Origin of the sequence: Bacillus sp. ISO11, assembly GCF_003458115.1 — a bacterium.
Taxonomy (GTDB): Bacteria; Bacillota; Bacilli; order Bacillales; family Bacillaceae_G; genus Bacillus_A; species Bacillus_A cereus.
In genome coordinates this window covers 1-48,599 of the sequence record NZ_QXCO01000036.1, presented here as the reverse complement: position 1 = coordinate 48,599, position 48,599 = coordinate 1, and the positions used below count along the sequence as shown (strand labels likewise).

The window sequence follows — 48,599 nt, the reverse complement described above, 5'->3', positions numbered from 1 at the left end:
TATCAAAAGCTAGTTAAAAAGCTAAACCTTGGACAATCCATGTCAAGAAGAGGAAACTGTTGGGATAACGCCCCACAAGAATCATTTTTTGGTCATCTGAAAGATGAAGCTCATATAAAACCTTGCGTGTCCTTTAATGAATTGAAACAAGAGATTAAGAAATATATGACGTATTATAATCATTATAGATATCAATGGAATTTAAAAAAGATGACTCCTGTTGGATACAGAAATCATCTTCTTGATGTTGCCTAACTTTTTTCAAAATGTCCTTTACAAAGGGTACAGATTATACATAGGCTATCTTTTTTATTTTATTTAATTACTGGCACCACTATATGCTACATGTCGTTTCTCAATTCTCTCTTCAATTTCTTTCATATTTTCTTTATTATTTAATAGTGATTGTTTATTTTCAATTAATAATTGTTTAAAAGATTTTCTCACTTTTTTTCTCATTTTCATTGTCCTCCTTGGGGGATGGTTTATATAAAAGATAAAGAATTATCTGTGTGTTCTTATAATAATTGATTGTTGTGAATTCTATTTGAACTTCATATGAAAATCTCGTTTATTTTCTGACAACTTTGTGAACACGAAAAAATGATTATCTAAAACTATGTTGAAATTAATTCACTTCATGATAAAAGTTATTATTTTCATCAACTTTTATCATTATATCTTGTCGAAATATTTATATATTTAAAATTGAGTTCGACATAATTTTATTTATTATAATACTGTTTACAAAAACAAAAAGAAGGTGTCACCAAGTCAAAGTTCGACTTATGCAACATCCCTCTTCCCAAACTATTTATAGCATATTTATTAATATTTCAGGTCTTCCCCAATTCATTTCTTCACAAACAAATCTAAGTTTTTCTTCATCCATTGTGTGTAATCCTTCTTCTAGTGAACATGAAATTGGAACTTCACAGTGAATTTGGGCTAATTGTAACGAAATATTTAAGTTCTCTAAATCACTTTCAATCTTCGTACGCTGCGCTTTTGTTAATGATTCTACATTTTCTAGTACAGCGGATACTGTTCCGTGCTCTTGAATAAGCTTATACGCTGTTTTTTCACCGATACCTTTTACCCCTGGATAATTATCACTTGTATCTCCCATGAAAGCTTTTGCATGGACGATTTGCCACGGCTCTACACCTTTTTCTTCCATGATTTTCTCCGGTGTGTAATATTCGTAATTTCCAATTCCTTTACGCAGAAGCATGACTGTAACGCTCTTATCAACAAGTTGAAGTAAATCCGTATCACCTGTTAAAATATAAACTTCAGCTTCATTGCAATATTGTTTTGCAAGCGTACCGATACAATCATCGGCTTCGTAGCCTTTCATACCGATAACTGGAATGGATAATTTTGCAGTCATTTCTTGCACTAAATCAAATTGAGGAATTAATTCTTCTGGTGGCGCTGCACGATTTGCTTTATAATTCGAGAACGATTCTGTTCTAAATGTCGTACTTCCCATATCCCAGCATGTAACGATATGTGTTGGTTCGATCGCTTGCGTAGCTGTTAATAAGTGTTTCATATAACCATGAATCCCGTTCGTAGGGGTTCCATCTTGTCGTTTCATAAATTGTCCGTAGACACTTGTTGCGTAAAAAGCACGAAATAATAGTGCCATACCATCAACTAATAATACTTTTTTCATAATTCCTCTCCTATTAAAAAAATAATAACCTTACGTTATCACGTAAGGTTATATAAATAGATTACCATTCTACGTTTTTGCTCAACTTTGTCTATTATACATTGTTTTTGTATATTTAGCATCATTAACACATTAAGACGTTCTACTACAACAAGTATGCAAGATGCCTGAATACGTATTTTTTCCAGTAGAAACAACGATAGCTTTTGCATTTCCACTAACAATATGCGAACCTTTAAAACATACATTTTCAAGCTCAAGTGGATTATAATCTTTCATCCGTTTTAATGGAATAAACCGTTTACGTTCAAGGTGATAGCAGCTCTCAAACTTCTCTATATTCGCTTCGTTTCCCGTTAACACAGACTCATTCACTAATAAATCATCTGCATAAATAATACGTACATCAGCTGGCACAGCATCTCCAGCCGAAAGAAAAATCATATCTCCAGGTACAAGTTCTTGCACAGGTATCTCCATCATTTTCAGTTCACTATTTAACCCTGTACTACTAGAACATTCTACTCTAGATACAGTAATCGTTTCACGTTGTAATTCATCACACACACGTTGTTTTGAAAAACCTGGAATCATGCCACCTAGCTTCATCATTACTTCTGCAAGAAGTGCTCTTTTTGAAGTTAGTTCATTTCGGCCATATACTTGAATACGTTTTTGTGCCTCTTTCATTGATAGTCCGTCTCTTGTTGTTTTAAAATATGCAAATACAGATTTTACATCTCTTGTTGCAATTTCAATTAATAAATCTTTATTTTTTTGGAGCATTGTTTGTTCTTTTATTGATTTTTTACTTAGTTTATATGACGTGTTACCCACAGTTTTGTTTGCATATAACATATTATCGTCTCCTCCTTTACAACATAGGAAGAAACGCTTTGTTTCTCAATTTATCCACTTTACTGTGAAAGTGTCTCGCGCTTTATAAACGCTATATTGTGATAAATATAGAGGGAGGAACAAATCGTTTCCTGCCTACATCATATATTTTTGATTTGAAGTATATGGGTAACGGAACCGAGTCAGAATTTGACATGCTCCTCACCTCCTCGTTTAATTTTATAGTTTATAATATGAAATTACTCATAGCTTGGTAACAAAAAAGACCCCTACCCTTAAGAGCGTAGCGGCCATTACATACACAAATAAACGATTTCTAATATAATTAGAAATCTACGGACCTCTCCCTCACCGAGTTTTAGCACTGTATAGCATAGGTACATTACCAGCTACATTAAGAAAAACCTTAATTCGATCATTCCTGTTGACCCATTGGCGTCTCTCGACATTTTTGGGCAGTAGCATTTCTCTATACAGGAGCCTCACCTAACAGAGACTTATTTTCATTACATTGAAAATGTTACTCTTATTTAAAATAGATGTCAACCGTAGCCTACAATTTTTTCAAATGGTATGGCAAACTAACGTATATAAAGTGAAACTTTAATCAGTGGGGGTTTTGTTCATCCGCCACTGATTATTAGCCCTCACCAATCGGGCTGCCCGGCAAATAGCGGGATAAAATAAAAAACTTTACGTTTAAACGTAAAGTTTTTAATAAGTTATACAACCAGCGATTACAATCCCAATTGAAAGCGATAAAAACATAAGAAAAAGACCGACTGCTTGATTATCTTCTTCGAGACTTTTGTTTATATTAAAGCGTGGTGTAAGCCACTCAGCTAAATAAAAGACGATAATTTGAGCCAAAATCCCAACTGCTCCCCACGAAATCATATCAAGAAGTGAAATTGAATTAGCTGCTGTCGAATATAAAACGATAGCTAACCCAAGTAATCGCCCTCCAAGCACATAGCTTACCGCCTTATTACCTTGAGCCATTAACTTAAATTCCTTAACTTTCGTTGTCACTTCCATCAAGAACAGACCAATACATAAAAGTCCAAGTGTTACTGCTAAATATAATAAAAAATTAATCATTTTTCCCCCTCCTTTTTATACCTACCGGTAAATAGTACGATTCATTTCCTGTAATCTTTTCTCCCGCGCGAATACCGATACTACCCGCTTTTCCAGCAATTAAAAAAGAACCAAACACATAGGACAGTTTCTCCATCCCTTTTTCTGTTTCCAAGGATACGACTGGCAGTTCTGTATACTTTTGAAATATCGGCAGTGCAGTTTTATACGTTTGATGTGCATTTTGAAGCATAATATTTTCATCCTTATCGCGAATCGTAATTGTATCTCCTTCTCTACCAAATGAAGGTTTTTGAACGAAAGAACCTTTTCCTAAAAATAAATCTGGTTCTAAATATGTAGGTAACATATATTCTTTAATCCACTGTTGTTCCTCGTTTGTATAAAAGACCTCTTCTTCTGCTAACCCCCAAATAAGACACTGAATTGATTTTGGCTGAAGTAAAAATGCTGACAAAGGATTTATTATAAAAAGCTTTCCGGCTTTTACAAGTTGCAGCAGTTCCACACCTACCAAATCTCCTGTTTCAGGATCTTGATCCTCAATTAAATCTTCTATCGGATATGTTTGGCGATATAAAACATCAATCTTCGCCCCATCTTTATCAACTAGAGCATCTTTTGTAATTCTAAGTTCTGACATTGGCACTACTTTATTTTCAACATGGCATAGCTGACTTAAATACATAGTGGTATTCCAATCCTCGATATGTTCATGATGTGCTGTAAAAACAACATTTGGATTATCTAATCCCTTTGTCGCTTCCATTACTGCTTTCGTTACACCAGAAGATAGCAATCGTTCTTGATCCGAGTTTGGATCATCATAGCCTAGATTTTCACATACTTTCCCATTCATTTGAAAACATTCCACAATAAAAGTGGGTGTATCACTATTAAACTCAAGCATTTTGATTTTGTTATCCTCTGTTACAGCAAAATCAAATCGCGAAATTACAGATTCAGGATAAAGCCCTTTCATTCTAATGAATGATAAACTCGCGGATGGAAAGCCAAGATCTAGAAGCTGTTCGTCACTTAGATTACGCAGCAGTCTAGCAGTCTTAAAAAATATTTTGCCCATTCGTTCAGTCGCTAAGTGTACTTGGTCCAAAGTCTGATTTGTTATAGAAAAAACATGAAACAAACTATACTCACATTCATATAAATCCGACCAAAAATTCGGATATTTTAAATAAAATTCTTTTCGATCCCTTATGTATTGCGACATATTTTAGCCCCCAAATCCTCCCTTTGAACCGCTTCCAATTCCACCTTTAAATTCAGCAGACGATTGATACGATTTAAACGCCGATGAATTTTTAAAAGTGGATTTATTTTGATAGTATCGCCCACCATAGAAATAATGCCCACGATAACCTGAACTACTATCATCACACTGCCATACCCCAAGTTCATCATCCCAATCCCAATCAGAACAACTATTATCATTCGGTTTTGGGGGAAGATCTTGTGCGCAACCAAATAAAGTGCCAGTCATTAAAGACGTTACGACACCACCTACTAGCCATTTCGTTTTTGTCACCTTCGCACTCCCCTTTTTAAATTCTATTCCTATTATATAGGATGGCATGATAAAGTAGAAGAAAAAGGAAGAAGAGGTATAAAATGCGCTTAGAATATCGACTTAATGATGAAACGAAAGGGTATCCTGCTTTATGGAACTACGCCAATATTTCTAATTCTGAAATTATCGCACGCATGACTTGTGAATATTTTATTAAAGAGAAAAATACTTATGTTGTTACTGCAACTTCGGTTGACCCAGACGGAACAGCAGTTATTTATATTCAAAAAGAAGTTTTCGCCAATGACCCTTCAGACCCTACATACTCCCACATCGGTTTTGAAATTAGAGAACTAAGTGAAACAAGTTCAAGCTTAGTAGATAGTCAAGATGTATGGAACTACGAAGAAATTTTACCATCTCTTCATTCAGATATTATATATATTCAGCGAGACGGCATTTCTATGGAATTCTCCTTGGATTCAAGAGAGATTGATGAAGACAGAAAGTGCTACATTTATTACGGAAACTTCACAGGTGAATCAAGATAATATTAATATATCTATGCAACAAAAAAACCTTACGTATAAAACGTAAGGTTTTTTATATAGCCCCACATATGCCGTTCTCTCTAGATGTCCATAAACCTGCTCTCACAGGTGGATGCCCTCACAAATGTTTGTAACTTCCTTCTTAAAAAGATGGCATGTTAGCTACATTTAAATATTGAACTTCCATATTAAACTTATTGGTTTAAGACATGCATAAGCTACGTACACCGTAGGAATTTTATATAAGGTTAGTTGAAATAAGACCCCCGCACGTGCCGCTCCTCGTAAATGTCCAAAAACCCGCTACTCGCAGGTGGATGCCCTCACAGTTACCGTACATCTTCCTCCACAAGGAAGGCTTGATGATGGTCGCTAAATATTGAGCTTCCGTATAACTAACATCGGTTTTAGACATAAATAAGTTACGCACACCGCAGGATGTATTATTTACTTGTCGTTATATTATCACATTGTTTCCAATGTGTAAAATACAAAGTTTTTCGAGCAATCTCTTGCTTGTGACCTTATTTTAATACAAATTATTTTTGCATGCAAGTGATTAATCTTCTTCTTTTGCAATTTGATTTTCTGGATAAGAGATCCAATCACTCCAGCTACCTGCATACAATTTAACATTTTGGAATCCAGCCAATTTTAATGCGACGATATTTGGACATGCCGTAACACCAGAACCACAATATACAATGGTTTCCTTATCTTTCGACAGATTTTGGAATCGTTCTTGTTGCCCAGCTTTATTCTTAAATTGTCCTGATTGCAACATTCCATCCTTCCAAAAATGGTTTACCGCTGTTGGAATATGTCCTGCTTTATGATCGACAAGTTCCTCTACACCAGCATAACGTTTGGGCTCTCTTGAATCAATTAATGTAACATCCGCACCTGCACGGATATTCTCTCTGACCGTTTCCATCGTTACAAGCATATGATCTTGTATATTAGCTTTGAATGTTTTTCGTATAGCAACAGGAATTTCCGCTGTTGTCGGTAGTCCATTCTCTTTCCAAGCCTGGAAACCACCATCTAATATATATACTTTCTCATGTCCTACATAGTTACATAACCACCATAAACGAGCAGCATTTGCACCGGCTTGACTGTCATACGCAATTACTGTCGTATGTTCATCAATACCAGCCTTCGAAAGCTTGTCTGCAAACTCCTCAATATTTGGTAAAGGATGGCGGCCACCATGTTCTGCTATAGGACTTGATAAATCTAAATTCAAATCAAAATATAACGCATGAGGAATATGTCCTTCTTCATACTTTTCTCTACCCCAATTAGGATTCGCTAAATCAAAACGACAATCGATTATACGGACATTCTCATCTTCTATATGCTCACGTAACCATTCGACTGTAACTATCATCTTTAACGACCTTCTTTCTCTTTCAAACGACTTACATACTCCATAACCATTTCTTCTGTAACATATTTACGCTGCAAGGTAACACCATTTTTTGCAAGATCATTAATCTGCTTCGTTACAACATTAATGACATCAACCGAAAATTCTTTCCCATTTGACGCAAGAGATACGGCAGCTTCAATAGCTGCTTCACGCTGTGCATCTAATTGTAAACATGCTTTTACACTTTCATTTTGTTTACGAGAATGTGCTGTAATTGCTTTATGTACTTCCATCTTCTCTTCCCCCTAAATAGTTATACGTTTTTATTCAATTCCATTGCAAGCCGGATCATATCACGACATACAATCCCATTTTCAATAATCTCTTCTTCATAATGCTTCGAAAAGTAATCAAAATCAATAGAAAAAATACGAAATCCACATTTTTGATATAAAGCAAGTTGTGAAACACTAGAATTGCCTGTACCAACTTCAAGTTTTGACATACCATATCCTTTAGCAGTTTCTACAGCATGCCTTAATAGCTTCTTCCCAATCCCTTTTCCTTGCAAATGCTCTGCAACCGCAATATTCATGATTTCCATCGTCTTTGGCCTTGTTTCCAAAAGAACATATACACCGATAACGCTCCCCCCCTGCTTAGCTACGTATGTTAATCCTCTTTGTACATACGTAGCTATTTGCCGTTCACTTGGATCCGCAAGTAACAATAAAGCCTTCGGTATAGCCTCTTTTGGAATACGTTCTATTACAACAGACATAAAAAATTCCCCCTTCTCTATTGTTCTAAACCCTCCTTGTCTACCATAAATAATAGAAAGGAGGGATTCACCATGGACAACAATGAGAAAAAATGCAACGTCATCTCTATTGATGGAAAGAAGAAGAAAAGCGACACGTATTCCTATCCAAAATTAGTAGTTGAAAACAAAACATATGAATTTTCTTCATTCGTCTTATGCGGTGAAACACCAGATGGCAGACGACTCGTTCTTACTCATATGATTTCTACCGATGAATTTGCTGGATTTGTAAAATCTTTAGATACTGTACTTCAAAAGAAAATTGAACGAATCTTTTTCTCATAACGACTATATAACATAAATTTCTTTTTCAATCTCTACTAACTGCTTTTGCAATTGTTCTTTACTTTGTTCATATAGAGATACATCGATCGTTTCAGCCAATGCAAACAATATACTTTCATAATAGTTCATCACATCTTGCTGCATCACTTTTTGGAATAAATTCCACTTCATATCCCACTCTTGCTTATAATGATGAACAAATAAATGTTTTTCATCAGCTACATAGTTTGATACGAGCGGTTCTAATACAGATTTAGCGTCTTCTTGCATAAAAGCCTTGTCATTCTTTTCAAAAAAGCTTTTCTCATTTTTAAAATGTGCCAGTGCTTTTTTGAAATCTTTTATTTCAACTGAAGGGAACGGTTCTTTATGTGTAATATCTTTGTATTCATACTCCACTGTTCCATTCATAGAAATTGATTCATTTTCTACTTTACAGTTCACTACAATTTCATCCTTTGCACGCTTCATCGCTTCGTCTATCCATTTTTCAAGGCGTAATGATGTCGCACGCATTTCTTGTAATAAATCATGCTGAATAAATGCTACTAATTCCATAACACACTGTTGCAATTGTGTTTTCACATTTCCATCCGTTCGAAGTGATGCCGGATTAATAAATTCAGTAAACACATCATTATAGCGGAGGAATAGACGCTGTTGCACGTAATAAAGCAACTCTTTCACTTCATTTTGCATCGCCTGTTCTTCAGCAAGTACACTATATGAAGAAATGATATGAAGTAGTTGATCACGCTCTGCTTCATATTTTTTCGTTTGCTTCTCTTTCTCTTCATTCCCCTGCTTTGCACCCTTTATCATGTTTACTAAAAGCTGATCTGCCCCTTGCAACGCACCATATAGAGCATGCACAGAAACAAGCATTAAATCTCTCATCATAAAGGACGTAAATGATTCCTCAAACTTAGTAATCCCAGAGTTTTGTAAAATACCATACTTCTCTTTTTCAACATTCTTTCCTTGTTTCTCTTCAAGCGCACATAAACTTGAAATTGCAAATAAACGCGGATTTCTAATACCGTATTGTAGTAGCTGATCTGCGATATAACCTTTTACCATTTCAAGTTCTTCTTCAGACTCTGCTAAATCCGCCGCATTAATTAAGAAGAACATTTTATCAAGGGCAAAAGTATCCTTTACACGACCAAGCTGAATTAAAAATTCACGGTCAGCACGAGAGAATACATGGTTATAATATGTTACAAATAAAATAGCATCTGCGTTTTTAATATACTGGAATGCAACATCCGTATGGCGAGCATTGATAGAATCCGCTCCAGGTGTGTCTACAAGCGCTACTCCCTGCCTTGTTAAAGCACAATCATAATAAAGTTCCATATACTCAACGAAGCATGATTTCTCTTCATTCGCTACATAATCAGAGAACTCTTCTAATGTAACTTGTACTTGTTCTCCTAAATAAGTAGAAACTGCATCATACCCTTTTTGTACCGCTCGTAAAAAGCTAAATGTTGTTTTTTGCTTCCCAGTTGGTGAAGGATATTTCATAACGTTATCAATTTGTGCTAACGCTTCATCTAACGTAGCAATCTCATAATGAAATAGCTTATAAACAGCTTTCATATCTTCTAATAACGCTTGCTTTGATTTAAACTGAACAATTACTGTTCCATGTGGTTTTTCCTCTGTAACCGGCAAAATTTGATTAATCGTTGCCGTCGTCGGGTTTGGTGATACAGGAAGTACTTTCTCACCGAGTAAGGCATTGGCAAATGATGATTTTCCAGCACTAAATGCCCCGAATAACGCTACTGTAAATTGTTTTGTTTCTACACGTCTTCTTTTCTCTATTACCTCTTGCTGTACATGTTTCAGCGCTGGCAATGGCTCTAATATCGTTTCAGCTTTTTTCACTTTCTCTAATATCCGCTGAATATTTAAAGCCGCCGTTCCTTTCAGCTCTTCTTCATGAATCGCTACGTTATCGTTTACGATTTCCTGCTCTTGTAGTGTAAATTTCTCACTAACAATTTGCTTTTCCCTTTGCAATATCTCATCTATTTGCAAACCTTCAGGCGTAGCAACATGATCGTGCCAAACATTTCGTAAATAGTCTTCATATGCCGCCAAATTGTTATTGTATTGTAATTGTGTTTCTTTCGCCGTTTGCAACATCGTATATGTTTCAATCTCTTCTTCAATACGAGCAACTGCTTCCCTCACCTTTTGCTTTAAAACGACCGCACTTTTATCAAAAATTTGCTGTGCTTTTATAAAATAACGCTTCTTTAGTTCATTCGCTACATCCGCTGTATAAAGAAGTAAGTAATCACCTGTGAAACCTGCGCCTTGTTTAATTACCTCAGCCAACATTTCTGGTCCGAAAGCAATTTCTAACCCATATATGTCTTTCCCAATTTCCTCCGTGAACAATCCTTCTTCTTTTAAGAAGGCTACAATAAATTCCTTCACATGAAAATCAAGCTGCGTTTCAACAGTCTTTTGAAGGGCAGAATAAAACGCCTCTACACGCCTTTGTTTTTCTTGCTCCGTCTTTCCTTTCGCAAATAGCAAACCGACTTTAAACTTTGTTAATTTCGTTTCTAAGTACGCATTTGCCAATTCTCTCATTTCAAATGGCATTAAATACGCGTTATCTAATATAGCTTGTAGGCCTTTTATAAATTCATTTCTCACATGAGACTCTTTACTAGCCTCGCGACGTTTCGTTTCCATTAGCTCCGCTTTCTTTTCAACTATCTCTGAAATAGAAAGCGGTGATGCTAACTCTTTCTCATATTTCAAAAGAGCTTTTTCATTTTCAGAAAGAATAAACGAGAAATGTTCCCCCATTAAATATTCTGTTTCTCTCTCCATTCCCTCTCTTACATACCGCTCTTTTTCTTTCATGATAGATGTAATTAACGTTTCTAAGCTTCCAATTTCATTATGTGGATGGTTCATCATTCGTAATGACGTATAATATACTCCATCTACTTCAATATCCCAGTTAGAGAACGATTGCTTTACACTATCTTTATAATTCTCAAACGACAATTCATTTTCTTTATGTTTATCTATTTGATTGACAACGAGATAAACCGTTTTATTACGTTGTTTCAATTCTTTAACAAATTGCAAATTCACTTCCGATTGGACGTGATTATAATCCATCATATAAAAAATTACGTCTGCTAGATGTAGCGTTGATTCTGTCGCTAATTGATGGGCATCATCTGTTGAGTCAATCCCTGGTGTATCTACTAACATAACACCTTCAGGAATTGGCGCATCATTCCGATAAATGTGAACACCAATTACCTCATCACCATCTTTACAAATTTGTTTTAATTCTTCAGCTGAATATGCACCGTCATACTCGTACTGTTCTCCAGATTTAACCGTTACAACAACACGATCCATTCCTTTTTCAATTTTGACAACGTTAGCGCTTGTCGGAATTGGACTTGTTGGTAACAGCTGCGCTTTATATAGATGATTCATCATCGTTGATTTCCCCGCAGAGAAGTGACCACAGAACGCTATCATAAGCTGTTCTTGTTTATATTTTTGAATCACCTCAAACAACTTTAAACTATTCTCTGCATCGCCGTGTTTTTGCCACTCTTCATAAAAACAAACAAGTTTTTTCATACCGTTTGTCTGTACTATGTTTGTCATCCCCTTGTTCCCCTTTATCCAAGATGTATATACTTTTTCCCGCTAATTGCGAGCTCATAACCAGTGAGAGTTACACCTACCCATTGATTACAGTTTCACTTTACTATCATACTAAATTTTCAGCATATTCTCATTAAAAATAAAAAATCCCTTTCATTCTTTTTACAAATGAAAGGGATTTTATGTCATATCACTCATTTTGCTGTTCCTACTCCATTTAAAACATACTTCGCAATAACTGCATATACAGCGACTGTACCTGCTACTAATGTATATACCATACTTACGCACCAACCTTTTTTGATAATGATTATCAATTTTAAATATATTTTATCATTAAAGAGAATCATTATCAACACTTTTCATAAAGAAAGCTCCTTATAAGAAGGAGCTTTACTGCCTGTTTTGAAAAAGGGTAAAACTTATTGTGCACTCTTATTATATCTTATCCTACATAACTTAACAGTTTAAAAAAATGGAAATATCGCCTATCCCCTCCATCTTACATTTTGTATAATAAAAGGGAATTACTTAACAAGGAGGAAAAAAATGACGCAAAATCTCACACATGGCGAGAGGATACACTCCATCGATATTATTAGAGGAATAGCTGTACTAGGTATTTTTCTTGTGAATTGGCCTGTTATCGCCGGAGTTGACTCACGTGATCTTTCAGGAATTTACGAAGGGATAGACAGCTATATTCGCCTATTTTACGATATGTTTATTCAAACGAAATTTTATACAATTTTTTCGTTTTTATTCGGATTAGGTTTTTATATTTTTATGAGTCGTGCTGAGGCGAAAACCGACCGCCCAAAAACTTTGTTTGTTCGCCGCTTACTTATTTTATTATTATTCGGTTTCTTACATTACGTTCTTTTATGGGACGGTGACATTTTACATACTTATGCGATTGCTGGATTTTTCTTATTTTTATTTTATAAGAGAGAACCTCGTACTATTTTAATATGGGCTATCGTTTTATTGAGTATTTTTCAATTCATTATGCTAATGGCTGGTATTACGGTTGCATTGGTACCAAAGGAAGAGCTAGGTTTTTCCTTACCTATCATGCCATTAGAAGACTGGCTGTCACAAATACAAAATCGTTTCCATGCATTTTACGCTGATGGAATTGGATTAAATTTACTTATGCTTCCAGAAACAGTTGGGCTATTTTTGCTTGGTTTATACGCCGGCAAAAAGGATATTTTCCGCCGCACGAAAGAGTTAGATCCAAAACTTAAAAAATGGCAAATTATTATGTTCCTTTTAACATTACCAATGTGGTTCTTCATGGTCCGTTACTTCTTATCAAAACCATTTTATGAACCAATTTATATGCAGGTCTTTACAATGTTTAGCGGAAAAACGTTATTCATATTCTACATTTTCACGCTAATGCGTTTATTACAAAAAGAAAAATGGCAAACGTTATTACGTCCATTCCAATACGTTGGACGAATGGCATTAACAAATTACATCTCGCATACAATTGTTACATTACTTGTATTTGGTCTATTCCTTAAAAATTATTATCCTGCTCCATTATGGGTTGGACCAATATTCTGCATTAGTTTCTACACGTTACAAATCTTTATTAGCCGCTGGTGGCTTTCACATTACCAATACGGGCCACTTGAGTACATTTGGCGTCTTGGTACGTACGGGAAAATAATGCCACTTAAAAAGAAAAGCAAGGTCTCATAACGAGACCTTGCTTTTTCACGCTTCTCTTACTGCACTTTGCATAGACACCGGCTCTTCTTTTATTTTCACTTTACGCTGCGGCACCATATTAAATACGATATTTAAAAGTACTGCTGACGCACTTCCAAGTACAATTCCGTTATCTGTTAAAATACGAATATTTTCAGGAAGTTGTGAGAATAAAGTAGGAACGACTGTAACTCCAAGTCCAATTCCGACAGAACATGCAACGATTAATAAGTTTTCTTGTTTACCAAAATCAACGCTACTTAACATTTTAATACCATATGCCATAACCATACCGAACATCGCTAACATCGCACCGCCCAGTACTGATTTTGGGATAATTGTGGTAATAGCTGCGATTTTAGGAATGAAACCAAGTACGATTAACATACCACCGCAAGTATAAATAATAACGCGATTTCTTACTCCAGTTAATTGAACAAGTCCTACGTTTTGAGAGTATGTTGTATATGGGAACGCGTTGAAAATGCCACCTAACACCATCGCTAATCCTTCTGCGCGATAGCCTTTTGTTAATTCTTTTTCACCGATTTTTTTATTGCAAATATCAGATAATGCAAAGTATACACCCGTTGCTTCTACAATCCCTACGCAAGCAACTAAAATCATCGTAATAATTGGTGTTAATTCAAATGTTGGTGTACCGAAGTAAAATGGTTGAATACCGTGGAACCAATCCGCCTCTCCAACCGCTTGCAAACTTACTTTCCCCATAAACGCTGCAACGATAGTACCGAACAATAAACCTAGCAAAATAGAGATTGAACGAATAAATCCGTCGAAGAAACGATACATAATGATGATAAATAGTAACACACCAAATGCTAATGCTAAATTTTCAAGACTACCGAAATCTTTACTTCCTACTCCTCCAGCCATATCATTAATTGCCGCTGGAACAAGTGTAACTCCAATTACTGTAACGACAGATCCTGTTACAACAGGTGGAAACAGTTTTACAAGTTTTCCAAATAATTTCGCAAAAATAACAACGAATAACCCAGCAGCAATAATTGCTCCATAAATTGAAGACACACCGTATTGTTTTCCAATCGCAATCATCGGTCCAACCGCTGTAAATGTACAACCAAGCACAACTGGAAGCCCAATACCGAAAAAGCGATTTGATAGTGCTTGTAAAATTGTCGCAACGCCGCACATTAATAAATCAATTGAGACTAAATATGTTAACTCTTTTTGATTTAAACCAAGTCCACCGCCCACAATAAGCGGAACGATAATTGCTCCAGCATACATTGCAAGCATATGCTGCATACCAAGCGATGCAATTTTAAATGGATGCTGCTTCATCGTTTATTTCACCTCCGCAGTTTCTTGCTGTACAAATGTAACTGTGCCGTTATCAAGTGATGCAATTTCTGCTAGTGATTCAACACGAACGCCTTGTTCACGAAGCTTCTTTCCTCCATCTTGAAATGCTTTTTCAATAACAATTCCAATTCCTGCAATACTCGCTCCGGCTTGCTCTACTAAACTCATTAAACCTAAAGCAGCCTGACCATTTGCTAAAAAGTCATCGATGATTAATACACGATCATTTTCATCGATATGATTTCGAGATAATGAAATTTCATTTGTTTCTTGTTTTGTAAATGAATATACGTTTGCAACGTACATATTATCTTGTAACGTTAACGATTTACGTTTTCGTGCAAAAATTACTTTTACACCAAGCTCTAATGCAGCCATAACCGATGGTGCAATGCCTGAAGATTCAATCGTCACGATTTTTGTAATGTTCTCTTCTTTAAAACGTTTAGCAAATTCTTTTCCGATTTCTTGCATAAGTACTGGATCAATTTGATGATTTAAAAAAGCATCTACCTTTAATACGTCACCAGATAAAACCTTTCCTTCGTTCAAAATCTTTTCTTGTAATACTTTCATGTTTGTTCCCCCTCTTATGCAATAAAAAAACTCCAAAAGCCGCCACCACTCGTTACAAGTGAGAGACGCGCTTTTGGAGTTTCGCAAAAAAAGAATGCTAAACAAGCAATTATATTCGTCCTCACTCATAGTCAAAGTATTTACGGTACTTCGGTAGAAACTTGCAGGCCATATCCCCGCGATTATATGAGTGTAGCTAACTATTTATTTTATAGAAGGATTATAACGTACTTTTTATGCTTTGAAAAGCATTTATCAAAAAAACACGTACAAATTTTTAAAAACCACTATTTTCGTTCGAGTTTTGCAAACTCTTTCATTCCCAATTACAACTTCGTTAAAATGATTGGCCCATCTTTTGTAATCGCAATTGTATGCTCATATTGAGCTGATAATTTCCCGTCCATCGTTCGTACAGTCCACCCATTTAAATCTACTTTAGAATATCGCATACCTATATTTACAATCGGTTCAATTGTAATTACCATTCCTTCTTGTAACTGAGGTCCTTGTCCTTGTTTCCCAAAATGAAAAATTGCTGGTTCTTCATGAATCTCTTTACCAATCCCATGTCCCGTAAAGTCTCTTGCGACAGAAAAACCTTCATTTGTTACATAACTTTCAATTGCATAGCCAATGTCTCCTACATGATTACCAATTACCGCCTGATCAATCCCTTTATACAAAGCATTCTCAGCTACTAACAACAACTTTTCTGCTTCATCAGAAACTTTTCCAACTCTATACGTCCAAGCAGAATCTGAAAGACCCCCATTTAAGTTTACTACCGTGTCAATTGTTACAATATTACCCTCAGTTAAAGGAACATCGGCCGGAAACGCATGACACATTTCATCGTTTACAGATGCACATATCGCATATGGATACCCGTTGTAACCTTTCTGTTCAGATGTGGCACCATGCTTTTTTAAATACATTTCAACAAACGTATCAATCTCTTGTGTCGTTATACCTGGCTTTATCATTTTCGCAATTTCTTTATGACATGAAGCAAGTAATTTTCCAGATTCATGCATCAAATCTATTTCATTTTTCGTTTTAATTGTAATCATACTACCTCTACCCTTCCTTGCTAAACCTACTATTTGCTACTAAACTTCTATCATACACACCCTCTACCAAAATTTCAAAACTCTCAATTACAACAAGTAAAAAATATGTATCATATATTTCTAAATCAAAATAAAAAAACAGAAGATCCCTCTGTTTTTTAATCACGTTTACATATATAGTTCATTTTCAAGAACTCAAAACAACCACCATTTGTTTTCTGTATAAACGTTCCAACCGCTTCAAATCCCGCCCTTTTATACACTTTTATCGCTCTCTCATTAAATGTCGCTACTGATAGTGTTATATATTTGCATCCGTATTTTTCTTTGCTAAAAGCTAGTCCAGCATTCACGAACTGTAAACCAAATCCATTGCCAGTTATATCAGGTCTCATTCCAAGTCCTATCTCAACCGTTCCATTATTTATTTTACAAACCGTAAAGAACCCAATGAGAGTACCATTTTCTTTCACAGAAAATACATGATTCCCTCTACTCTCACCCTCTAAAAACTCAGCTAAATCTTCTTCATCTGCCTCTATATCGTAAAAGGAATATTCCCCTTTATAATGCCAGTTATATGCAATCTCTTCCGCCTCTTCTTGCGTCATTACTGTATATGTATAAACCATCTTCTATCCCCCTATAAAAAAAAGCTGCAAGTAAGCAGCTCTTTTTTATAACTCATAAATTTCTTTATACTTCACTTCTAAATAATCTGCTAAGTAATTTGCATTTAACCCTTCGCCTGTTACATCTTCTAAAATTTCAAGTGGCTTTTTCGTTTTACCATATTGGTGAATATGTTCTGTTAACCATTCACGAATTGGTGTTACGTTTCCTTCTTCTAATAATGCATCAAAGTTCGGAATGTCTTTTAACATTCTTTGCTTAAATTGCGCTGCATACATGTAACCAAGCGCATAAGATGGGAAGTATCCAAATGAGCCACCAGCCCAGTGAACATCTTGCAATACACCTTGCGCATCATTTTCCGGACGAATTCCTAAATATGCTTGCATCTTATCATTCCAAGCTGCTGGTAAGTCCTTCACTTGTAATGTACCATCAAATAATTCTTTCTCTAATTCATAACGCACCATAACATGAAGCGGGTATGTAAGCTCATCTGCTTCTATACGAATGAATGACGGCTTCGATTCGTTAATTGCATCATAAAATTCATCGACTGACATATCATCAAATTGACCATTGCTATACTCTTTTAATAAATCATAATTTTTCTTCCAGAATGATTTATTACGGCCGATAAAGTTCTCAAAGAATAACGATTGTGACTCATGAATACCCATAGATGTTCCACTACATAACGGTGTACCTTCAAATTTCTCTGCAATATTTTGTTCATATACAGCATGACCACATTCATGAATTGTTCCAAACACAGCCATGCGGAAATCCTTTTCGTCATAGCGTGTCGTAATACGAACATCCCCTCTATTTAATGTAATCTCGAATGGATGTACTGTTTCATCAAGACGGCCTGCTTCAAAGTCATAATTCAATTGCTTTAATAGTTCTAATGTAAAGTTCTTTTGTTTTTCTTTTGAAAATTTTTCCGATAAAGCACTTGTTTTTAATCCTTTTTTAGACTCAGAGATTTCTTTTACAAGCGGCACGATGCGCTCACGAAGTTGACCAAATACGTGATCTAAAACTTCTACTGTAATACCTGGCTCATACATGTCTAATAATGTATTGTATTTATATGTTTCGTAACCCCAATATGTAATAAATTTCTTTTTAAATTCAACAATTTTTTCTAAGTACGGGCGGAACATTTCGAAATCAGATTTTTCGCGAGCTTCTTCCCACACACTCTCTGCTTTCGCTTCTAATTTCACATACGCTTCGTATTCCGCTTGTGGAATTTTCTTATTTCTATCATATTCTTTCCGACACTCTTCAACCATTTTCTTCGTCGTTTCAGAAAGTTTATCTTCACGTATTAAAGCTTCAAGCTCTGTTAAATAGTTCCCCATCTCATCTGAAGTCGACATGGCAAATACTTCTGATGAAAGCATGCCAATTACTTCTGAACGCTGGTCTACACCTTTTTTAGGCGCCCCTGTTCTCAAGTCCCAAAACATTAAGCTTAATGCTTCTCCGTAATTTTGTATCTTCTTCACGTATGTTAAAAATTGTTTTTCTACTTCATATGTAGCTACTGTCATTGTATAAAAACCTCCTTTTTCTACCTCAAACTTAATTCGACATGAAAATCTAATTTCCTTTTATAATAGAAAAAAAGCTTGGCAAGCGCCAAGCTTTCTCCTTATAATTCTTTACCTTCTACTGGTAGTACGTTTTTCACCGCTTCTATCACTTTCTCATCTTCTGTATCAGATAAGAAGATTGATATAGCACCTTTATCGTCGCTCGTACGAATTAAACGGCCAATCCCTTGACGAAGACGTAAAATCATATACGGTACATCTACATCCCAGAATGGATCATTTACATGTTTACGCTTCGCCTCAAACACAGGATCGTTTGGAGGGAATGGTAATGACCAAATGATAACATGTGATAATGATGAACCAGGAATATCTAAACCTTCCCATAAATGAACGGCACAAAGTACAGTCTCTTCTTCATTTTGGAAACGAGAAACGAGCTGACTAATTTCTTGATCCCCTTCATATAAGAACGGAACTGACATTTGTTCTTTACTTACATATTCTTTAAACGCTGCAAGTTCTTGCGTTGTACGGAATAATACAAGTGTACGTCCGTTTGTTTTCTGTATATTTTCAAGTGTATATTGACACTTTCTTTCCCACTCATTTTCTTTCGTATGCGATAGTAAGTTTACTGCCATTTGCTCTTCATAATCAAATGGTGAGGCAACTGAGAATGATAAGTAATCTTTTACCCCTAGGCTATTTGCTGTAAATGCGAATGAATCGTTATTAGATAATGTAGCAGATGAGAAGATATACGGGATTTTCTTCGAGAATACTTTCTCTTGTAATACTTCTTCAACTGCACGTGGCATAATTACTAACGTGAAGGCTCCATCACCTTCTTCACCCCATGTAATTACATTTTTCTCATGCATGAATAGACGAAGTGAATGTTCTAATACATCTAAATGTTCATCAACGATATTTAAATCATACGTATTTACTGTATGCATTTCACTTTCAAATACTAACGCATCACCGACTTCACCAATTTTCGCATAAAGTCGTTTTGCTTCAGCTGTTACTTTTTCTGTCACAGTAATTTCTAAACGATCAGAACCGGCAATTTCTTTTTTGTTTTCTTGTAACACATCAAAGAATCGCTCTGTTTGCCAAATTGTTTCTTCTACTAAATGTGCAAACTCTTCACGAATATCGTTTTGTAATAATCTCGTTAAAAGTTGCTCCATCATCGTTTGCTTTAAACGATATGTTAAAGCTTTTTGAGCTGCATATTCTACAAGATGTCCTTCATCGAATACAACACAACTACTTTCTGGTAATAATGGAATTTGTCCTTCACGCTTTCGAGCATCGTACGTCCAAATATGATCCATATAAAAATCTTGAGAACAAATAATTAAATCTGCTGCTTTACGATAATGTTCACGTGAAAGAGTTTGACCGCAACGATGACGAGAATCACAAGTGAAGCAATCTTGGAAGTAATCCCAATTTACTTTTGACCATTCTTCGTCATTTAATAGTGGAAATTCTTTTCGGTCACCATAGTGAGTAAAGTTTTGCATCGTACCATGATCAAATACGAATTGTGGTAATTCATAATATACGTCTTCAATTACTTCTGGAGCTCGTCCACTCATAACATCTTCAAGCTTACGTAAACATAAATAATTATCCATTGATTTCGCAAGTCTTACATCTACAGATAAGCCTAACGCTTCAGATAATTTCGCAATGTCTCCTTCTTCTTTCACAAGCTGCTCAATTAACGTTTCATCTGCACAAGCAATTATAGCTGGTTTTCCAGTATAACGCGCATAGCAAATTGCATATAGAAGATATACAATAGTTTTCCCTGTTCCTACACCCGCTTCTGCGAACATAACTTTCTTTTCTTGGAAAGCACGCTCTAATTGAAACGCCATAAAAATTTGTTCATCACGCTCTTCAAAACCTTTTTCCGGAAGGATGTCGTAAAACACATCTCCAATCCACTCATTCAACTTATCATAAAAATTGTCTTGTTTTCCTACTTCAAATGGTAATCTCTTCTCAGTAAACATCCTTAGCCTCCAACCAAAAAGTTTTTCTATAAAAAGATATAGTAACCGCTACTTATATGTGTGCAGCTACTTTCCCCTGTTGCCATACATATAAATACACGAAAAAAAATTTTCCTTTCGAAAAAGGAAAATTTTCTTCTATATTAATGACTTTAAATACCTTTTATCAATCGCTGTTTCATGTGAAAGAGCTGACAAATATTCTTCTTGTGCTTTTTGTATTTCATCTACAATCGCATCTTGACTATCCACTTCTTTTCCGAGCTCATCATACGTACGGTGAATAGCTTTTTGAATCATTGATAATTGGAAATTATCCATATCACTTCCTCCTTTACGCATTACATAATAGCCAGTATATGCGCGCTGGAGGAGTTTTATACTATGAATTACGCGGTGGACGTTTTCCGAAGTACTGATAGTAATCTGTACGGATAAATCCGTTAAACAGTTTACGTTTCTTCGACGCATCTTTTCCGTAACACTTCTCAAATGCTTCGTAGCTTGTTAATACATACGCTGACCATGTATCTAATGGGCGGAATACTTGTCCCATTTCTTTGTACAGTTGTTCAACGAGTGCTTTTTCACTTAAACGTTCTCCGTATGGAGGATTCGTTACAACGTAGCCATAATCCTCTTTTGTTGTGAAATCTTTTACTTGCATTTGTTTAAATGTAATTAAATCGCCCAAGCCTACTTCTTCTGCGTTATCTTGAGCAACTCGAATCATACGATGATCAATATCGGATCCAATGATTTGTAATTGTTGATCATAGTTCGCTAAATCTTCAGCTTCTTGACGAGCTTCACGCCAGTTTTGTTTACCTACCCAGCCCCACTCGTCAGATGCGAAACCACGGTTAAATCCTGGTGCAATGTTTTGTCCAATTAATGCTGCTTCAATCGGAATTGTACCTGATCCACAGAATGGATCAACAAATGGACGATCTGGCTTCCAGTTTGTTAATTTAATTAAAGACGCAGCTAATGTTTCTTTTAACGGAGCTTCCCCTTGATCCATACGGTATCCACGTTTATGAAGTCCAACACCGCTCGCATCAATTGTTAATGTTGCAATATCCTTTAGCATTGCAATCTCGATACGGAATAACGGACCATCTTCTTCAAACCAAGTTGTACGTTTATATGTTGTTTTTAATTTTTCAACGACAGCTTTTTTAACGATACGTTGGCAATCCGAAACACTGAATAATTCAGATTTTAAAGATTTTCCGATAACAGGGAATTCGCCATTCTCTGGAATATAATCTCCCCAGTTTAATGCTTTCGTTTTTTCAAATAGCTCATCAAATGTTGTTGCTTTAAATTCGCCAACTTTAATTTTTACACGGTCCGCAGTACGTAACCATAAATTCGTGCGACAAATCGCCTTTTCATCTGCTTCAAATGTTACTTTGCTGTTTTCTACTTGACATTCATAACCAAGATCACGAACTTCTCGGGCAACTAACGCTTCAATACCCATTGCCGCTGTTGCAATTAAAGTAACTTTTCCCATTTGCATTCACCTCTTATGTATATTCAAACAATAATTAATAGCAATTGGTCCTATTAATCATTACATTTTACGAAAAATTTTCTCATTAACCATTTTAACTCATACTTTATAACTTCATACAAATAAAAAGCCCTCCTCTAACAAAGGAGAGCTGAGTTATTTCATAGTTGGTTCATAACGTTCTGTAAGCCATGTTCTGTTCCTTTGTACTACAAACGGCCCACGCCTCGTACTCCGGTGGCAATCATCTATCTACAGGTTATAAAACCTGTCCTTTCCCGTCGTTCATTTCCTTGGAAAAGATTCCCCTACCATTATTTGGGTTTCTCGCTCGTGGGGTTTACCTCGTTCCACTCCTATCATTTCTTCAAGGACTTCGTCACTGTGGCACTTTAAAGGTAGTCAAACCATATCCGAAAGGACTTAGGTTTTTTCCCTGCCGTTAAACCAGCCTTACAGCCAGAATACCCTAGCTTATGAATTGGCTAGGCACGAACACTACAGCCATCTCAGGCCGTGCGAGCATGGACTTTCCTCTACAACGTTGGCGTTGCAGCGATTACCCAAACGTTATGACATCCATTAGTATAGTGGAAACAAAAAGATTTTGCAACGTTTTTTTCTATGTAAAATGCTTAAACCTTTTCCCACCTTACATCATTCGTATAACTTACTTCCAAATACAGCTTTTTCTAAGTTAGATAAGCGTTTTAAAATATCCGTATTCGTGTTGTTATAAACTGGTTGTGCAACTGGTGTTTGTACAGGTTGTTGTGGAACTTGCGTTACTGCTAGTTTTTGTTCCTCTAATTCACGCTTTAAACGAGCATTTTGTTGCTTTAATTGCTCAAACTCTTTGTGGAAAGCTTCATAGTCTTTAATGATCATATCAAGAAACTTGTCTACTTCTTCTTGCTGATAACCTCTCATACCTGTTTTAAATTCTTTTTCTAAAATATCTTTCGCTGTTAATTTAATTTTATCCGAAATCATTTTCTTCACCTCAAATTTTTACCAAAACTTTCATTAACTAAATTTTTTCAGAAACAATGCTTTTTGTCAATCATATATACGAGTACTATATTACATATTTACTCTGCATTATTCCACTGTTCCTCTTCTATTATATCTTGTAAATCAGAAAAAAGAATGAAATAACTGTGATAATTTTCTATTTCTCCTTTTTTCTTTGCTGCTTCTACAATATATTTGGGACTTCCTGGTTTTTCTTCATCGTATACCGCTAAAAGCGCATCACTTTTTTCAATAAAAAATTGATTTTTTAATTTAAATTGCTCTGGACTTTCATACTTCCGTTTCGTGATACTATCAACATGGTCTGCTTGAGAAAGGATAAATTCGTAATATTCACGATTATCTTCTTTCCAATTTTCTTCTTGTTCTAAAAACGGAGTGAATACCGCTAATTTTAAATCTGGATATTCTACTTGAATTTCAAAAACAACTTCAGCAGCCCATAATTCTACACCTAATTGGCCACTTATTATAACCCACTCTAAACCATCTTCTACAAAATTGGTTAATTTACGGTGTAACGCTTTCTTTATACACTCCACCCCTGGATGATCATTTTTAAATATTCCAAGTTCAAATGGCTTATATCCTGTTACTGCAATAACTTTCATATCAACACTCCAATTACAAAAAAAGAACTAGCATTTCGCTAGTTCTAACATATCATTTACTTTTTAAACATTCCACCAACGTTTGGTCCGATATTTGGACCGAATGGTGATACGTTTGGTCCAAACGGAGATACATTTGGTCCTGGACCAAATGGTGATACGTGATGTCCATGATGTCCATGACCACACGGTCCACATCCGCCACCGAATCCTGGGTCGATTGGGTCCACAACATTTACATTTGAATTTGTTTGTGGGAAGAAGTTTTGGTTTTTAATTTGTTGATGATGTACATGTGTTGTATGTGTTGGGAAAATGTGTGGCACCACCGTTGTTGAAAAAGAGTGTGTTACGCATTGTTTCGTCGGATGAATGACAGGAGCAGTCGTACAAATAGGTCCTGTAGGCTTATGCCCTCCAAAGCAAGGATGACAATGATGCATAGTTTTTTCTCTCCTCTCTCGTTAAAAAAATCTGATTACACTTTACAGTATGAGAAAAGAGAGAAAGCCGTTTGTTATATATACCCATTTATTACAAGGAAATTTGTCTAGTCCTTTATTTCATTTACATTGTTTTTATAGACAATCCTTCAACATCACTTACCAAAAAAGCCTCCAACTTGCTTTACAATACCTGTCACTTGATTCATCGCATTCATCATTTGTCCAGCTGTATTCATCATTTTATTTACATCATAGTTACCATCTGATGTTTTAAATTGAGAAACAAAACTAGAAAACTGGCTTGGCTGTTGTTGCTTTTGCTTACCCTGCGTCGGGTACGGTTGTTTTGGTGGATAAAACATCGCTTGTTGATTAGCATACGGCGATGGTGGTGGCATATAATATTGCGAATTCATATAAGGCTGCTGCTGTGGTTGATTCATGTATGGTTGCTGAGCTTGTGATTGTTGAGCTTGATTCACATAAGGTTGCTGCTGTTGTGGTTGTTGAGCTTGATTCATAAAGGACACTTCAAACGGTTGATAATAATTTTGATTTCCATAATAAGGCTCGAAAGGATACATATTATACCGTAAATATGTATCCGTATTATATTGGTACATATTTTGCTGTGCATATGGATTCGTTTGCTGATATACGTTAGGTTGTTGAAACATGCATTCTCTCCTCCTTCACATAAGTTTCTACATATATAATATGTACCTATAAAATAATATGTGTGATGGAATATATGTCTATTTTTGTCGGAAGTTTAAATTTTTAAAAAATTAAAAAAGAAAACCCTTCCATGCTATGATAATTAAGAAGAAGATTCTCATGGGGGAGGAATCAACATGGTATTAGGGGATTTAAAACAAGCGTTTTCTCAAAAAAAGGGGTATTGCACAGAGAATGCAAATGAATTATTAGACTTTGCGAGACATTGGTATCTCGAAGGAAAAATATGCATATCAGATTATCGAACATTAATAAAAGAATTAGAAATAAACGGCGCAACAAAACCTACAACAATGACAGAAGCATAAAAATAACAAGAGGGCTCTCCCTCTTGTTATTTACATTGCTCAACTATATTTTGCAAAGTATACGAAATGGCTTGGTGTGTTTCAAAGAATCGTTTACCTTTACCTTTATTTACAAAGCATTGCAACACATTCGTTTGTAAATTATCGTATACTTGATCAATTTGCTGTACATGTATATACTTTGGCTTTTCTTCTTTAATCCACGTATAAGCTAATTCTTTCCACTTCTTTAATTCCTCATCTACCATATCTACAAACGGTTTCATATCCTTATAAAAGTCGTATTCAGTTAGTTCTCTTTTTTTTACATTCGCTTCATTATTATACTGCATGAGTTTTTCTGAAGACTGTATTAATGCTTCATTCTTCATTTCTTTCCCACCTTATTATGCACTCACTACGACGTTTTGAAATGTCTTCACCCAATTCCCTTTTTCTTCGTGATGCACTAATTTATTTTCCATATGTTCAATATGCATTTCTGTTATTTCTATCTTATTACATATTTTTTCACTCGCATCCTTTAATGCATGATTCATTCTAATCCCTATATTCATTTCCAGCAAATCGAGAGAACTTAACATTTGATCCATTTTTTTCATTACATCTTCCTTCTGAACCATCGCCATATACAAAACGCCTCCTTCTTTGCTTTTCCTTTGTCATGTAATTTCGCCGGATGATTCACCACTCCTGCCCACATGACAAAACTAGTTGTTATTCGTCAAAGAAATCATTTCGTATGTCATTTATAGAAATGGTAACAATACAAAAAGGAGGTGTATTACAATGGCAAAGAACAAAAATGAAAAAAAGAAAAACCAAAACAAACAACAAAATAAACCCGAGACTGGCAATCCAAAGCTAGATGGTCCAAACTTCCCTGCTACATAAAGCGAGACTTTATTACGAACATTTAAATTTCAAATCATCCTTAATCTCCTACTAGCATTACGTTTTGAAATTAAAGTTGTAGCACGCATAGCAGAATTTTTTCAAATTAAGAAGTCCCGTCTTCAAAATGGAAGACGGGACTTCTTTTTTATTATATCATGAACTCATCGATCCTTTTAGCAAAACGGTTTACGATAGATAGCCTATAGATTTGTTCTCTCTTTCTTCTATACCATTCTGTTATATTAACTTCCCCTTTAGGTTCTTCAAGTACAAATAGCACATTCATTTTCATATTTGCACAAAACCAATCTCTCATTTTTATTTCTTCATGTAAAATAACAGGATAAATATCTCTAAGTGTTGGCGTATAAGACTTTCGAGTTTCCTTTGCGTAAACTTCATAATCTTCTCTAGACCCAGTATGTGTAGTTTGCAGTGCAAACTTATAAAACGAACCATTATAAATTGGATGAAACAATAACCATGCTAATTTTTTTCCTAGTTCTATACGCTGTTGTAACGTTTCAAATTGATAAACCGAAAACCCATACATTCTCCCTTCAATTGTTGGGAAGATAACTGCACTAATATGAAGTCTTTCTTGTACTTTAAAAAGTGCAGTATGGAATACATGTTTTTTAAAATATGTGTTCTCAATGACTGGTTTTTGAATTTTATTTTGTTCATTTATAATAAGCGCTGTCATAAGTCTATTCATATCTCTTCTTTCCCAGAAAAGTAACCATTCTTTTTCCATAAAAATTGATACGTTGAAGTATTGCAACAAATGAAAGAGAGGTGCATGTCTCTTCTTACTTTCCTCATACAATAATAGCTGAGGAAATGCATCTAAAAAAATAATCCAATTAGCCTGTTCGTACAGAAGAAATAAATGTTTTTTTACCGTTCTAGGTAAAACAGTAGCATAATATCTCCCTTCTAAATCAGTCATATTCCAGCCCGCATTTCTCGAAACCATACTCGCTAAAAAGGCCCACCTGACTTCACTATTTCTTAAATAATATTCTTGATAAGATTGTGTCCGAGAAATATTGTCCACATTAGCTATTTCTGTTTTCTTTTTAATATTGTGAATGATTGCTTTTTCTTCCTCTGTACAAAAATTTTTTTCTCGATTTTGTTTAATTTTCATATAATCATTCCATGTAAACATAAATAAGTCATCATACCTTTCATCAAAAAGGTCACATCTTTTTTCATTTTTTGATATAATCACCTTTGTAAGTAATTCTTAGCAAGTTGGGGGTGGACACACTATGACCATTCGTTACCCAAATGGAAAAAGGTATAATCAAGCTTCACAACCTCAAAAAACACCTATAAAAACACATACTTATAGTAATAGAGGTATGTCCCTTGAAGAGGAATTGAATGAAACAAATCAATATTACTTAACCCATAATATTGCATGTGTACATAAAAAGCCTACACCTCTTCAAATTGTAAAAGTAGATTACCCCGCTCGAAGTGCTGCAGTGGTAAAAGAAGCGTATTTTAAACAACCTTCTACAACAGATTACAACGGTGTATACAAAGGGAAATACATCGATTTTGAAGCAAAGGAAACCAAAAATAAAACTAGTTTCCCACTTCAAAACTTCCACCTTCATCAAATTGAACATATGAAGCAAGTCGTTGCTCATAATGGAATTGCATTTGTTATTATTAAATTTACACTTTTTGATGAATTTTATTTACTAGATGCAAAACATATTATTGCATTTTGGAATCGTCAAAATACTGGTGGACGCAAGTCGATTACGAAAGAAGAAATAGAAGAGCATGGATCCTTATTATCATGCGGTTATCACCCTCGGATTGACTATATCCGTGTACTAGACATGGTTTATTTTTCGTGATAGAGTCATCACTAAGGCTCTTTTTTCGACTTTTGGGGGAGAGAATGAAAGGTAGGAGAAAGTATAATGTCAGATAATTATCGTTCTCGTACAGAACGAAATCATGTGAAAAATCAAGAGAAAAAAACACATAAAGAAGAAAAACCAAAGAAAAAAGGCTCCTTTTTCAAGAAATTCCTTATAGGTTGTCTACTTCTTGGTATCGTTGGTCTTGTAGCCGGCGTTTCCGCTTTCTTTGTTATGGTAAAGGACGCTCCAAAATTAGACAAATCCAAACTTGTTAATCCTTTATCAACAAAGTTTCTCGATAAAAACGGAAATTTCTTCTATGAATACGGTGCTGAAAAACGAACACATGTTACTTATGATCAAATTCCAAAAGTAGTTGAAAATGCATTTCTTGCAACTGAGGATTCGCGTTTCTATGATCATAATGGAATTGATTTTAAACGAACTACAAAAGCAGTTATGGAAAATGTCACTGGTGGTTTCGGTTCCCAAGGTGGTAGTACGATTACACAGCAAGTCGTTAAAAACTACTTTCTAACGATGGACAAAACTGCTAAAAGAAAAGTGCAAGAATGGTACTTATCTTACAAATTAGAGCAACAATACTCTAAACATGAGATTTTAGAAATGTACTTAAATAAGATTAATTTAGGTAACCGTTCATACGGTATTGCGACAGCAGCGCAAAAATATTATGGTAAAGATTTAAAAGACTTGCAATTACATGAAGCTGCTATGCTCGCTGGTTTACCCCAAGGTCCAAACATTTATGATCCAACAAAAAAGGAAAATGTTGAACGAGCAACAAATCGTCGTAATGTCGTATTATCATTAATGAATCGACATGGTTATATAACAAAAGAAGAAATGAATAACGCCGTTAAGATTCCAGTAACTGAGGGCCTTCAACCGTCTTCAGAAGTAACTGAGATGAAGTATCAAGCATTTTTAGATGCGGTTGTAAAAGAAGTTGAAAAAGAATATCCTGATGTAAATATCGGTTCAGATGGTTTAACGATTCATACAACACTTGATCAAGATGCTCAAGATTACGCCGACAAAATTATGGATGGCAATCTTATTAAGTATCCGGACGATCAATTCCAAGGGTCATTCGTATTTATGGATACACAGTCTGGAGAAGTTCGAGCAATTGGTGCTGGACGTAAAGAAAGTAAGTCTACTTTCAAAGGTCATAATATGGCAACTGATTTAAAACGCCAAGTTGGTTCAACAATGAAACCAATTTTCGACTACGGTCCGGCAATTGAAAATTTACAATGGTCTACATACCATCAATTAAACGACTCAGAGTATACGTATTCCAATGGTAAGAAAATACAAAATGCAACAAAGAGTTACAAAGGTGACGTTTCACTACGTGAAGCTTTGAAAAAGTCATTAAACATTCCAGCTTTAAAGACAGCACAAACAGTTGGTCTTAATAAGTCAAAAGAATTTGCTGAAGGTTTAGGCATGACCTTTAAAGAAGGAAAAGTCTACGAATCAACAGCAATCGGTAGTAACGATAGTTCTCCATTAGAAGTAGCAGGTGCATATGCAACCTTTGGTAATAGTGGTAACTATAATAAACCACACTTCGTAAAAGAAGTAACCTTCCCGGACGGGAAAAAGAAAAGCTTTAAACCTAAAGAACATCGCGCAATGCAAGACTATACAGCTTATATGGTTACTGACGTTCTTCGTGACGTAGTAAAACCTGGTTCTGGTGGTACAGGTCCAACAGCATACGTTTCAGGTGTTGACGTAGCAGGTAAAACAGGAACACAAAACTTTGATGAATCAGTTCTTCAAAAATATGACATCCCAGCTGATGCAAACAGAGATAGCTGGTTTGCTGGATATACGCCACAATACACAATGGCTGTTTGGACCGGTTACGAAAAAGATGGTCCAAAAAATTATGTTAGCGATCGCTCCACTAGAATTGCACAGCAAATGTTCCAAGTAATGATGAGCAAATTCGCTACAGATAAATCACGCTTTGAACGTCCTTCTTCTGTACAAGAAATAAACGGAGAGTTATACGTAAAAGGTGCGAAAAAAGATGCAATTAAACAAATTAAAGTAGATGCCCCTAGTGGTCTGAATGTCACTTTTGATGGCGCTAGCACAGTTACACTAAACTGGTCTGGACCAGCAGAAGTTGATGCATATGCAGCCAGCTATAAAGCAACTGACGGTTCAAGTGGTAGCCTATCAATAAGTGGTACGACAGCTACTCTTGGTGGTATTAAACCAGGTGTTACTTACAGCTTCTCTGTAGTAGCGAAAAAAGGCACTGGAACAAGCCCAGCAGTTGGTGCATCTTTCACTGCGCCTGGCGGAACTCCAGATGCGAAAAAAGCTGATGAAGAGGCTAAGAAAAAGGCCGATGAAGAAGCTAAGAAAAAAGCTGATGAGGAAGCCCAGAAAAAAGCTAATGAAGATAAAGTAAAACAAGAAGAAGCTAAGAAAAAAGCTGATGAAGAAGCTAAGAAACAACAAGAACAACAGCAGCAACAGCAGCAACAACAGCAACAACAAGAACAACAACGCAAACAGCAAGAAGAAGCTCAAAAGAAAGCCGATGAAGAAGCTAAGAAAAAAGCTGATGAAGAAGCTAAGAAGAAAGCTGAAGAAGAGGCCAAGAAAAAAGCTGAAGAAGAGGCTAAGAAACAACAAGAACAGCAACACCAAAATCCCGGAGGAGATACACCTCACGCAGACGGTGCTGTTGTTACAACAGAGTCCTAATATACAAAAAAAGAAGTCCGTTTCTCTTAACGAGAAGCGGACTTCTTTTTTGTTATCATTTTCTTTACATACAGCTTTTCTATTTCGATATACAACTGCGCTAATTGAATATAAGAATGATAATTACTCGGTTTCTTTATAATAAATGAATACCTTTCCATAAAATTAACAGGTTGCACTTTTAATTTATTCGTATTTATTTGCATTTCATTCAAACTATGAACAGGTTGTTCATTTAGCCAATAGACAACCGATAACAAGTGAGCTGAAAAAAGAATCATTGGTCCCTCAGCCTCTTGCTTATTTCTATTTCGAAACAGTATAGCAATGTCTTCATGCTTATTTTTCCATACATTCAACATCACTGGAATGCTGTTTTCAATTTCCTTCCATGGCTCATACTGTCTTTCAATATCAAATATAAAGTAAGTATTTTGTATTATCTCTTCAAAAGAATTGTCTGTATGATACTTAATTAAATTTACACTTTCTTTAAAAAATGGTAAACAGTGAAATTCTTTCGGTATTTCTATAACTCGTTCCATCCTTTATTTCACCTTCATTCGCTTCTTTCCTTCACGACATACTTCTAACAGTCTGCATTCCTCACATTGCGGTCGTTGTGCTTTACAATGATAACGTCCAAAGAAAATCATACGATGATGTGTAACTCCCCACTCATCCATTGGTACTTTCTTCATTAATGTTTTTTCTACTTCTAACACAGAGTCTTTCCATCTACACATAGCTAATCGTTTACTCACTCGCTCCACATGTGTATCAACAGCAATTGCCGGAATTCCAAACGCTACGGAAACTACAACATTCGCTGTTTTCCTTCCTACACCTGGTAATTTCGTAAGTTCATCTCGATCGTTCGGTACTTCTCCATTATAGTCATCTAATAACATTCGGCATAATTTTTGAATGTTTTTTGCTTTATTTCTATACAATCCGATAGAGCGTATATCTTGTTGTAATTCTTCTAGAGAAACACTTAAATAATCTTCTGGTGTTTTATATTTTTGAAATAAATTTCTTGTCACTTTATTTACAAGTACATCCGTACATTGTGCAGATAACGCCACCGCGATTACAAGTTCAAATGGATTATCATGAACCAATTCACAATGTGCTTCTGGATACATATCCGCCATTGTGTCTAAACAATAGCGAATTTGTGTTTTATTTAACATATACTTCCTCCTATATTACTGCTCCAACCAATTATAAAAAGGCACTTTTCCAGTAAATTTCGTCTCTTGTTTTGTCATTTGTTGTGCCCTTTGTTGATTCGCTCTAAATTTTTGACCTTGATTTTGAGCCTGATCTACCGTTTTAATTCCATTCTTTTTCCACTCAAATAAAATACGATCAATATATCGGAAATTTAGTTTTCCACTCATTACAGCTTCTCTAAGAGCCGCTTGAATTAAATTTGGATGATGTTGATCTTGGTCCTCCCACATCCCTAACGTTTCACATTCGAACGGCGAAAGTGGTCTTCCAAATTCTTTTTCAAATACTGTATATAAATTTACTTGTAGCTGTTTTTTTTCTTTTTGCTCTTCCTCTATTGATTCATCCATTAAGAAATGTAATATTTTTTCCCATAACGGTTGTAAAGAATAACTTTCGCACATCATCGCTTCTGATCTTTGTCCACCTTCTAGTGATAAAAAACCTTTTTGAATCAACGCCTGAATTACTTCCATACATTTCATTTCCGTTATCGTCATCCGTTCAGAAATCTCTGAAGGAGTCGGAAACGAATTACCTGATTCTAAAAATGTGTGTACATGAAGTACAACCATAAATTCCGTCTCATTTAAACCTAATTTTTTATAATGCATCATAAGCAATTTTGGAATTGCAATGCTTCCCTGCTCAAACCACTGTAACATCATTTTCTTTTTCATCACCAAACACCTCGCTCTCTAGTATAACACACCTTTAGCTATTTCTTTTTGCCACAATCCGTCAAAAAAACCTCCCCATTAATAGGGAGGTTTTTTATATTACATGAATGAAATATAAAATTAAGCTTGCACTTTACTTTTCATAAATGTATGGATGCGCTCTAATGCTTTCTCTACTTGTTCAAGAGATGTCGCATATGATAAACGAACATTATTTGGAGCACCAAATCCTGTACCTGGTACAAGAGCCACTTTTTCCTCTTCTAATAGAGCTTTTGCCCAATCATCAACTGTTGCATATCCTGATAAAGCTACAGCTTCTTTTACGTTAGGGAATAAGTAAAATGCACCTTGCGGTTTAATACAAGTAAAGCCAGGAATTTGAATTAATTTATCATAAATGATGTTTAATCTCTCTTCAAAGGCTTGGCGCATTGTTTCCACAGGTTCTTGTGAGCCTGCGTATGCCGCAATTGCGCCGTATTGAGCGATTGAAGTAGGGTTTGACGTACTATGACTTGCTAAGTTCGTCATCGCTTTAATAAGCTGCTTATTTCCTGCAGCATATCCAATACGCCATCCTGTCATAGAATGAGATTTAGATACACCATTAATAATAAGTGTTTGTTCTTTTAATGCATTAGAAAGCTGGGCAATTGAAGTATATTCTACGCCACCATAAATTAATTTTTCATAAATTTCATCAGAAACGATTAAAATATCATGTTCTAAACATACTTCTCCAAGCTGTTGTAATTCTTCTTTGCTATAAATCATTCCTGTTGGATTGCTCGGTGAATTAATAATAACTGCTTTCGTTTTCTCTGTAATTGCCTCACGCAGCTGCTTTGCTGTAATTTTGTACTCATTGTCTTCTAAACCTTCTACATAAACCGGCTTACCGCCAGCAAGCTTTACTTGCTCTGGATAGCTTACCCAGTAAGGAGTTGGGATGATAACTTCATCTCCCTCATCAAGTAATACTTGGAATAATGTATATAATGCATGCTTTGCACCATTACATACAATAATTTCAGATGGATCATACGCAATACCTTGATCGCGAGTAAATTTCTTCACAATTTCTTGTTTTAACGATTGTAATCCACCTGTTGGTGTATACTTCGTATGCCCTTCTAACATCGCTTTATGTGCAGCATCCATAATATGCTCTGGTGTATTAAAGTCAGGTTCCCCTGCCCCTAATGCAATTACATCATGACCCTCTGCTTTTAATGCTTGTGCCTTTGCTGTAATTTCTAAAGTTGAAGACGGTGTTAAAGCAGCTACTCGCTTTGCTAATTTCATTTGTAGTTCCCCCTACATCTATTTTTCAATGCTATATCGTCTTAAAAATTTTCCATCTTTAAATTCAAGATAGTAATAACTATAACGATTGTCATCATCAATATATGTAACTTCCCATAGTGGTACATCATTTTCAAAGCCTAATTTCACTTTCATAATCTCTTTCGGCTTACTTTTTGATTCCTTACTTTCATTGCCGACTTGCTCTATTGTTCTTTGTATAGCCTCTTTTTCAGAAATACCTTCGCTCTTTTTCCTTACTACAGTATCCCCTTTTTTCTCAGGCACCCAAACGATAAGTTGTTCTCCCTTTTCATCTGTACCTTGCACGACTATATATGCAGATTTTCCGTTGTAATAATCAACAGATTTCACCTTTGTAAGCTTTGCTTTTTCTTTAGCAATTTCTACAAATTTCGACTCTTTTGGAATTTTCTTTCCCATCGCTTTATTATAAACATACGCCCCATATATTCCGCTAGCAACGATAACAATAATGATTGCAAAGATCCACTTTTTCATTGTATCACTACGTTCTGTAAATCGTAAATACAGCTGTTTCTTTATCTTTTTCGTCTAATGCTAGTCCGAACATGAGGTCCTGCTCTTTTAACGTACGATTTAAACTATCAACAATTTTATACAAATCCGACGAATATTTAATACGCGTCGTTGATAGTACTTCGATTTTCTTATCCATGAAAAAACTCCTCCGTTACACAAAAATTTCTAATTATAGAAGAACGCAATGCGGTTACAATAAGAGTACATTCTTTACAACCCCTGCTTCATCACCCATCTATTATAGCAGGACATGTACAGCAAAAAAAGGTTTCAAGTCGAAAACCAACACATTTTGTATACAAGAAGTAAGAAAAATAAAATTCCTCCTACCCACATTTTTTACGCCTGAAGTTTATAAGTACTTCAGGCGTATTTTTCTTCCATTTTTATTCATTTGATGGTTCTTCTAATTGTACTAACAATTCTTCTAATGGTCCTTCATAAAGAGGTACGTTAGGAATCGATTGTAGAAATCGTTTTCCATAGGAAGAACTCGTCAAACGACGATCTAACACTACTACCGTTCCTGTATCTGTATTCGTTCGAATTAAGCGGCCGAATCCTTGTTTGAAACGTAATATTGCTTGTGGGAGCGCTAATTTAGTGAATACATCTTCACCTTGATTTTTTAGCCACTCACCTTTCGCTTCCATCATCGGCTGATGAGGAGGTGTAAATGGTAGACGGACTATAACAAGACAACTTAAGGCATCTCCAGGAATATCTATTCCTTCCCAGAAACTGCTCGTCCCTAATAAAATTGATTTGTCGAACTCTTGAAACTTTCGAATTAAGCGGCTTCGACTTCTATTATTCACACTTTGGGTGAGTAATAAATAACCCTCTAATTCATCACTATTTTTTAAATTCGCATACGCTTCTTTTAACATTTCATACGAAGTGAATAAAACGAGCATTCTGCCTTTTGTGGCTTTTGCTATCTTTGCAATATGTTCCGATACAGATTCAATATATCGCTCATTACTTACTTGCTTAATAAAAGGTACATCCGTTGAAACCATTAATTTCATCTGTTCATCATAACGAAATGGTGACGGAACCTTTAAAGTATTTGGAGCGAAATCATGTAAACCAAGTTCTTCTTTTATATAATCAAACGTATCGTTAACTGTTAGTGTTGCGGATGTAAAAATAACACTCTTTTTTTCTGTTAAAAATTCATCAGCAAATCTTTCACCAATATGGACAGGCTGTGCGTATAGAACTGTTGAATGAATCGTCCCTTTCGTTTCAGTCTCCATCCAAGTTACATACGAATTCTTTTCTAATACGAGTAACTGTAATGATTCTGCCATCTTTCTCAGCAACTCAATTAAATGCATAAATTCACCTGTTACAACATGCATCTCCCATTCTAACTTACTTTGCAATATATCCACTTGCTTCTCAAGAGCAGTTACTACCCTTCTTAATTCATATATAAAACGATTTGTTAATTCGACGATACTATCCCACAACTTACCTTTTTCTAGTTCTGCGTTATACCTATAGATGAGCGGCATATTATTCGTTCCTTGCTCTTGCTTTGTTTGTTTAAATATAAAAGTACGTAACATTTGGAAGAGTTCATCCGCATCAAACTTAAGTTCCTTCAAACTATAACTTATCATACGGAAAGTTGAACGAGATGCTTGCTCTGATTTTTTCATCATTTTATATACTTTGGAGAGTACATCTTCTGTTTCTAGCGTCCCAAGACGAGATATAACCAATTGAAAATACATACAAGAGAACTGTTCACCCAATGTTCTACTCGCAGCTTCTTCAATATGGTGAGCTTCATCAAAAATAATATGTTCGCATGAAGCAAACAACGGTTCTTCACTTGAAAAATCTTGAAATAATAACGCATGATTTGTAATAACGATATCTGCAAATAAAGCTTTATTCTTCGCTCGCTGATAAAAACAACGACTAAACCAATTACTTTGCATACCGCCTGGACTATACGCATCGCTACAAATACGATTCCAAAGTAACTTTCCGCCCTCAGGAATATTTAATTCGTCTCGATCACCTGTTTCAGTTTGCAATAGCCAAACTAAAATCTTCGCCTTCGTAAGTGCCATATCATAATTTTTTTCTTCCTCTTGCAAAGCATACTCAAATTTATGTAAGCATAAATAATGTTTTCTTCCTTTTAGAAGAGCTGCCTCAAATGAAAATGGCATTATTTTTTGTAATAACGGAATTTCTTTTTCTAATATTTGTTGTTGGAGTTGTACCGTTTGTGTACTTATAATGACAGGTTCTTCTTTTCTCTTTGCAAAATAAAGACTAGGAAGCAAATAAGCAAGAGTCTTTCCTGTTCCTGTACCCGCTTCAATTAGTGAAAAACGAGAATCTCTTAACGCCGTATATATCTCTTTCATCATCAGTTGTTGACTTTCTCTTCTTTCAAACTTTGGCATATGTGATTCCAATTTATCCATCGTTTTATTCAAGAAAGCATCAAACTTTGATGAACACGTTTCTCCAAGGTTTAAGGAATAGTTCCGCTTTTTCAGCGCAATATTTCGATGTATTTCATACTCCGCTATATCTTCTTTACCGTGCATTACTTTCTTTAAAATATTTTCAGAAAGCACATCAGCTATATCGCTTTGGAACACATCACTTAATTCATAAAGCGATTGCAACGTGACAAGTGGTAACTTTTCAATTTCATTTAAAAATTGTAAAAATAATTCCGCTGTTGCAAGAGCATCACTATCCGCACGATGTGGTTGATCGTGCTCTAGTTCATGCTTCTTAGCTAAATCACGTAATTTATAACTATCGGCTGTCGGCAAAAGAATTTGAGCCAATTCAACCGTGTCGATTTTCGGACAATGTATTTCTGTATATCCAGCTTGCCTTAATTCTTCATTTAAAAAATTCCAATCAAAGTGAACATTATGCGCAACGAAAGCCGCACCTTGTAATAGCTCAACAATCATCGGGGCTACATCTTGAAATAACGGGGCTTGTTTTACAAGACTTTCATCAATCCCTGTTAATTCTGTAATAAATGGTGGGATCTCTCTCTTTGGGTTAACAAAAGACGAAAAAATCTCCAATATCTCTCCATCTTCTACTACAACAGCTGCAATTTGGGTAATTTTATCCTTCCCATCTTTCCAGGAGTTCCCTGTCGTCTCTAAATCAACAACGACATAACGCTTACTCATATATGTAACACCTCAATTTCTTACCTTTCAAACAACAATAATTTATATAATGTTACTATACCACGTTTTATCTCATCTTAATGAAAAGATGCACAAAAAAGCTATCTCCGCAATGGAGATAGCCTTTCTACTTATAATATCGTACCCGCTTTTTCAGCACCTAACATTTCAATAATTTGATTATCATCGTCTAATACTGCAATTTTTGGTTCTTGTTTATGAATCTCTTCTTCCGTAACTAGCCCATAACAAATAATAATTACTTTGTCCCCTGGTTGTACAAGCCTTGCCGCAGCACCGTTTAAACAAACAACACCACTACCGCGTTCCCCTTTAATAACGTATGTCTCTAAGCGAGCACCATTATTATTATTTACAATTTGGACTTTTTCGTTTTCTACAATATTTACTGCATCCATTAAGTCTTCATCAATTGTAATACTACCTACATAATTTAAATTTGCCTCCGTTACAGTTGCACGATGTAACTTTGCTCTCATCATTGTGCGAAACATAGATGCTCCCCCTTATTTAACTGTTAATGTTATATTGTCAATTAATCTTACATTTTCAAACTTAACTGCAATAGCTAAAATGATTCTTCCTTCGACTTTCTCTACCATTGTTAATGACGGATATGCATATAAATCTGCATAATCTACAGTGCCTTTCGTATGCGTCTCAATATACTCTTTCACAAGATTTGTAATGATTTCGGGATTACGTTCACCTGCCTCAATTCTTTCTTTCGCTATACATAGGCTGCGGTATAAATGAAGAGCTTCTTCACGTTCATCTTGTGATAGGTACACGTTACGAGAACTTTTCGCTAAACCATCTTCTTCCCTTACAATATCAACTGGTACGATTGTAACTGGAATATTGAAATCAGTTACAAACCCTTCAATTACTGCAACTTGTTGAGCATCTTTCATACCGAAATAAGCACGCTTTGGCAGCGTAATATTAAATAGTTTCATTAGTACAGTTGCAACACCAGCGAAATGACCAGGTCTTTGTTGACCGCATAATACGTCCGTGCGCTTCACAACTTCTACCGTTGTTGTTTGTTCTGCTGGATACATTTCTTCTACACTCGGATAAAATAAATAATCTACACCGTTTTCTTTTGCTACATTTTCATCTCTATCAATATCACGAGGATATCGATCTAAATCTTCATTTGGGCCAAATTGTAGTGGGTTTACAAATACACTTAAAACTACAATTTCATTTTCTTCTCTTGCCTTACGTAATAAAGTAGCATGGCCTTCATGTAAATAACCCATTGTTGGAACAAAACCAATACTCTTTCCACTTGCACGAAGTTCGCTCGTAATTTGCTGCATCTCTTGCACTGTAGTTACGATTTTCATTATTGTTTTCCTCCGTATAACGCTAAGCATTCTTCCTCTTTCATTGTGAACGAATGTTTTTCTTCAGGAAATTGCCTTGTCTTTACTTCAGTAACATATTGTGAAATCCCACGCACAATCTCCTCTTGAACAGACGTATATTGCTTCACAAATTTCGGAACACGATTTACGCCGTATGAGATAAGATCATGATAAACAAGCACTTGCCCATCTACTTTTTGTCCTGCACCAATCCCAATTGTCGGTATTGTTAGTTGCTCTGAAATAAGTTCTGCTAACTGCATTGGTACACATTCTAACACAAGCGCTATTGCACCAGCTTCTTCACATTTCTTTGCATCTTCTATTAATTTTTTTGCACTCTCCGCATCTTTTCCTTGCACTTTATATCCACCCAACACTCCTACAGATTGAGGGGTTAAACCTAAATGCGCTACAACAGGAATTCCTGCGTTCGTCAAATATTGAATCGTCGATATAACTTCTCCAGCACCTTCTACCTTCAGTGCGTGTGCCCCGCTCTCTTGAACGATGCGGCGTGCATTCACCATCGTTTCTTGTAATGATACGTGATACGACATAAATGGCATATCAGTTACAATAAACGTCTCTTTCGCTCCGCGGCGTACAGCTTTCGTATGATGAATCATATCCTCTACTGTTACAGGTACTGTTGAATCGTATCCGAGTACAACCATTCCAAGAGAATCTCCAACTAGAATCATATCAACTTCAGCTTCTTCTGCTAATTTAGCAGATGGATAATCATACGCCGTTAGCATTGTAATCGGCTCACCTTGCTCTTTCATCTTCAAAAAATCTGTTTTTGTTTTCAAAAACTACTCCTCCTTTATGCAGGAGAGAGGAGATGGCCGAAATCATATAAAAAAACCCCTCTGGCCATAAAAGGGCAGAAGGGTTGTGTGTTAGTCGGCATTATTCATCCCTCTGTCCCAGTCCGTTATTGGATCAAGGCAGAATCCAAGTTATTATTTTTCGTATGACTTCGAATCATGGTGCAGTTCGCTCTGATACTGCCCACATTCGAACTAATTATAGCAAACTACAAAAAGGAATTACTACATTTTTTTGAAAAAATAATTTTTTATTCTTATTACGGTATATGAAATTTAACACGAGAGTATATATGCTATACAGTTTTTATGGATAATTCAATACTGAAAAGATACATGTTTTTTCAACGCATGTTAAAAAAGTCCAAGTTAATTTTTTCTGTAATCCATTTAACTGTATAGTATAACTCTTAAACTAATGATGCAGGTTAATTGAGGAAAGTACTTAACAAAGGAGAATTGCAGATGAAAAGAATTTATTATCATGTTACAAATTCAACTCAAAACTATTGAAATAAAAAGAAGTTCCAAAAGAGGAACTTCTTTTACTTAATTTCGATATCTGCAGAATGAATATGATGTACTTTTCCTTCATGGTCTTCTAGAAGCAATACACCATCCTCTGTAATTCCTTTTGCTACACCCGTAATCGTCTCTCTCATTGTTCGAGCGGTAATTTCTTTCCCGATGCTCACAGCGTAACTTTCCCAAAGAATTTTAATGACAGAGAAACCATTTTGTAAATATTCTTCATATAATTTTTCTAGTTGTAAATAGATTTGTTGCATAAGTTCTGCACGAACAATCGGCTTACCTGATTCAATCGCTAATGAAGTAGCGATGTGCTGAATTTCTTCATCAAAATGTTCTTGCTTTTGATTCGCATTAATACCGATGCCCATAATGACAGCATTAATTTTATCAGGATCCGCTTGCATTTCTGTTAATATACCTACAGCCTTTTTACCTTGAATTAAAATATCATTTGGCCATTTTATTCCTACGTTTACACCCGTACATTTTTCAATTGCCTGTGCAACACTAACAGCCGCTAACAAAGTAAGTTGCGGTGCATGATGAACTGGGATTGACGGGCGTAAAATAATACTCATCCAAATCCCTGTTCCTTTTGGTGAATGCCATTTTCTGCTTAAACGACCTCTTCCCGCTGTTTGTTCTTCTGCTACAACGACAGTTCCTTCTTCTGCACCTTCATAAGCAAGTTTTGCTGCAATGTGCTGCGTTGATTCAACAGTTTCTTCAAAATACACTGTTCTACCAATCCGCTTCGTTTGTAGCCCTAACTGAATTTCATTAGCAGTCACTTTGTCTGGCTTACTTGCAATTCGGTAACCTAATCGGCGCACAGCTTCAAGTTCATATCCCTCACTCCGCAGATCCTCCATATGTTTCCACACAGCAGTTCTTGAACAACCAAGTTTATCACTAATTGTTTGGCCGGATACAAACTCGCCATCCGCTTCAGAAAAAACTTGCAATAACTGCTTTCTTATAGTAGATTGCATCCTTGCAGCCACTCCCTTATACGCTCTTTCTCATTAACTACGTTTCCTTGTACGATTGCTTCTTCGATTTTCTGAAGCATTTCAGCAACCCACGGACCAGGCTTTTTGTTTGCCCAGTTTAATAAATCATTACCAGTCACATTCATTTCTTGACGTTCCTGGATTGGCAATGCATGAAACATTGATTGTACTCGTTCAACAGATGTAGGGTCATAGCTTTCAATCATCGCTTCATATACTCTCTCTGCCATTTCAGCGATATGAATTCCCGTTTTATAAAGAAGGACTGTATCCCAATCCTTCTCCTTTCTAGTACGAATTGCCAATAAAACTGCAACAATATCTTTTATTTTTTTATTCGAAAACTTCCATTGACGTAAAAAGACAGATGGATGTTCTTCTCCGATACAATATAAGAAAAATGCCCACGCCTCAATATCCGTTTCGAAAGAATCCCATTTATACTGCGTAGCTTTTAACAGTCTCTCTTCTGACATTTGTAAATATGGCAAATGAGAAAACAGCTTCGTCTCTACTAATTCTTTGAGACCTTTCACACAATATGTACCAGTTAACAGTTTCTCAAACTCTACTGTAATACGCTCAATTGCTATATGTTCTAGCAAATGCCCATACGTTTCAATCGCTTGCTTCGTTTTCATTTCTAATGAAAAACCTAACGTGCTTACAAACCGAATACCACGCATCATTCGCAGGGCATCTTCTTGAAAACGATCCGCAGCATTTCCAACTGTCACAATTTCTCTCTGTTGAATGGCTTCCTGTCCAGCAAATAAATCAACCATTTTGCCTTCTTCTGTCATAGCAATTGCATTCATCGTGAAATCACGACGTTTTAAATCCTCTTCTAATGAACGAACAAATTGAACACTACTAGGTCTTCGAAAATCTTCATATTCGCTTTCTGTTCGAAAAGTAGTTACCTCATAAGGCTCACCATTTTCTACAACAATTACAGTTCCATGCTCAAGACCAACAGGAACATTTCTTGGGAATATAGCCATCACTTCTTCTGGTAGAGCAGATGTCGCAATATCAATATCTCCAATCGGCCTATCGATAATAAGATCTCGTACGCTTCCACCAACAAAGTAAGCCTCATGTCCTTGTTGCTTTAATGTCTCAATAATAGAACTAGCTTTTTTAAATCTTTCCATTTTTGTCATCCCTTAGTACGTCATAGTAAATCGTTTCATATTGTGAAACAATTTTTTCTGAGCGAAATTGCTCATAAACACTTTCTCTTGCTCGTTCTCCCATATTACGGTGAAGTTCCTCGTCCTTTAATAGCTGAATAGCTTGATTTGCCACTCCTGTTGTATCGCCAACTTCACATAAATATCCTGTTTCCCCGTGTTGAATAACCTCTGGAATACCTCCAACCCGCGTTCCGATACAAGGTACACCACACGCCATTGCTTCTAATAAAACAAGACCAAAACTTTCCTTCTCTGATAGAAGCAACATTAAATCACTCATCGCAAGTAGTTCTGCAACATTATCTTGCTTCCCTAAGAATAAAACGCGATCTTCAATATGTAAATTCTTCACTATCTGTAAAATGGTACAGAATTCTGGTCCGTCTCCAACAAGAAGCAACTTCGCATCTACTTCTTTAACAATTTTAGCAAATGCCTGAACAACATCCTGCACACGTTTCACTTTACGGAAATTCGAAATATGAATAAGTACTTTTTCACTCTCACTTATACCATATTCTTTCTTTAATTGAGACATATTACGCTTGAAATATACACGTTCGTCTATAAAGTTATATACCGTTTGAATTTCTTTACTTGGTTTTACAAGCTCATGTGTTTCGTTAATTAATGAATGCGAGACAGCAGTGACAACATCCGATTGCTCAATACCAAAACGAATTAAATTATTTAACGAAGGGTCGGAACCTAACACAGTAATATCTGTTCCATGTAAGGTTGTAACAATTTTAATACGCTCTCCGATCATTTGTTTTGCTAAATATGCACAAATTGCATGTGGTATTGCGTAATGCACATGTAAAATGTCTAAGTTTTCTCTTTGTGCAACCTCGGCCATTTTACTTGCTAACGCTAAATCGTATGGTGGATATTGAAATACAGAGTATTGATTTACCGTCACTTCATGAAAATAAATGTTTGGATATACTTTATTTAACCGGAATGGTAAACCCGATGTGATAAAGTGAATTTCATGCCCACGTTCCGCCAATTGCTTTCCTAATTCTGTCCCAACAACTCCAGAACCACCTACAGAAGGATAACATGTAATACCTATTTTTAATTTCATTTACATCCCCCTAATAAATCAGCATGTAATAAAACCGGTTTCTTACTCATAAATCCCTCGGCATACAAGACTCCAACTTCTTTTCCAAACATCTTCTCACGAGCGATTACAGTTTCAACGTAACCTTCTGTTAACGGTGTCTTAACACCATCACTCCCTGTTGAAAACTGACTTTCATACGCTTCTAATGCTTCCACCTTTATAGAGAGGTACTCACTTATATCTATACAAAAATTCGGTTTATGAAAACCATTAATCATATAATTATAAAAAGACTCCACACGATGTGGTGAAAGTTCCGGCATATATTTACGGATTCCTGCTGAAAAAATAGCCTCTTCCACAAGCTTTGCACAATTTGCATGATCTGGATGGCGATCTTCATAGTACGGCGCAAAAACTAGTTTTGGTTTATATGTACGGATCACCTTGACAATTTCACGTATATACTCTTCTTTCATATACAAACCACGGTCTGGCATCGCTAAATTCAGCCTCGTTTTTACTCCCATTATACGAGCTGCGACCTTCGCTTCTTCTTTTCTCAACTCTATCGTTCCATTTGAAGAAAGATCAGCTTCTGTTAAATCACAAATACCTACTTCATACCCTTGCTTTGTATATTTAGCGATGGTACCAGCCATGCCGATTTCAACATCATCGGCATGAGCACCAAACGCTAATATATGTAATCCACTCATAATTGTTCCCCTCATTTTCTTAACTTACGATAATCTAAATCTCCTCGCTCTAATGCGTGCATTAACATTTCAGCACTTGCCATATTCGTTGCAAGTGGAATCGCATATACATCACATAAACGAAGCAATGCATTCACATCCGGTTCATGCGGCTGTGCTGTTAATGGATCGCGGAAGAAAATCACCATATCTAAATCGTTCTTTGCAATCATTGCACCAATTTCTTGATCTCCACCAAGAGGGCCAGATTGATATCTTGTTACAACTAATCCAGTCGCTTCCATAATACGAAGCCCTGTCGTTCCTGTTGCAAATAATTCATGTTGTTCAAAAATTGGTTTATATGCGTATGCAAACGAAACCATATCATTTTTCTTTTTGTCATGTGCGATTAAGGCAATTTTCATCCGTTGTCTCCCCTTTAGTCGATAATATTTTCTAAACCGTACACAAGATGATCAAGGTTCATTACCGTCTCAATTGATAGTTTTACACCTGACATAAATGATGCACGATTGAATGAATCATGACGAACTGTTAACATTTGTCCATCTCCACCGAACATTACTTCTTGGTGTGCAATAAGCCCTGGCAAACGTACACTATGAATGTGAATACCGTCTACATTTGCACCTCGTGCACCTGCTAGTTGCTCTACTTCATTTGGATGACCTTGCTGCTTTGATTCACGATTTTGACGAATTAACTCTACCGTTTTTACAGCTGTACCAGATGGTGCGTCTAATTTTTGATCATGATGTAATTCAATTACCTCAACATCTTGGAAATATTTCGCTGCCATTTGTGAGAATTTCATCATAAGAACTGCACCAATTGCAAAGTTTGGAGCAATAATTGTTCCTACTGCTTTTTCTTTTGCATTCTCTGTTAAACGTGCCAATTCTTCTTCTGTAAATCCAGTTGTACCAATAACCGAACGAAGTCCACGCTCAACTGCAAGTGTAACGTGTTGTTTCCCCACTTCTGGTGTTGTTAAATCTAACAACACATCTGCTTCTACTTCATCTAAACAAGTATGTAAATCAGCGTAAATCGGCGCATGTAATGCTGGCATGCCAGGTAAATCAGAAATTTTTTCACCACCATGCTTATAATCCACTGCTGCTACTAAATTAAAATGTTCCGTTCTTTCCATAAGAAGGACTGCTTCATGTCCCATACGTCCTCTTGGTCCGGCGATAATTACTTTAATTTCTTTCATTATTCTTTCTCTCCCTCATCAATACGTGTCCAGCGATCTTTATCACGTGTATTAAATTTATTCATTACAATGTTATGTGCTGTCTCTAAATCAATATTTAAACTATTTGCCATACAAATCATAACAAATAATACATCTCCAAGCTCTTCTTCAATACTTCTTTCTTTTTCAGTTGTTTTCTTCGGTTTCTCACCATAATAATGATTTACCTCTCTTGCAAGCTCTCCCATTTCTTCCGTTAAACGAGCCATCATTGCAATCGGACTGAAATAACCTTCTTTAAACTGACCAATATATGCATCTACTTCTTTCTGCATATCTTTCATCGTTTTTGCTTCCATACTATTCACCTCTAATCCTTCCTCTTTCATGTTAGCCAATTCATCGCGATTTGACAAATATTATTCCCCGTCAAACACCTATTTGCGACCCATTTTTGGATAGACTATAATAAAGTGAAACTTCTTTTGCGTTTTTTTGCAAAAGATTAGTTGAACTAATCGGGTTCCTACGGCTGGTTCGCCTTTCTTCAGAGCTTTATCTCCTACCAGCCGTTGGTACGGGGTAAAGTTCAACTAATCTTTTGCGCTTTTTGCAAAAGATTAGTTGAACTAATCGAGTTCCTACGGCTGGTTTGCCCCTCTTCTTTGCTTCATCTCCTATCAGCCGTTAGAGCGGGATAAAGTGAAACCTTCTTTTGTGCTTTTCACAAAAGATCAGCCCACATCAATCAAGTTCTTACTATTTTCACTAGCAACTAGAAATTACTTATTATTATGTTTTACTGTTTCAGCGGAGCAATGCAATCATTACATAATTAGGGGGATTTCTATATGACATCAAAATTGAAGATGCGAAATATTATTTTTATTTTAATCGGTTCCGCTATATTTTCTTTCGGTATTGTCAATATCAATATTGAAAACCACCTTGCAGAGGGTGGGTTTACTGGTATTACACTATTATTGTATTTTTTATTTAAGTTTGATCCTTCCTACTCAAACTTAATTTTAAATATCCCTATATTTTTTATTGGTTGGAGGTTACTTGGCAGAACGACATTTTTATATACATTAATTGGCACCTTTAGCGTATCTTTATTTCTATGGATTTTCCAGCGTTACGAAGTACTCAACTTACATTTAAACTTGCAAAATGATATGACACTCGCAGCTTTATTCGCCGGGGCATTTATCGGTATCGGCCTTGGAATAATATTTAAATATGGCGGGACTACTGGCGGTGTAGATATTATCGCACGACTAGCTCACAAATATGTTGGCTGGAGTATGGGGAAAACAATGTTTATGTTTGATGCTGTCGTTATCGTAGTCTCTATTCTTACCTATTTATCATACCGCGAGGGCATGTATACGCTAGTTGCTGTTTTTATCGGTGCTAAAGTCATTGATTTTATGCAAGAAGGAGCTTATGCTGCCAAAGGAGCGACTATTATCTCAGAGAAAAACGATGAAATTGCTGCCAAAATTTTATCTGAAATGGAGCGCGGAGCAACCTTTTTAAAAGCTGTTGGATCGTATACAAAAGTGGAACGTAACGTATTGTATTGCGTTGTTGCTAAAAATGAAATCGTGAAATTAAAGAATATCATTACTTCTGTAGATCCTCATGCTTTTGTCGCTGTAAGTGATGTACATGATGTAGTTGGTGAAGGATTTACGTTAGATGAAAATAAAAACCCTTTACATAATTAAATGTAACTAGAAAAGCGCCTTAGCTTTTCTAGTTTTTTATTACAAGTCTTTTAAGCTTCTCAAAATCCTCATGAATAAGCTCCAATAAACTCCGATTATAAAAAATGGAAGCTGGATGAAAAGTCGGAAAAACATGATATTCTTTCTCTGACCATGTAAACTCTGCACTTTGCATATCCTTTAATTTTTGAATGGGCTGTTTTAATAATTGCCCGTGTACATCTGTGATTTTTTTATTTTTTCCTGTTAAACGTTGAAGACCGATATTTCCAAGCGTGACGATAAGCTTCGGATGTATTTTCTCTAATTCATAATCTAACAAAGGCGCATGGGCAACTATTTCTCCCTGATTTGGCGTTCTATTATACTTTTTTTGTATGATTTCACCATTTCGTTCTTTTTTCTCTCGCCATTTATAAGGTCTACTTCGAACAGCGCTCGTAATATATACTTCTTCCCTTGTAACATCAATACGCTCTAAAAAATCCATTAATTGTTTTCCCGCCCTCCCGCTAAACGGAATCCCATTATGAATTTCTGTTTCACCAGGCGCTTCTCCTAACAACATAAATTTGGGATTTTCAGGACCTTGTCCACTTAAAAAACCTTCTAGTTGATAAGGAGCACTGCGCTCTTGCACTTGTTTTACTAAATGGTCTGGATATTTCATTTCCCCCCACCGCCTTTCCGCATTACTTCTATTATTTCTATTTGCAATACATTATATAATTCAATCCATACAACAAAAAAAGACTATCAAAAATGAAGTGCACCCCAATTGTTAGACACATAACTAACAATTGGAGGTGCATTTTTTATGGCTAAATTTTCTTCAAAAGATAAAATACAAGCAGTAAAACGATATCTAGAAGGTACGGAAGGCGGAAAAA

Annotated in this window: 53 protein-coding genes, 3 other RNA genes and 2 riboswitches; of the genes, 9 read left to right on the top strand and 47 right to left on the bottom strand. The window is 35.8% G+C overall.

The window, feature by feature from the left end; all coding sequences use genetic code 11:
• Positions 1-255 (top strand): IS3 family transposase (locus D1166_RS26375; protein WP_165851663.1); only part of this gene is annotated, 255 nt, incomplete at its 5' end.
• Positions 256-318: 63 nt separating this feature from the next.
• Here the strand turns inward: D1166_RS26375 and D1166_RS26370 are convergent.
• From D1166_RS26370 to D1166_RS26340, 6 genes are all read right to left on the bottom strand, one after another.
• Positions 319-459 (bottom strand): FbpB family small basic protein, encoded by a 141-nt coding sequence (locus tag D1166_RS26370; protein WP_001228048.1) that lies wholly within the window; start codon positions 457-459, stop codon positions 319-321.
• A 355-nt stretch (positions 460-814) separates the two neighbouring features.
• The gene (locus tag D1166_RS26365) at positions 815-1,681 is read right to left on the bottom strand and encodes a 5'-3' exonuclease (RefSeq protein ID WP_000757075.1); all 867 of its coding nucleotides are present in this window, start codon (positions 1,679-1,681) and stop codon (positions 815-817) included.
• A 132-nt stretch (positions 1,682-1,813) separates the two neighbouring features.
• On the bottom strand, positions 1,814-2,539 hold the full coding sequence (locus D1166_RS26360) for a P-type ATPase actuator domain-containing protein (protein ID WP_000964949.1): 726 nt from the start codon (positions 2,537-2,539) through the stop codon (positions 1,814-1,816).
• 335 nt (positions 2,540-2,874) lie between these two features.
• Positions 2,875-3,040, bottom strand: a riboswitch (M-box (ykoK) riboswitch).
• Between the two features lie 213 nt (positions 3,041-3,253).
• A complete protein-coding gene (locus tag D1166_RS26350; RefSeq protein ID WP_000606857.1) occupies positions 3,254-3,640 on the bottom strand; it encodes a DUF350 domain-containing protein in 387 nt (128 codons plus the stop codon).
• The gene (locus D1166_RS26345; RefSeq protein WP_097861727.1) at positions 3,633-4,871 is read right to left on the bottom strand and encodes a glutathionylspermidine synthase family protein; all 1,239 of its coding nucleotides are present in this window, start codon (positions 4,869-4,871) and stop codon (positions 3,633-3,635) included. The genes D1166_RS26350 and D1166_RS26345 overlap by 8 nt, the downstream gene beginning before the upstream one ends.
• A 3-nt stretch (positions 4,872-4,874) precedes the next feature.
• Positions 4,875-5,186 carry a hypothetical protein gene (locus D1166_RS26340; protein WP_000169030.1) on the bottom strand — a complete coding sequence of 104 codons (312 nt, stop codon included), beginning with the start codon at positions 5,184-5,186 and terminating at the stop codon, positions 4,875-4,877.
• An 83-nt stretch (positions 5,187-5,269) separates the two neighbouring features.
• Between D1166_RS26340 and D1166_RS26335 the strand changes: the two genes are divergently transcribed.
• The gene (locus D1166_RS26335; protein WP_001235520.1) at positions 5,270-5,719 is read left to right on the top strand and encodes a hypothetical protein; all 450 of its coding nucleotides are present in this window, start codon (positions 5,270-5,272) and stop codon (positions 5,717-5,719) included.
• 55 nt (positions 5,720-5,774) lie between these two features.
• Here the strand turns inward: D1166_RS26335 and ssrS (D1166_RS26330) are convergent.
• The 5 genes from ssrS (D1166_RS26330) to D1166_RS26310 form a co-directional block, all read right to left on the bottom strand.
• Positions 5,775-5,958, bottom strand: a non-coding RNA gene (gene ssrS, locus D1166_RS26330) — 6S RNA.
• A 21-nt stretch (positions 5,959-5,979) separates the two neighbouring features.
• A non-coding RNA gene (ssrS, locus tag D1166_RS26325) (6S RNA) lies at positions 5,980-6,162 on the bottom strand.
• Positions 6,163-6,278: 116 nt separating this feature from the next.
• Positions 6,279-7,112: a sulfurtransferase gene (locus D1166_RS26320; protein WP_000637566.1), complete on the bottom strand. Its 834-nt coding sequence runs from the start codon at positions 7,110-7,112 to the stop codon at positions 6,279-6,281.
• A gap of 2 nt (positions 7,113-7,114) precedes the next feature.
• The gene (locus D1166_RS26315) at positions 7,115-7,387 is read right to left on the bottom strand and encodes a YpbS family protein (RefSeq protein ID WP_000451818.1); all 273 of its coding nucleotides are present in this window, start codon (positions 7,385-7,387) and stop codon (positions 7,115-7,117) included.
• Between the two features lie 20 nt (positions 7,388-7,407).
• Positions 7,408-7,875 (bottom strand): GNAT family N-acetyltransferase, encoded by a 468-nt coding sequence (locus D1166_RS26310; RefSeq protein ID WP_000117686.1) that lies wholly within the window; start codon positions 7,873-7,875, stop codon positions 7,408-7,410.
• A gap of 72 nt (positions 7,876-7,947) precedes the next feature.
• Here D1166_RS26310 and D1166_RS26305 point away from each other — a divergent pair, with 72 nt between their 5' ends.
• On the top strand, positions 7,948-8,202 hold the full coding sequence (locus D1166_RS26305; protein ID WP_000369740.1) for a DUF3931 domain-containing protein: 255 nt from the start codon (positions 7,948-7,950) through the stop codon (positions 8,200-8,202).
• A gap of 3 nt (positions 8,203-8,205) precedes the next feature.
• Here D1166_RS26305 and D1166_RS26300 read toward each other — a convergent pair whose 3' ends face one another.
• Together D1166_RS26300 and D1166_RS31945 are read right to left on the bottom strand one after the other, a co-directional pair.
• Positions 8,206-11,865: a dynamin family protein gene (locus D1166_RS26300; protein WP_097855630.1), complete on the bottom strand. Its 3,660-nt coding sequence runs from the start codon at positions 11,863-11,865 to the stop codon at positions 8,206-8,208.
• A gap of 194 nt (positions 11,866-12,059) precedes the next feature.
• Positions 12,060-12,182: a hypothetical protein gene (locus tag D1166_RS31945; RefSeq protein ID WP_002196349.1), complete on the bottom strand. Its 123-nt coding sequence runs from the start codon at positions 12,180-12,182 to the stop codon at positions 12,060-12,062.
• Between the two features lie 232 nt (positions 12,183-12,414).
• Here D1166_RS31945 and D1166_RS26295 point away from each other — a divergent pair, with 232 nt between their 5' ends.
• Positions 12,415-13,578 carry a DUF418 domain-containing protein gene (locus D1166_RS26295; protein ID WP_000193171.1) on the top strand — a complete coding sequence of 388 codons (1,164 nt, stop codon included), beginning with the start codon at positions 12,415-12,417 and terminating at the stop codon, positions 13,576-13,578.
• 15 nt (positions 13,579-13,593) lie between these two features.
• On the opposite strand, the gene pbuX is transcribed toward D1166_RS26295, so the two are convergent.
• The 13 genes from pbuX to D1166_RS26230 all read right to left on the bottom strand — a co-directional run bounded on the left by pbuX (position 13,594) and on the right by D1166_RS26230 (position 25,111).
• A complete protein-coding gene (gene pbuX / locus D1166_RS26290) occupies positions 13,594-14,916 on the bottom strand; it encodes a xanthine permease PbuX (protein ID WP_000809219.1) in 1,323 nt (440 codons plus the stop codon).
• 3 nt (positions 14,917-14,919) lie between these two features.
• Positions 14,920-15,513: a xanthine phosphoribosyltransferase gene (locus D1166_RS26285; RefSeq protein WP_000866496.1), complete on the bottom strand. Its 594-nt coding sequence runs from the start codon at positions 15,511-15,513 to the stop codon at positions 14,920-14,922.
• Between the two features lie 108 nt (positions 15,514-15,621).
• Positions 15,622-15,723, bottom strand: a riboswitch (purine riboswitch).
• A 116-nt stretch (positions 15,724-15,839) separates the two neighbouring features.
• A complete protein-coding gene (locus D1166_RS26280; protein ID WP_000628415.1) occupies positions 15,840-16,586 on the bottom strand; it encodes a type I methionyl aminopeptidase in 747 nt (248 codons plus the stop codon).
• A gap of 158 nt (positions 16,587-16,744) precedes the next feature.
• Positions 16,745-17,218 (bottom strand): GNAT family N-acetyltransferase, encoded by a 474-nt coding sequence (locus D1166_RS26275; protein ID WP_053514228.1) that lies wholly within the window; start codon positions 17,216-17,218, stop codon positions 16,745-16,747.
• Positions 17,219-17,263: 45 nt separating this feature from the next.
• Positions 17,264-18,781 carry a carboxypeptidase gene (ypwA, locus tag D1166_RS26270; protein ID WP_097855628.1) on the bottom strand — a complete coding sequence of 506 codons (1,518 nt, stop codon included), beginning with the start codon at positions 18,779-18,781 and terminating at the stop codon, positions 17,264-17,266.
• Between the two features lie 101 nt (positions 18,782-18,882).
• Complete coding sequence (locus D1166_RS26265; protein ID WP_000493698.1) at positions 18,883-20,820, bottom strand: ATP-dependent DNA helicase; 1,938 nt, start codon at positions 20,818-20,820, stop codon at positions 18,883-18,885.
• Between the two features lie 138 nt (positions 20,821-20,958).
• The gene (locus D1166_RS26260) at positions 20,959-21,141 is read right to left on the bottom strand and encodes a DUF3921 family protein (protein WP_000368569.1); all 183 of its coding nucleotides are present in this window, start codon (positions 21,139-21,141) and stop codon (positions 20,959-20,961) included.
• A gap of 61 nt (positions 21,142-21,202) precedes the next feature.
• Positions 21,203-22,342 (bottom strand): THUMP domain-containing class I SAM-dependent RNA methyltransferase, encoded by a 1,140-nt coding sequence (locus D1166_RS26255; protein ID WP_000521223.1) that lies wholly within the window; start codon positions 22,340-22,342, stop codon positions 21,203-21,205.
• Between the two features lie 180 nt (positions 22,343-22,522).
• Positions 22,523-22,913, bottom strand: an RNA gene (rnpB, locus tag D1166_RS26250) — RNase P RNA component class B.
• Between the two features lie 86 nt (positions 22,914-22,999).
• Positions 23,000-23,335, bottom strand: coding sequence for a cell division regulator GpsB (gene gpsB / locus D1166_RS26245; RefSeq protein ID WP_000622431.1), 336 nt, complete (start codon positions 23,333-23,335; stop codon positions 23,000-23,002).
• Positions 23,336-23,433: 98 nt separating this feature from the next.
• Positions 23,434-23,988, bottom strand: coding sequence for an SLOG family protein (locus D1166_RS26240; RefSeq protein WP_000862912.1), 555 nt, complete (start codon positions 23,986-23,988; stop codon positions 23,434-23,436).
• A gap of 56 nt (positions 23,989-24,044) precedes the next feature.
• Positions 24,045-24,431, bottom strand: a complete 387-nt coding sequence (locus D1166_RS26235) for a CotD family spore coat protein (RefSeq protein ID WP_097861726.1) — start codon at positions 24,429-24,431, stop codon at positions 24,045-24,047.
• Positions 24,432-24,586: 155 nt separating this feature from the next.
• Positions 24,587-25,111, bottom strand: a complete 525-nt coding sequence (locus D1166_RS26230) for a YppG family protein (protein ID WP_000487626.1) — start codon at positions 25,109-25,111, stop codon at positions 24,587-24,589.
• Between the two features lie 177 nt (positions 25,112-25,288).
• Between D1166_RS26230 and D1166_RS26225 the strand changes: the two genes are divergently transcribed.
• Entirely contained in the window at positions 25,289-25,480 is a 192-nt protein-coding gene (locus D1166_RS26225) for a YppF family protein (RefSeq protein WP_000242652.1), read from the top strand.
• A gap of 26 nt (positions 25,481-25,506) precedes the next feature.
• On the opposite strand, the gene D1166_RS26220 is transcribed toward D1166_RS26225, so the two are convergent.
• Positions 25,507-25,851, bottom strand: a complete 345-nt coding sequence (locus D1166_RS26220; RefSeq protein WP_000786940.1) for a YppE family protein — start codon at positions 25,849-25,851, stop codon at positions 25,507-25,509.
• Positions 25,852-25,866: 15 nt separating this feature from the next.
• Positions 25,867-26,109: a hypothetical protein gene (locus D1166_RS26215; RefSeq protein ID WP_001252036.1), complete on the bottom strand. Its 243-nt coding sequence runs from the start codon at positions 26,107-26,109 to the stop codon at positions 25,867-25,869.
• Between the two features lie 85 nt (positions 26,110-26,194).
• On the opposite strand from D1166_RS26215, the gene D1166_RS32210 reads away from it, so the two are divergent.
• Positions 26,195-26,374, top strand: a complete 180-nt coding sequence (locus tag D1166_RS32210) for a hypothetical protein (RefSeq protein WP_001987054.1) — start codon at positions 26,195-26,197, stop codon at positions 26,372-26,374.
• A 151-nt stretch (positions 26,375-26,525) separates the two neighbouring features.
• Here D1166_RS32210 and D1166_RS26210 read toward each other — a convergent pair whose 3' ends face one another.
• Positions 26,526-27,551, bottom strand: a complete 1,026-nt coding sequence (locus tag D1166_RS26210; protein ID WP_097855627.1) for a DUF2515 domain-containing protein — start codon at positions 27,549-27,551, stop codon at positions 26,526-26,528.
• Between the two features lie 103 nt (positions 27,552-27,654).
• Here D1166_RS26210 and recU point away from each other — a divergent pair, with 103 nt between their 5' ends.
• Positions 27,655-28,257 (top strand): Holliday junction resolvase RecU, encoded by a 603-nt coding sequence (recU, locus tag D1166_RS26205; protein ID WP_000155598.1) that lies wholly within the window; start codon positions 27,655-27,657, stop codon positions 28,255-28,257.
• 66 nt (positions 28,258-28,323) lie between these two features.
• Positions 28,324-31,023 carry a PBP1A family penicillin-binding protein gene (locus D1166_RS26200; protein WP_118043484.1) on the top strand — a complete coding sequence of 900 codons (2,700 nt, stop codon included), beginning with the start codon at positions 28,324-28,326 and terminating at the stop codon, positions 31,021-31,023.
• 26 nt (positions 31,024-31,049) lie between these two features.
• Here D1166_RS26200 and D1166_RS26195 read toward each other — a convergent pair whose 3' ends face one another.
• The 17 genes from D1166_RS26195 to D1166_RS26115 all read right to left on the bottom strand — a co-directional run bounded on the left by D1166_RS26195 (position 31,050) and on the right by D1166_RS26115 (position 46,335).
• Complete coding sequence (locus tag D1166_RS26195) at positions 31,050-31,568, bottom strand: YpoC family protein (protein ID WP_000442653.1); 519 nt, start codon at positions 31,566-31,568, stop codon at positions 31,050-31,052.
• 3 nt (positions 31,569-31,571) lie between these two features.
• Positions 31,572-32,219: an endonuclease III gene (nth, locus tag D1166_RS26190; protein ID WP_000933034.1), complete on the bottom strand. Its 648-nt coding sequence runs from the start codon at positions 32,217-32,219 to the stop codon at positions 31,572-31,574.
• A gap of 15 nt (positions 32,220-32,234) precedes the next feature.
• Positions 32,235-32,942 carry a DNA replication protein DnaD gene (gene dnaD / locus D1166_RS26185; RefSeq protein WP_000728542.1) on the bottom strand — a complete coding sequence of 236 codons (708 nt, stop codon included), beginning with the start codon at positions 32,940-32,942 and terminating at the stop codon, positions 32,235-32,237.
• A gap of 120 nt (positions 32,943-33,062) precedes the next feature.
• Positions 33,063-34,250, bottom strand: coding sequence for an aspartate transaminase AspB (gene aspB, locus D1166_RS26180; protein ID WP_000761560.1), 1,188 nt, complete (start codon positions 34,248-34,250; stop codon positions 33,063-33,065).
• A gap of 18 nt (positions 34,251-34,268) precedes the next feature.
• Positions 34,269-34,772, bottom strand: a complete 504-nt coding sequence (locus D1166_RS26175) for a cell wall elongation regulator TseB-like domain-containing protein (protein ID WP_000758739.1) — start codon at positions 34,770-34,772, stop codon at positions 34,269-34,271.
• A 7-nt stretch (positions 34,773-34,779) separates the two neighbouring features.
• Positions 34,780-34,950: a YpmA family protein gene (locus D1166_RS26170; protein WP_000358352.1), complete on the bottom strand. Its 171-nt coding sequence runs from the start codon at positions 34,948-34,950 to the stop codon at positions 34,780-34,782.
• Between the two features lie 250 nt (positions 34,951-35,200).
• Positions 35,201-38,005, bottom strand: a complete 2,805-nt coding sequence (gene dinG / locus D1166_RS26165; protein ID WP_097855625.1) for an ATP-dependent DNA helicase DinG — start codon at positions 38,003-38,005, stop codon at positions 35,201-35,203.
• Positions 38,006-38,136: 131 nt separating this feature from the next.
• A complete protein-coding gene (panD, locus tag D1166_RS26160; RefSeq protein WP_000490181.1) occupies positions 38,137-38,520 on the bottom strand; it encodes an aspartate 1-decarboxylase in 384 nt (127 codons plus the stop codon).
• A 12-nt stretch (positions 38,521-38,532) separates the two neighbouring features.
• Complete coding sequence (gene panC / locus D1166_RS26155) at positions 38,533-39,381, bottom strand: pantoate--beta-alanine ligase (protein ID WP_000707023.1); 849 nt, start codon at positions 39,379-39,381, stop codon at positions 38,533-38,535.
• Positions 39,381-40,217, bottom strand: a complete 837-nt coding sequence (panB, locus tag D1166_RS26150; RefSeq protein ID WP_000851108.1) for a 3-methyl-2-oxobutanoate hydroxymethyltransferase — start codon at positions 40,215-40,217, stop codon at positions 39,381-39,383. The genes panC and panB overlap by 1 nt, the downstream gene beginning before the upstream one ends.
• A 563-nt stretch (positions 40,218-40,780) precedes the next feature.
• Positions 40,781-41,761, bottom strand: coding sequence for a biotin--[acetyl-CoA-carboxylase] ligase (locus tag D1166_RS26145; protein ID WP_001192064.1), 981 nt, complete (start codon positions 41,759-41,761; stop codon positions 40,781-40,783).
• Positions 41,746-42,939, bottom strand: coding sequence for a CCA tRNA nucleotidyltransferase (locus tag D1166_RS26140; RefSeq protein WP_044796617.1), 1,194 nt, complete (start codon positions 42,937-42,939; stop codon positions 41,746-41,748). Before D1166_RS26140 ends, D1166_RS26145 begins: the two co-directional genes overlap by 16 nt.
• Positions 42,926-44,071, bottom strand: a complete 1,146-nt coding sequence (gene bshA / locus D1166_RS26135) for an N-acetyl-alpha-D-glucosaminyl L-malate synthase BshA (protein WP_000768305.1) — start codon at positions 44,069-44,071, stop codon at positions 42,926-42,928. Before bshA ends, D1166_RS26140 begins: the two co-directional genes overlap by 14 nt.
• Positions 44,068-44,772, bottom strand: coding sequence for a bacillithiol biosynthesis deacetylase BshB1 (gene bshB1, locus D1166_RS26130; protein WP_000015673.1), 705 nt, complete (start codon positions 44,770-44,772; stop codon positions 44,068-44,070). The genes bshA and bshB1 overlap by 4 nt, the downstream gene beginning before the upstream one ends.
• A gap of 11 nt (positions 44,773-44,783) precedes the next feature.
• Positions 44,784-45,179, bottom strand: coding sequence for a methylglyoxal synthase (gene mgsA, locus D1166_RS26125; RefSeq protein ID WP_000684765.1), 396 nt, complete (start codon positions 45,177-45,179; stop codon positions 44,784-44,786).
• 14 nt (positions 45,180-45,193) lie between these two features.
• The gene (dapB, locus tag D1166_RS26120; protein ID WP_000658810.1) at positions 45,194-45,994 is read right to left on the bottom strand and encodes a dihydrodipicolinate reductase; all 801 of its coding nucleotides are present in this window, start codon (positions 45,992-45,994) and stop codon (positions 45,194-45,196) included.
• The gene (locus D1166_RS26115) at positions 45,994-46,335 is read right to left on the bottom strand and encodes a nucleotide pyrophosphohydrolase (RefSeq protein ID WP_118043485.1); all 342 of its coding nucleotides are present in this window, start codon (positions 46,333-46,335) and stop codon (positions 45,994-45,996) included. The genes dapB and D1166_RS26115 overlap by 1 nt, the downstream gene beginning before the upstream one ends.
• Positions 46,336-46,827: 492 nt before the next feature.
• Here D1166_RS26115 and D1166_RS26110 point away from each other — a divergent pair, with 492 nt between their 5' ends.
• Positions 46,828-47,709, top strand: a complete 882-nt coding sequence (locus tag D1166_RS26110; protein ID WP_000202121.1) for a YitT family protein — start codon at positions 46,828-46,830, stop codon at positions 47,707-47,709.
• A gap of 28 nt (positions 47,710-47,737) precedes the next feature.
• On the opposite strand, the gene D1166_RS26105 is transcribed toward D1166_RS26110, so the two are convergent.
• Positions 47,738-48,379, bottom strand: coding sequence for a uracil-DNA glycosylase (locus tag D1166_RS26105; RefSeq protein WP_000876871.1), 642 nt, complete (start codon positions 48,377-48,379; stop codon positions 47,738-47,740).
• Between the last annotated feature and the right edge of the window lie 220 nt (positions 48,380-48,599).

Bases quoted from the DNA above. Each gene is read 5' to 3' on its own strand.
- D1166_RS26370 (WP_001228048.1), bottom strand. From the start codon at position 459: ATGAGAAAAAAAGTGAGAAAATCTTTTAAACAATTATTAATTGAAAAT.
- D1166_RS26365 (WP_000757075.1), bottom strand. From the start codon at position 1,681: ATGAAAAAAGTATTATTAGTTGATGGTATGGCACTATTATTTCGTGCT.
- D1166_RS26360 (WP_000964949.1), bottom strand. From the start codon at position 2,539: ATGTTATATGCAAACAAAACTGTGGGTAACACGTCATATAAACTAAGT.
- D1166_RS26350 (WP_000606857.1), bottom strand. From the start codon at position 3,640: ATGATTAATTTTTTATTATATTTAGCAGTAACACTTGGACTTTTATGT.
- D1166_RS26345 (WP_097861727.1), bottom strand. From the start codon at position 4,871: ATGTCGCAATACATAAGGGATCGAAAAGAATTTTATTTAAAATATCCG.
- D1166_RS26335 (WP_001235520.1), top strand. From the start codon at position 5,270: ATGCGCTTAGAATATCGACTTAATGATGAAACGAAAGGGTATCCTGCT.
- D1166_RS26320 (WP_000637566.1), bottom strand. From the start codon at position 7,112: ATGATAGTTACAGTCGAATGGTTACGTGAGCATATAGAAGATGAGAAT.
- D1166_RS26315 (WP_000451818.1), bottom strand. From the start codon at position 7,387: ATGGAAGTACATAAAGCAATTACAGCACATTCTCGTAAACAAAATGAA.
- D1166_RS26310 (WP_000117686.1), bottom strand. From the start codon at position 7,875: ATGTCTGTTGTAATAGAACGTATTCCAAAAGAGGCTATACCGAAGGCT.
- D1166_RS26305 (WP_000369740.1), top strand. From the start codon at position 7,948: ATGGACAACAATGAGAAAAAATGCAACGTCATCTCTATTGATGGAAAG.
- D1166_RS26300 (WP_097855630.1), bottom strand. From the start codon at position 11,865: ATGACAAACATAGTACAGACAAACGGTATGAAAAAACTTGTTTGTTTT.
- D1166_RS26295 (WP_000193171.1), top strand. From the start codon at position 12,415: ATGACGCAAAATCTCACACATGGCGAGAGGATACACTCCATCGATATT.
- pbuX (WP_000809219.1), bottom strand. From the start codon at position 14,916: ATGAAGCAGCATCCATTTAAAATTGCATCGCTTGGTATGCAGCATATG.
- D1166_RS26285 (WP_000866496.1), bottom strand. From the start codon at position 15,513: ATGAAAGTATTACAAGAAAAGATTTTGAACGAAGGAAAGGTTTTATCT.
- D1166_RS26280 (WP_000628415.1), bottom strand. From the start codon at position 16,586: ATGATTACAATTAAAACGAAAAATGAAATAGATTTGATGCATGAATCT.
- D1166_RS26275 (WP_053514228.1), bottom strand. From the start codon at position 17,218: ATGGTTTATACATATACAGTAATGACGCAAGAAGAGGCGGAAGAGATT.
- ypwA (WP_097855628.1), bottom strand. From the start codon at position 18,781: ATGACAGTAGCTACATATGAAGTAGAAAAACAATTTTTAACATACGTG.
- D1166_RS26265 (WP_000493698.1), bottom strand. From the start codon at position 20,820: ATGTTTACTGAGAAGAGATTACCATTTGAAGTAGGAAAACAAGACAAT.
- D1166_RS26260 (WP_000368569.1), bottom strand. From the start codon at position 21,141: ATGGATAATTTCCAATTATCAATGATTCAAAAAGCTATTCACCGTACG.
- D1166_RS26255 (WP_000521223.1), bottom strand. From the start codon at position 22,342: ATGGGAAAAGTTACTTTAATTGCAACAGCGGCAATGGGTATTGAAGCG.
- gpsB (WP_000622431.1), bottom strand. From the start codon at position 23,335: ATGATTTCGGATAAAATTAAATTAACAGCGAAAGATATTTTAGAAAAA.
- D1166_RS26240 (WP_000862912.1), bottom strand. From the start codon at position 23,988: ATGAAAGTTATTGCAGTAACAGGATATAAGCCATTTGAACTTGGAATA.
- D1166_RS26235 (WP_097861726.1), bottom strand. From the start codon at position 24,431: ATGCATCATTGTCATCCTTGCTTTGGAGGGCATAAGCCTACAGGACCT.
- D1166_RS26230 (WP_000487626.1), bottom strand. From the start codon at position 25,111: ATGTTTCAACAACCTAACGTATATCAGCAAACGAATCCATATGCACAG.
- D1166_RS26225 (WP_000242652.1), top strand. From the start codon at position 25,289: ATGGTATTAGGGGATTTAAAACAAGCGTTTTCTCAAAAAAAGGGGTAT.
- D1166_RS26220 (WP_000786940.1), bottom strand. From the start codon at position 25,851: ATGAAGAATGAAGCATTAATACAGTCTTCAGAAAAACTCATGCAGTAT.
- D1166_RS26215 (WP_001252036.1), bottom strand. From the start codon at position 26,109: ATGGCGATGGTTCAGAAGGAAGATGTAATGAAAAAAATGGATCAAATG.
- D1166_RS26210 (WP_097855627.1), bottom strand. From the start codon at position 27,551: ATGTTTACATGGAATGATTATATGAAAATTAAACAAAATCGAGAAAAA.
- recU (WP_000155598.1), top strand. From the start codon at position 27,655: ATGACCATTCGTTACCCAAATGGAAAAAGGTATAATCAAGCTTCACAA.
- D1166_RS26200 (WP_118043484.1), top strand. From the start codon at position 28,324: ATGTCAGATAATTATCGTTCTCGTACAGAACGAAATCATGTGAAAAAT.
- D1166_RS26195 (WP_000442653.1), bottom strand. From the start codon at position 31,568: ATGGAACGAGTTATAGAAATACCGAAAGAATTTCACTGTTTACCATTT.
- nth (WP_000933034.1), bottom strand. From the start codon at position 32,219: ATGTTAAATAAAACACAAATTCGCTATTGTTTAGACACAATGGCGGAT.
- dnaD (WP_000728542.1), bottom strand. From the start codon at position 32,942: ATGAAAAAGAAAATGATGTTACAGTGGTTTGAGCAGGGAAGCATTGCA.
- aspB (WP_000761560.1), bottom strand. From the start codon at position 34,250: ATGAAATTAGCAAAGCGAGTAGCTGCTTTAACACCGTCTTCAACTTTA.
- D1166_RS26175 (WP_000758739.1), bottom strand. From the start codon at position 34,772: ATGAAAAAGTGGATCTTTGCAATCATTATTGTTATCGTTGCTAGCGGA.
- D1166_RS26170 (WP_000358352.1), bottom strand. From the start codon at position 34,950: ATGGATAAGAAAATCGAAGTACTATCAACGACGCGTATTAAATATTCG.
- dinG (WP_097855625.1), bottom strand. From the start codon at position 38,005: ATGAGTAAGCGTTATGTCGTTGTTGATTTAGAGACGACAGGGAACTCC.
- panD (WP_000490181.1), bottom strand. From the start codon at position 38,520: ATGTTTCGCACAATGATGAGAGCAAAGTTACATCGTGCAACTGTAACG.
- panC (WP_000707023.1), bottom strand. From the start codon at position 39,381: ATGAAAATCGTAACTACAGTGCAAGAGATGCAGCAAATTACGAGCGAA.
- D1166_RS26145 (WP_001192064.1), bottom strand. From the start codon at position 41,761: ATGCAATCTACTATAAGAAAGCAGTTATTGCAAGTTTTTTCTGAAGCG.
- D1166_RS26140 (WP_044796617.1), bottom strand. From the start codon at position 42,939: ATGGAAAGATTTAAAAAAGCTAGTTCTATTATTGAGACATTAAAGCAA.
- bshA (WP_000768305.1), bottom strand. From the start codon at position 44,071: ATGAAATTAAAAATAGGTATTACATGTTATCCTTCTGTAGGTGGTTCT.
- bshB1 (WP_000015673.1), bottom strand. From the start codon at position 44,772: ATGAGTGGATTACATATATTAGCGTTTGGTGCTCATGCCGATGATGTT.
- mgsA (WP_000684765.1), bottom strand. From the start codon at position 45,179: ATGAAAATTGCCTTAATCGCACATGACAAAAAGAAAAATGATATGGTT.
- dapB (WP_000658810.1), bottom strand. From the start codon at position 45,994: ATGAAAGAAATTAAAGTAATTATCGCCGGACCAAGAGGACGTATGGGA.
- D1166_RS26115 (WP_118043485.1), bottom strand. From the start codon at position 46,335: ATGGAAGCAAAAACGATGAAAGATATGCAGAAAGAAGTAGATGCATAT.
- D1166_RS26110 (WP_000202121.1), top strand. From the start codon at position 46,828: ATGACATCAAAATTGAAGATGCGAAATATTATTTTTATTTTAATCGGT.
- D1166_RS26105 (WP_000876871.1), bottom strand. From the start codon at position 48,379: ATGAAATATCCAGACCATTTAGTAAAACAAGTGCAAGAGCGCAGTGCT.